The organism is Neoroseomonas marina (genome assembly GCF_012927745.1).
GTDB classification, from domain to species: Bacteria; Pseudomonadota; Alphaproteobacteria; order Acetobacterales; family Acetobacteraceae; genus Neoroseomonas; species Neoroseomonas marina.
Genome location: NZ_JABBKX010000014.1, coordinates 1 through 56245 on the forward strand (window position 1 = coordinate 1; position 56245 = coordinate 56245).

Annotated in this window: 53 protein-coding genes and 2 tRNA genes (1 of these 55 cut by a window edge); 30 read left to right on the plus strand and 25 right to left on the minus strand. The window is 70.1% G+C overall.

Annotated elements, in window-relative coordinates:
- The coding region (locus tag GWK16_RS23800) for a LysR family transcriptional regulator (RefSeq protein ID WP_170056474.1) at positions 1–575 on the minus strand (575 nt) is incomplete at its 3' end.
- Between the two features lie 125 nt (positions 576–700).
- On the opposite strand from GWK16_RS23800, the gene GWK16_RS23805 reads away from it, so the two are divergent.
- Genes GWK16_RS23805 through GWK16_RS23815 form a run of 3 tightly spaced genes read left to right on the plus strand, consistent with a single transcriptional unit; the run spans position 701 to position 4402 of the window.
- Positions 701–1684, plus strand: a complete 984-nt coding sequence (locus GWK16_RS23805) for a Bug family tripartite tricarboxylate transporter substrate binding protein (RefSeq protein ID WP_170056475.1) — start codon at positions 701–703, stop codon at positions 1682–1684.
- On the plus strand, positions 1677–3437 hold the full coding sequence (locus tag GWK16_RS23810) for an acyclic terpene utilization AtuA family protein (protein WP_211187686.1): 1761 nt from the start codon (positions 1677–1679) through the stop codon (positions 3435–3437). The genes GWK16_RS23805 and GWK16_RS23810 overlap by 8 nt, the downstream gene beginning before the upstream one ends.
- On the plus strand, positions 3437–4402 hold the full coding sequence (locus GWK16_RS23815; protein WP_170056476.1) for a Bug family tripartite tricarboxylate transporter substrate binding protein: 966 nt from the start codon (positions 3437–3439) through the stop codon (positions 4400–4402). Before GWK16_RS23810 ends, GWK16_RS23815 begins: the two co-directional genes overlap by 1 nt.
- A gap of 324 nt (positions 4403–4726) precedes the next feature.
- On the opposite strand, the gene GWK16_RS23820 is transcribed toward GWK16_RS23815, so the two are convergent.
- From GWK16_RS23820 to GWK16_RS23830, 3 genes are all read right to left on the minus strand, one after another.
- Entirely contained in the window at positions 4727–6610 is a 1884-nt protein-coding gene (locus tag GWK16_RS23820) for a UvrD-helicase domain-containing protein (protein WP_170056477.1), read from the minus strand.
- A complete protein-coding gene (locus tag GWK16_RS23825; protein ID WP_170056478.1) occupies positions 6607–8928 on the minus strand; it encodes an AAA family ATPase in 2322 nt (773 codons plus the stop codon). Before GWK16_RS23825 ends, GWK16_RS23820 begins: the two co-directional genes overlap by 4 nt.
- Positions 8929–9341: 413 nt before the next feature.
- Positions 9342–11063 (minus strand): M14 family metallopeptidase, encoded by a 1722-nt coding sequence (locus GWK16_RS23830; protein ID WP_170056479.1) that lies wholly within the window; start codon positions 11061–11063, stop codon positions 9342–9344.
- A gap of 417 nt (positions 11064–11480) precedes the next feature.
- Here GWK16_RS23830 and GWK16_RS23835 point away from each other — a divergent pair, with 417 nt between their 5' ends.
- From GWK16_RS23835 to GWK16_RS23845, 3 genes are read left to right on the plus strand one after another with little or no spacing between them, the layout of a single operon-like run.
- Entirely contained in the window at positions 11481–12083 is a 603-nt protein-coding gene (locus GWK16_RS23835; RefSeq protein ID WP_170056480.1) for a DUF3489 domain-containing protein, read from the plus strand.
- Positions 12084–12093: 10 nt separating this feature from the next.
- Positions 12094–12585: a DUF2924 domain-containing protein gene (locus GWK16_RS23840; protein ID WP_170056481.1), complete on the plus strand. Its 492-nt coding sequence runs from the start codon at positions 12094–12096 to the stop codon at positions 12583–12585.
- A complete protein-coding gene (locus tag GWK16_RS23845; RefSeq protein ID WP_248291594.1) occupies positions 12533–14332 on the plus strand; it encodes a recombinase family protein in 1800 nt (599 codons plus the stop codon). The genes GWK16_RS23840 and GWK16_RS23845 overlap by 53 nt, the downstream gene beginning before the upstream one ends.
- Before the next feature lie 318 nt (positions 14333–14650).
- Here GWK16_RS23845 and GWK16_RS23850 read toward each other — a convergent pair.
- The 3 genes from GWK16_RS23850 to GWK16_RS25435 all read right to left on the minus strand — a co-directional run bounded on the left by GWK16_RS23850 (position 14651) and on the right by GWK16_RS25435 (position 15379).
- A tRNA-Gln gene (locus GWK16_RS23850) sits at positions 14651–14725 on the minus strand.
- Between the two features lie 179 nt (positions 14726–14904).
- The gene (locus GWK16_RS25820) at positions 14905–15153 is read right to left on the minus strand and encodes a tyrosine-type recombinase/integrase (RefSeq protein WP_338144554.1); all 249 of its coding nucleotides are present in this window, start codon (positions 15151–15153) and stop codon (positions 14905–14907) included.
- A complete protein-coding gene (locus GWK16_RS25435) occupies positions 15041–15379 on the minus strand; it encodes a site-specific integrase (protein WP_248291600.1) in 339 nt (112 codons plus the stop codon). Before GWK16_RS25435 ends, GWK16_RS25820 begins: the two co-directional genes overlap by 113 nt.
- 7 nt (positions 15380–15386) lie before the next feature.
- On the opposite strand from GWK16_RS25435, the gene GWK16_RS23860 reads away from it, so the two are divergent.
- Complete coding sequence (locus tag GWK16_RS23860; RefSeq protein WP_211187688.1) at positions 15387–15560, plus strand: hypothetical protein; 174 nt, start codon at positions 15387–15389, stop codon at positions 15558–15560.
- A gap of 145 nt (positions 15561–15705) precedes the next feature.
- Here the strand turns inward: GWK16_RS23860 and GWK16_RS23865 are convergent, their stop codons facing one another.
- A complete protein-coding gene (locus tag GWK16_RS23865; protein WP_170056484.1) occupies positions 15706–16257 on the minus strand; it encodes a hypothetical protein in 552 nt (183 codons plus the stop codon).
- Positions 16258–16871: 614 nt separating this feature from the next.
- On the opposite strand from GWK16_RS23865, the gene GWK16_RS23870 reads away from it, so the two are divergent.
- Genes GWK16_RS23870 through GWK16_RS23880 form a run of 3 tightly spaced genes read left to right on the plus strand, consistent with a single transcriptional unit; the run spans position 16872 to position 18691 of the window.
- Complete coding sequence (locus tag GWK16_RS23870) at positions 16872–17168, plus strand: hypothetical protein (RefSeq protein ID WP_170056485.1); 297 nt, start codon at positions 16872–16874, stop codon at positions 17166–17168.
- The gene (locus GWK16_RS23875; RefSeq protein ID WP_170056486.1) at positions 17168–17371 is read left to right on the plus strand and encodes a hypothetical protein; all 204 of its coding nucleotides are present in this window, start codon (positions 17168–17170) and stop codon (positions 17369–17371) included. The genes GWK16_RS23870 and GWK16_RS23875 overlap by 1 nt, the downstream gene beginning before the upstream one ends.
- Positions 17372–18691, plus strand: a complete 1320-nt coding sequence (locus GWK16_RS23880) for a hypothetical protein (protein ID WP_170056487.1) — start codon at positions 17372–17374, stop codon at positions 18689–18691.
- Positions 18692–18879: 188 nt separating this feature from the next.
- Here GWK16_RS23880 and GWK16_RS23885 read toward each other — a convergent pair whose 3' ends face one another.
- The 3 genes from GWK16_RS23885 to GWK16_RS23895 are packed head-to-tail and all read right to left on the minus strand — an operon-like array spanning position 18880 to position 22462.
- Positions 18880–19731, minus strand: a complete 852-nt coding sequence (locus GWK16_RS23885) for a 4-(cytidine 5'-diphospho)-2-C-methyl-D-erythritol kinase (RefSeq protein WP_211187695.1) — start codon at positions 19729–19731, stop codon at positions 18880–18882.
- Positions 19728–21428 carry a tetratricopeptide repeat protein gene (locus GWK16_RS23890; RefSeq protein ID WP_170056489.1) on the minus strand — a complete coding sequence of 567 codons (1701 nt, stop codon included), beginning with the start codon at positions 21426–21428 and terminating at the stop codon, positions 19728–19730. Before GWK16_RS23890 ends, GWK16_RS23885 begins: the two co-directional genes overlap by 4 nt.
- A gap of 56 nt (positions 21429–21484) precedes the next feature.
- Positions 21485–22462 (minus strand): Bug family tripartite tricarboxylate transporter substrate binding protein, encoded by a 978-nt coding sequence (locus GWK16_RS23895; RefSeq protein ID WP_170056490.1) that lies wholly within the window; start codon positions 22460–22462, stop codon positions 21485–21487.
- Positions 22463–22609: 147 nt separating this feature from the next.
- Between GWK16_RS23895 and GWK16_RS23900 the strand changes: the two genes are divergently transcribed.
- The 3 genes from GWK16_RS23900 (at position 22610) to GWK16_RS23910 (ending at position 27555) form a co-directional block, all read left to right on the plus strand.
- A complete protein-coding gene (locus GWK16_RS23900) occupies positions 22610–24046 on the plus strand; it encodes an NAD-dependent succinate-semialdehyde dehydrogenase (protein ID WP_170056491.1) in 1437 nt (478 codons plus the stop codon).
- A 143-nt stretch (positions 24047–24189) separates the two neighbouring features.
- Positions 24190–25389, plus strand: a complete 1200-nt coding sequence (locus GWK16_RS23905; RefSeq protein ID WP_170056492.1) for an MFS transporter — start codon at positions 24190–24192, stop codon at positions 25387–25389.
- Between the two features lie 75 nt (positions 25390–25464).
- Positions 25465–27555 (plus strand): ATP-binding protein, encoded by a 2091-nt coding sequence (locus GWK16_RS23910; RefSeq protein WP_170056493.1) that lies wholly within the window; start codon positions 25465–25467, stop codon positions 27553–27555.
- On the opposite strand, the gene GWK16_RS23915 is transcribed toward GWK16_RS23910, so the two are convergent.
- A complete protein-coding gene (locus GWK16_RS23915; protein ID WP_170056494.1) occupies positions 27520–29220 on the minus strand; it encodes a putative bifunctional diguanylate cyclase/phosphodiesterase in 1701 nt (566 codons plus the stop codon). The two genes, GWK16_RS23910 and GWK16_RS23915, sit on opposite strands and share 36 nt — an antisense overlap.
- Before the next feature lie 159 nt (positions 29221–29379).
- Between GWK16_RS23915 and GWK16_RS23920 the strand changes: the two genes are divergently transcribed.
- The 7 genes from GWK16_RS23920 (at position 29380) to GWK16_RS23950 (ending at position 37758) form a co-directional block, all read left to right on the plus strand.
- A complete protein-coding gene (locus tag GWK16_RS23920) occupies positions 29380–29862 on the plus strand; it encodes a CinA family protein (protein WP_170056495.1) in 483 nt (160 codons plus the stop codon).
- Between the two features lie 62 nt (positions 29863–29924).
- Positions 29925–30773, plus strand: a complete 849-nt coding sequence (locus GWK16_RS23925; protein WP_170056496.1) for an AAA family ATPase — start codon at positions 29925–29927, stop codon at positions 30771–30773.
- A gap of 4 nt (positions 30774–30777) precedes the next feature.
- Entirely contained in the window at positions 30778–31956 is a 1179-nt protein-coding gene (locus tag GWK16_RS23930; protein WP_170056497.1) for a vWA domain-containing protein, read from the plus strand.
- Positions 31957–31972: 16 nt separating this feature from the next.
- Positions 31973–33172, plus strand: coding sequence for a pyridoxal-phosphate-dependent aminotransferase family protein (locus GWK16_RS23935; RefSeq protein WP_170056498.1), 1200 nt, complete (start codon positions 31973–31975; stop codon positions 33170–33172).
- Positions 33173–33302: 130 nt separating this feature from the next.
- Positions 33303–35084, plus strand: coding sequence for a PHA/PHB synthase family protein (locus GWK16_RS23940; protein WP_338144555.1), 1782 nt, complete (start codon positions 33303–33305; stop codon positions 35082–35084).
- Positions 35085–35091: 7 nt separating this feature from the next.
- Positions 35092–35559 (plus strand): CYTH domain-containing protein, encoded by a 468-nt coding sequence (locus tag GWK16_RS23945; protein ID WP_170056500.1) that lies wholly within the window; start codon positions 35092–35094, stop codon positions 35557–35559.
- A 63-nt stretch (positions 35560–35622) separates the two neighbouring features.
- A complete protein-coding gene (locus GWK16_RS23950; protein ID WP_170056501.1) occupies positions 35623–37758 on the plus strand; it encodes an acetate--CoA ligase family protein in 2136 nt (711 codons plus the stop codon).
- Positions 37759–38328: 570 nt separating this feature from the next.
- Here the strand turns inward: GWK16_RS23950 and GWK16_RS23955 are convergent.
- The gene (locus tag GWK16_RS23955) at positions 38329–38853 is read right to left on the minus strand and encodes a DUF6973 domain-containing protein (protein ID WP_170056502.1); all 525 of its coding nucleotides are present in this window, start codon (positions 38851–38853) and stop codon (positions 38329–38331) included.
- Between the two features lie 273 nt (positions 38854–39126).
- Positions 39127–39201 (minus strand) — tRNA-Gly (locus tag GWK16_RS23960).
- A gap of 259 nt (positions 39202–39460) precedes the next feature.
- Here GWK16_RS23960 and metZ point away from each other — a divergent pair.
- The 6 genes from metZ (at position 39461) to GWK16_RS23990 (ending at position 44031) form a co-directional block, all read left to right on the plus strand.
- Positions 39461–40681, plus strand: a complete 1221-nt coding sequence (gene metZ, locus GWK16_RS23965; RefSeq protein WP_170056503.1) for an O-succinylhomoserine sulfhydrylase — start codon at positions 39461–39463, stop codon at positions 40679–40681.
- Positions 40682–40684: 3 nt separating this feature from the next.
- Positions 40685–41296, plus strand: coding sequence for a LysE family translocator (locus GWK16_RS23970; RefSeq protein ID WP_170056504.1), 612 nt, complete (start codon positions 40685–40687; stop codon positions 41294–41296).
- A gap of 83 nt (positions 41297–41379) precedes the next feature.
- The gene (apaG, locus tag GWK16_RS23975; protein ID WP_170056505.1) at positions 41380–41793 is read left to right on the plus strand and encodes a Co2+/Mg2+ efflux protein ApaG; all 414 of its coding nucleotides are present in this window, start codon (positions 41380–41382) and stop codon (positions 41791–41793) included.
- 123 nt (positions 41794–41916) lie between these two features.
- Positions 41917–42552: a GTP cyclohydrolase I FolE gene (folE, locus tag GWK16_RS23980; protein ID WP_408903933.1), complete on the plus strand. Its 636-nt coding sequence runs from the start codon at positions 41917–41919 to the stop codon at positions 42550–42552.
- 80 nt (positions 42553–42632) lie between these two features.
- Positions 42633–42992, plus strand: a complete 360-nt coding sequence (locus GWK16_RS23985; RefSeq protein WP_170056507.1) for a helix-turn-helix domain-containing protein — start codon at positions 42633–42635, stop codon at positions 42990–42992.
- A gap of 19 nt (positions 42993–43011) precedes the next feature.
- Positions 43012–44031 (plus strand): hypothetical protein, encoded by a 1020-nt coding sequence (locus GWK16_RS23990; RefSeq protein WP_170056508.1) that lies wholly within the window; start codon positions 43012–43014, stop codon positions 44029–44031.
- A gap of 7 nt (positions 44032–44038) precedes the next feature.
- On the opposite strand, the gene GWK16_RS23995 is transcribed toward GWK16_RS23990, so the two are convergent.
- The 10 genes from GWK16_RS23995 to GWK16_RS24040 all read right to left on the minus strand — a co-directional run bounded on the left by GWK16_RS23995 (position 44039) and on the right by GWK16_RS24040 (position 51746).
- The gene (locus tag GWK16_RS23995; RefSeq protein ID WP_170056509.1) at positions 44039–45160 is read right to left on the minus strand and encodes a hypothetical protein; all 1122 of its coding nucleotides are present in this window, start codon (positions 45158–45160) and stop codon (positions 44039–44041) included.
- Entirely contained in the window at positions 45157–46122 is a 966-nt protein-coding gene (locus tag GWK16_RS24000; RefSeq protein WP_170056510.1) for a tripartite tricarboxylate transporter substrate binding protein, read from the minus strand. Before GWK16_RS24000 ends, GWK16_RS23995 begins: the two co-directional genes overlap by 4 nt.
- A gap of 69 nt (positions 46123–46191) precedes the next feature.
- Positions 46192–46581, minus strand: coding sequence for a RidA family protein (locus GWK16_RS24005; RefSeq protein WP_170056511.1), 390 nt, complete (start codon positions 46579–46581; stop codon positions 46192–46194).
- A 14-nt stretch (positions 46582–46595) separates the two neighbouring features.
- Entirely contained in the window at positions 46596–47258 is a 663-nt protein-coding gene (locus GWK16_RS24010; RefSeq protein WP_170056512.1) for a hypothetical protein, read from the minus strand.
- A 4-nt stretch (positions 47259–47262) separates the two neighbouring features.
- Entirely contained in the window at positions 47263–48234 is a 972-nt protein-coding gene (gene hslO, locus GWK16_RS24015; RefSeq protein ID WP_170056513.1) for an Hsp33 family molecular chaperone HslO, read from the minus strand.
- A gap of 77 nt (positions 48235–48311) precedes the next feature.
- Positions 48312–49262, minus strand: a complete 951-nt coding sequence (gene argF, locus GWK16_RS24020) for an ornithine carbamoyltransferase (protein WP_338144556.1) — start codon at positions 49260–49262, stop codon at positions 48312–48314.
- Positions 49259–50461, minus strand: coding sequence for an aspartate aminotransferase family protein (locus tag GWK16_RS24025; protein WP_338144557.1), 1203 nt, complete (start codon positions 50459–50461; stop codon positions 49259–49261). The genes argF and GWK16_RS24025 overlap by 4 nt, the downstream gene beginning before the upstream one ends.
- Before the next feature lie 187 nt (positions 50462–50648).
- Complete coding sequence (locus GWK16_RS24030; protein WP_170056514.1) at positions 50649–50915, minus strand: hypothetical protein; 267 nt, start codon at positions 50913–50915, stop codon at positions 50649–50651.
- Between the two features lie 69 nt (positions 50916–50984).
- The gene (locus GWK16_RS24035; RefSeq protein WP_170056515.1) at positions 50985–51452 is read right to left on the minus strand and encodes a GlcG/HbpS family heme-binding protein; all 468 of its coding nucleotides are present in this window, start codon (positions 51450–51452) and stop codon (positions 50985–50987) included.
- A gap of 39 nt (positions 51453–51491) precedes the next feature.
- Positions 51492–51746, minus strand: a complete 255-nt coding sequence (locus GWK16_RS24040) for an excalibur calcium-binding domain-containing protein (protein WP_211187693.1) — start codon at positions 51744–51746, stop codon at positions 51492–51494.
- A 104-nt stretch (positions 51747–51850) separates the two neighbouring features.
- Here GWK16_RS24040 and GWK16_RS24045 point away from each other — a divergent pair, with 104 nt between their 5' ends.
- Genes GWK16_RS24045 through GWK16_RS24060 form a run of 4 tightly spaced genes read left to right on the plus strand, consistent with a single transcriptional unit; the run spans position 51851 to position 55974 of the window.
- Positions 51851–52471 (plus strand): RecX family transcriptional regulator, encoded by a 621-nt coding sequence (locus GWK16_RS24045; protein WP_170056517.1) that lies wholly within the window; start codon positions 51851–51853, stop codon positions 52469–52471.
- Positions 52468–53175: an AzlC family ABC transporter permease gene (locus GWK16_RS24050; RefSeq protein ID WP_170056518.1), complete on the plus strand. Its 708-nt coding sequence runs from the start codon at positions 52468–52470 to the stop codon at positions 53173–53175. The genes GWK16_RS24045 and GWK16_RS24050 overlap by 4 nt, the downstream gene beginning before the upstream one ends.
- Positions 53172–53474, plus strand: coding sequence for an AzlD family protein (locus tag GWK16_RS24055; protein ID WP_248291595.1), 303 nt, complete (start codon positions 53172–53174; stop codon positions 53472–53474). Before GWK16_RS24050 ends, GWK16_RS24055 begins: the two co-directional genes overlap by 4 nt.
- Positions 53475–53487: 13 nt before the next feature.
- A complete protein-coding gene (locus GWK16_RS24060) occupies positions 53488–55974 on the plus strand; it encodes a tetratricopeptide repeat protein (RefSeq protein ID WP_170056519.1) in 2487 nt (828 codons plus the stop codon).
- Here GWK16_RS24060 and pbpC read toward each other — a convergent pair.
- On the minus strand, positions 55971–56245 hold the 3' portion of the coding sequence (gene pbpC / locus GWK16_RS24065; protein WP_170056520.1) for a penicillin-binding protein 1C. 1735 nt of this gene lie beyond the right edge of the window; only the last 275 of its 2010 coding nucleotides appear in the window; the start codon falls outside the window, past its right edge; its stop codon occupies positions 55971–55973. The genes GWK16_RS24060 and pbpC overlap by 4 nt on opposite strands.

The following is a 56245-nucleotide window of genomic DNA, read 5'->3' on the forward strand; positions in this document are numbered from 1 at the left end:
CGGCGGGCGCTGAGCGGGTGCCCCTCGCGCGGTACGACGACGAGGAATTCGTCCTCGAACAGCGGCGTGAAGAGATACCCGTCCAGAGCCGCGTTGCGCGACAGGATGCCCATGTCCACGTCGCCGCCGCGGAGCATCGCGACGATGGCCTTGGAATCCGCATCCCGCAGCCGCACCTCGATGCCCGGATGCGCCGCCCCGAAACCGGTCACCACTTGCGGCAGCAGCGTCGCGGCGAGGGAAGGCAGCACGGCGACGCTGAGGAAGCCCTTATGCAGCGCCGCCTCCTCACGGAAGTCCTTCACCATGCGGTCGAGGTCGCCGCAGATGCGCCGCAGCGCTGCCTGCGCAACCTGGCCCTGCGCCGTCAGCACCACGCTTCGTGTTGTGCGGTGCAGCAGCGGCACGCCGAGCGCCCGCTCCATCTGACGCACCTGCACGCTCAACGCCGACTGGGAGATGTGCAGCCGCTCAGCCGCTCCGCGGAAACTGCCGATCTCCGCGACGGCCAGAAAAGTGAGGCACTGCGTGAGGTTCACGTCGCGAAGTTGCCGGGTGAACTCGATATCGCGCATTGATCGTCTTTCAAGATCAATACGCGAAAACCTAGCGTTTGACGCTCTCCGGCGCCACGCTCAACGTCGTTGAGCTGCCGGCCTGAGGGCATGGCGGCTCACAAGAAAACGTCCGAGGAAGTGCCATGAACACAGTGCGGCGGCGCGATGTCGGCCGGCTCTCCTTGGCCCTGGTCGCCGGCGGTGGCGCCCGGGCCGCGGCGCAGGACGCGCCCTGGCCGAACCGCCCGATCACCCTGATCGTGCCTTACGGCGCCGGGTCCAGCACCGACATCCTCGCCCGGGTCGTCGCGCGGCGCATGACGGCCGAGCTCGGGCAGCCGGTGGTTGTCGAGAACCGGGCAGGCGGCGGCGGGACCATCGGCAGCGCCGCGGTCGCTCGCGCGGCGCCGGATGGCTACACGCTGGTGATGGGCACGATCTCCTCGCATTCCATCAACGCCGCGATGATGGCGAACATCCCCTACCGCGTGCTCGAGGACTTCACTCCGGTCTCACTCGTCGCGCATTTCCCGAACCTGCTCGCGGTGAACAAGGACCTGCCCGCGAACACCATTCCCGAACTCGTCGCCTATGCCCGTCAGCGCGGTGGGCTGAACTTCGCGACCGGTGGCGTCGGCTCCTCCGGGCAACTCGCCGGAGAACTGCTGAAGCTGCGTACCGGTGCGCCGCTCAACCACGTCCCCTATCGCGAGATCGGCCAGGCCATCACCGACACCATGGCCGGCCACGTGCCGATCGTGATCTACCAGGTGCCGGCCCTCGTCGGGAACATCCGGAGCGGTCAGATCAAGGCCATCGCCGTCCTGGCGCCGGAGCGCACGCCGCTGCTGCCCGAGGTGCCGACGCCGCGCGAGCAGGGCGTGCAGGACTTCGACGCGACGGCCTGGATGGGGCTGTTCGGCCCGGCGCGCCTGCCACCCCGCATCACCGCCTCGCTCCAGGGCATTCTCGCCCGCGCGGCCGCCGACAGCGAGCTGAAGGCGCAGGCCAGCCAGCAGGGCTTCACCCTGGTCGGCAGCACGCCGGCCGAGTTCCAGACCTTCGTCGCGGCCGACATCGCCAAATGGACCGAGGTTGTTCGCATGACAGGAGCGACCATTGACTGACACCCACCTCGTCCCCCTTCGGGAGATCGCCCACGCCCGTTCCGGCGAGAAGGGCAACAGCTCGATGATCTCCGTGATCGCCTATGATCCGGCGGAGTACGGCCTTATCGCCGAGCAGGTCACTGTAGATGCCGTCAAGCGCATCTTCGCCCCGATCACCAAGGGCGGCATCACGCGCTTCGAGGTCCCCGCCATCGGTGCGCTCAACTTCGTGCTCGACGAAGTGCTGGAAGGCGGCCGCTCCCGCACCCTAGCTTTCGAGGAATCCGGCAAGGCGCTGTCCTCTCTCATGCTGACCCTGCCGGTCCGCGTGCCGGTCGGCCGTACCCGGCCGCAGTCCGGCCCCGCGCCAGCGACGCGGCCGCCGATTCAAGGGCGCACGATCCGCCTGGGCTCCGCCACCGCCTGGTCCCGCGACCGCTTCGAACCCGCGAGCGACCTCATCGATCGCGGCAGGATCGACTACCTCTGCTTCGAGACGATGTCGGAAGTGACCATGGCTGCGGCGCAGACCGCGCGGATGGAGAACCCCGCGACGCCGCTCTACGACCCCTATCTGGTCCCGCGGATGGAGCCGATCCTCCGGCGCTGCAAGGACCAGGGTATTCGCATTATCACGAACCAGGGTTGGCTCGACCCGGTCGGCGCCGCGCAGCGGCTTGCAGCGCTGGCCGAGGAGCTCGGCATCGAGAGGCTGCGCATCGCTGCTGTGGATGGCGGCATTCTGACCGACCGGATCACCGGCCTCGGTGCGGCCTTCCTCGAGACCGGGGCGGCGGTCGGCGCGCAGCGCGATGCCATCGTCTCCGCCGAGGCCTACATGGGCGCGGCCGGCATCGCCGAGGCCCTCGCGAAGGGCGCCGATGTCGTCGTGACTACGCGCGTCGCCGACGCCTGCCTTTATCTCGGCCCGATGATGCATGAGTTCGGCTGGTCGATCGACGACTACCGGCGCATGGCGCGCGGCATGATCATCGGCCATCTCATGGAATGTGGCGCGCAGGTCTGCGGCGGCTATTTCGCCGACCCTGGCTACAAGGACGTCCCCGGCCTCTCTGACCTCGGCAATCCCATCGCCGAGGTCAGCGAGGACCGCGTCATCCTGTCGAAGCTGCCCGGCAGCGGCGGCCTTCTGACCCCTGCCACCTGCAAGGAGCAATTACTCTACGAGGTCGGCGACCCCGCATCATACCTTTGCCCTGACTGCGTGGCCGACCTCACCAAGGTCCGCTTCGAACAGGCTGGCCCCGACGAGGTCGAGGTCCTCATCGAAGCCGAGGCCGGGCGGCCACGCCCGCCCACCCTCAAGGTCTTGGTCGGGCTGCGTGAGGGCTTCATGACCGAGGAGATGGTCATCTTCGCCGGCCCCGGCGCGCTGGCGCGCGCACAGGCGACGCAGGCGCTGCTGGAGGATCGCTTCCGCAAGGTCGCGCTGCAGGCCGATGAATTGCGCTTCGACTATCTCGGCATCAACGCGGTGCATCGCGAGGCATCGCCCCCGCCCGCCGCGGATCCCTATGAGGTGATCCTCCGCGTCGCCCTCAAGACCTCGAGCCGTGCCGAGGCCGACAAGCTGCGGCGTGAGATCGATCCCCTCGCGGTGAACGGCCTCGCCGCCACAGGGAAGTGGGCGACCAGCGCACCGGGATCGCGGGTACGGCCGGTCGTCGGCCTGAGCTCATGCCTCGTGCCGCGGGACCAGGTGCCGACGCAGGTGACGATGATCCAAGCCCGTTCGAAGGTGAGCGCGTGATGAAGTTCCTCGCTCTGGTCGCGGCGGCCGCCGTCGCCGCTGCGGCGCCGGCACAGGCGCAAGCCTGGCCGGAGCGCCAGACCATCTCGATGATCCTGCCAGCCGGTGCGGGCGGTTCGTCGGACCCTCTTGCGCGTCTGCTGGCTGAGGAGATCGGCAAGCGTATTGGCCAGAGCATCGTCGTGCTCAACCGTCCCGGCGCCGGCGGCAACATCGGGATGGCGCAGGCGGCACGGGCGCGCCCGGACGGCTACACAATCGCCATCTCCTGGACCGGGCCGATGGCGACCAACCTCGCGCTGTACCGGGACACCGGCTACGATCCACGGCGCGACTTCATGCCCATCGGCATGGTCGGCTGCACGCCGAATGTCCTGGCCGTCAGCCCGACGACGTCGGTGCGGTCGCTCGAGGACTTCATGGCGTATGCCCGCGCGCACCCCGGCGCGACCTCCTACGGCACGACCGGCGTCGGCAGCTCCTGGCACATCGCCGGCGAGATGGTCAGCCAGCGCGTCGGCAACAGCCTTACGCACGTCCCCTATCCGACGCCGGCCGGCGCGTTGACGGACCTGCTGGCGGGCCGCATCCAGGCGATCTTCCCGGTCGTCCCGATGACGGTGCCGCATGTCCGCGGCGGCACGCTGCGCGTCGTCGCCGTCTTCTCGGCCGAGCGTTCCCCCGTGCTGCCGGACGTGCCCACGACGACCGAACTCGGCCTGCCCGCCCTCATCAGCGAAACCTGCTTCGCGCTGCTCGCGCCCACCGGCGTGCCTGCGGAGGCGATCGCCCGGCTGAATGGTGCGCTGAACGCGGTCGCCGCAGACCCGGCCATGCGCGAGCGGCTGCGTGAGATGGGACTCACAGTCAGGACTGGAGCGCCCGACCTCGTCACCGCCTACCTCGCCGAGGAGATCCCCCGCCAGGCCGCCATAGTGGCCGCGTCGGGAGCCAGAGCCGAGTAGCTTTGCAAACTTGGTGGTTCTTTCCCTCCCCCGGAAGTTGCGAGGACACCCGACGCCGAGGGACGCGGCAACGCCAGTGAAGCGCCTGGCTTCCATCGCAAGGTACGCCAGGTTGAATTCGCGAACCCGCCTCACTGCGTGCCCGCTGTCACGGGAACATCGTCCGCAGGGTTGCCTTTCTGATCCGTACGGAAGGCGGCCAACTGCTGTCTGCTTCGCGCCCAACGTAGTCATTCACTGCCGCTAGGCCAGACCCTGAAAGCTGCTGTCTGTTAGGTGCATTGAGATCGTGCGGTTACGTTTAGCGCGGTCCGCAATCGACCTTCAGGCGGCAATAACCTCAATCTCGTCGTCAGCGAACCAGCCACGCTCGAGGAGGGCGGTGCTCGCCAGGACGGGATTGTCGGAATAATAAACGATGGCGAGGCTCTCCTCGGCACGACTGCAAGTCACGTAGAAAAGGCGACGGGTGCGGTCGATGCTGGTGTCGTTGCCCGCTGCCTCATTTTCGAGGTCGGTCTTGGTCTTGTCCTTGGTCCCCATGAGCTTACCGTAGCTGAACAGGAAGCCGCGCGCTTCGTCGTCGCTGATCACCACCATCACGCGCGGAAACTCGCGGCCCTTCACGCCCTGATGCGTATCGAACTGCGACACGCCGCGGACGTAGCGATCATATTTCTCGATATCGGGGAATGGCGCGTCGAGCGCCCTACGCCAAGCACCCGCTTCGGTGCTCGCGTCTTCCTCCGGCTCGGCAGCCGCCGCATCCGTAGGCCCCTCGGGGACGAACGGTTGCAGCACATCAGGAATGACGAACAGCTCGGTCGCCGCCACGTAGCGCAGTACGGCGCGCAGGGTCGGCGGGTTCTCGGCCAGCAGCAGCGACTTGAGCCCGTCGCACGCGGCCTTCGCGCGTGCCAGCTCCTCCTGCTGCTTCTCCCCGGCTTCCGCCAGCCGCTGCCGATCGAGCAGCGGCGAGGTCTGGCGGATCGCCGCCGCGATCGCGAAACGGTCGCCCGCCGCTAGCGCGATTGCGAGCGGGAGCAGCTCGCGGGTGAAGAAACCGAGACCGCGGCCCGTGCCGTCGAGCAGCCCCGTGCGCATCGGCTCATAGGCATAGAGCGGCCCGAAAAAATGTTCGAACCCGAACCGGCGCGCAGACATCAGATGCTCGAGCGCGAGCGTCTTCACCCCATTACGGCCGGGGAGCCAATCCTCATCGCCGGTCAGCTCGGCCATTCTCGTCGCTGCGGCCGCTTCGACACCCCTCTTGTTGGCGACGGTCTCGGGCGCGAGGAATAGCCGGACAGTCCCTTCGGGCGAGTCGCTCCGCGGCTGCTGATCCTGTTTGTCATCATCGGCGCGGATCTTATTGATGAGCGCGATCACGCGCTTGGGACAGCGATGATTCATTGCCTTGCGCGGCCTCGCCCAGGCTTCGGGGATCGCCTCGGCGAGGCCGACCTTACCATCGGCGTAGATGCGCTGCATGGTGTCGCCGAATAGCCCCAGGCAGAACTGCGCCGGGAAAGCCGCCTGGACGTCGAGCAGCGCGTCCATGAGGCGCCTTGCGGTATCCTGGCTCTCGTCGATCAACAGGATCGGATAGCGGGCGAACAGGAGCCGGCGCAGGCCCGGCTTCGTGTTGAGGAACACCGCGGTCATAGCGATAACCTCGGCGTGATTGAGCGAATCGCGCGTGCGATTGTCTCCGGTCGGGCTGTAGATGAACCGCGTAATCTCGCGGAGACCTTCGCGGCGCCGGGTCTTGCTCTCGATCGACTGCGCGCGCTCGATCGCCGCCTTGCCCGCCCGGCCTTTCGCCTGCTTCTGCTCAAGCTCGGCAATTTCGGCTACCAGGTTCGCGTCGAGCCACTTGCGGATGTCGCCGTCATAGCCGCGGATCAGCGACCAAGCGAAGGCGTGGATGGTGGATACGTCAACCCGCGGATCGAATTCGAGCCGCTGCACGATCTCGTCGCGGGCGGCATTGGTATAGGTGATGATCGCGATCTTCTGGCCGGTCAGCGCCAGCTGGCGGCCTTGGCGCTCGCACAGGTCGCGCACTGCCTGGACCAGAGATCGGGTCTTGCCCGAGCCGGCGCCGGCGTACAGGAAGAAGCTGCGCGGCGCGGCGAGATCGAGGCATTCGCGAATGGTCTCGTCCGCCGCCGCATCAATCAGATCGTCGGCGTCCTCGCCGGTCATGCCGCTGCTCCCTCAATCGCCGGCAATATCTCGTTCTGCTTCTTCTTCAGCCGCTCCTGCAGCCAAGTCAGCCCTTCGGCGATGTAGCGCGGCACCGTCAGGGTTTCGAACATGTCGGCATCAAGCACGTCGAGCGCGAACTCGGCCTTTTTGCCTGTCTTGAGGGCCTCGAACATCGCCGCGCCGACCGCGGCCGCGCCGCCACCCGCGGCAATCGCGTTTCGGAACTTGGAGACCAGCCCCGGGCCGGGAAGCGCGGCGAAGAAGGCGAGGTTCTCGAATGCAAGCGCATCCTCGAACGTGTAGGGATAGGCCGTCTCGCTCGCGGCGGTGCCCGGAAGCGTCACTTCGACCGGCAGCTGATAGGCGGCACGCACCGCGAACAGCGGGTCGCCCGCGGGTTCGAACGTTCGCTCCGCTGGCGTCGCTCCCCATAGCGCGTCGACGTTGGCTTGCTTAGGAACCCATTGCTGCAGTGTCGTGTTGTTGGTGGTCTGCCCGGCACCCGGCGTGGGTGGCGCCGATGTGGTCGTACCGGCCGCTTGGCTGTCGAGGTCGGTGATGATCAGCGTCAGCAGGCCGAGATGGTCGATCAGCGGGCGAAGGCGATGGGCATGGCTGCCACCAATCTCGAGCAGAGTAATGTAGCTCTTGCTGAGCACCTCGAATTTGTGGCGGATGAAGTTCGGCACGATCATGCGTTCCGCAGGCCCTTCGACCAGGATGGCAGCATCCGCGAAGAACAGGTCGGCGTGTTGCGCGCGCAGGTAGCGCGTCACGAAACGGGCAGTCTCGTTGCCCGCGCCGAATACCTCCGAGAGGTTGATCACCGTGGAGACCGGTATCCGCGACACCATGCCGGCGGGCAGGCGCCGGAAGTAGCGCAGGCATTCGAACGATACTTCATGCGCGACATGGCTCGAATGGGTGCTGACCACAAGTTGGGTGCGCCGCAGCTTGGTGCCTCTGAGGTCGGGATGCGCGCGAAGCACCTCATAGGCCTTGTTGATGAACACCTGCTGGACCTGCGCATGGAGGTGCGCCTCGGGCTCCTCGACAAGGACGAGGTGCAGCGGCTCGATCACGGCAGCGGGATTAGTGCTCGCAGCCTTGCCGACACGCATCCACGAATCCCGGAAGCTCATCAGCCGGAAGATCATCGAGATGAGGTTCTGATAGCCGAGCCCATTGTTGTTCTCGGGTAGGCGCAGCACCGGCGCCACCACGTCGCCCTCCGCCGGTGTCACGTCGACCACGAAGGTCACCGCCGCGGAGTGGTTGAGGCCGTCGATTGCCTTGAGCCGCGTCGACACCTTCGGCTTGGGGTCGGTGACGCCGGGATAGCCCATGCCCTCGACTTCGCTGAACGCCGCTTCAAAGCTCTCAGTGAGCTTCTGATCGAACGCGTCCTGCGCCGCTTCGATCGCCTGCAATGCCCCCAAATCCTTGACGTCCGGTCCCTTGGTCGGATCGAGGTGCTTGGAATAATAGCTACGCAGCTGATCGGAGAGCCGACTGCCGGGCGATCCGGCCGGCGCATCCTCGTCATCGCCGCGCGGCGCTTCCTCGCCGAACCCGCGTTGCGCCGGAATATCGTGGATGCGCACCAGGCCCTTTAGCGGTTCCCCCTCGAGGCTGAGCGAGGCGGCGGGCAGCGATTGCGGGCGCGCCTGGCCATTGAGCGGAGCCTGAAGCTGCGCGGGATCGAGGGTGAACGCGCGGATGGTGAAGCTCTTGGCCAGCCGCTGGCTCAAGTAATCGACGAGCGTCGACGGCCATAGCGTGAGCTTGAGCTCGGGCATCTCCTGACCCTCGGCCGCCATCTTCTCGGCGTGTGCCTGCGTCGCGGCAGCGCGCAACGCCTCGGCATCGGCGACCGCGGCCAGGAAATCCTTGTAGAGATCGCCGAGATTGGTCGGTTCGTAGCGGAGCCGCACCCCGAGCAGTCCGCCTTCCCAATCGAGCGTCGGAATGAGGTCGCGAACGTGGTGCATCTCCCCGGCGTCCACGTCGAGCCAAAGATCGAGCGCCGGCAGCAGCGGCAGCCACGTCTCAAGCGTGAGCTCGACTACTTCATCGGCCCGCTTTGCATCGATCCAACTCTGGCCGATCCGATCGATCGCCGGCCAATGACACAGCGTAACGTCATGAACCTCAAACGGGCAGCGCCGCGGTACGAGGAAACGCCGCAATGCGAGCATTGCCGAACTTTTGCCGCTGTTGTTGGCGCCGACGAACAGAGTCTGCTTCTCTGCGAGGTCGATGCGTACCGATAGCAGCTTACGAAAGTTCGCAATCTCGACAAACTTGATAAGCACGTTGTTCTCCCGGAGCAGGTACCTTGATTACTTCAGCCCTTCCGCATGGTTGCCGCGCAATGACGATCAAAATTGATTGTAGGGCCACTTATAGACTGAGGATTTAGACGGTTATTCCAAATGGGTCAATTGATTGGAGCCCGGCTGGCCTTCTGCCCAACTTCCGCTAAGCCGAGTATCTTTCCTGAAATCGGAATGGCAGGAGACGGCCAATCTCCGTCGCGCCGCGACGCCGCGATCCGGCGGTCCTTCGGCAAGAGGCAATTCGCCGCACGCGTACTGTCGCCTCCTTCGTGGTGGGTGTCGGAAGACGCAGGCACGCAGCGGAGAGATAGCGCCGAGGCCGGTTCGGCCATCGGTACGGGTCTCTCCAAGCGCGCGGTGCCGTTTGGGCGCCGCTCTTGAACGCACGTCTATGGCCGGATGCAGTTTGCCAGTGCCCCTGCCTCGAGCAGCGTGGCGGCTTCGATGACGGCATTCATCTGAACGGTGTGCGCGAACTCGAAAGCGTCACCGTAGATCGTTTCGTCCGGGTATTCCGTCGTGAGGGCGAAGGGCAGAATCAGATCGGGGTTTTCTTTCAGCGTGCACACGATCCCATTCAGCACAGGGGCAGGCACTGCGCCGAGATGTGCTTCGAACGTGCGGATTTGGGATTCATTTAACGCCCTCAGCCCAGGGAGCTCGGCCATCCTGGCCGAAAGCCGATGGAGAAACGTCGTCGCCGGATCGCGCAGTCCCGGCTTGAAGTGCATGATGAGAAAGAATCCCCGCGGGATAGCCCATTGCAGTGAATCGCGCGGGACGTAGCCGGTGTGGGGCCGCGTGAACTCATGCGCAGGATACCCGTGCATGTTGACGTGCAGCACGGCACTCGTCCGCGCGTAGGCCTCTCTGCGTGCCTGGAGTTCCCCGAAGGGCGGATCGGTCCTGCTCGACAAGTCGTCGCCCGCTGCGCTGAAGCGGGCGGCATGATTGATGTGACGTGGATTGGCGACGCGGAGCTCGCGATGAAGTGCGTAGCCATCCGGGTTCTCCAAAGGGATCAGCGCGAAGCCGAGGCCACGGTCCTTCAGCTCAGCGGCAGCGCGAAGGGCGCCGACCACGCCGGAGGTCTCATTCGCATGCTGCCCTGCCGTGACGACCAAGCCGATGTTCCGCCCGGAGAACTCGGCGGCCATAACCCGTCGACCGCGATGGGAAACTGCGTCGAAGCGCTCTCCGCCCAAAGCGCCCAACTCGGTCGCGATCTGGTCTGGGTCCAGAGGCCGGGTGGCCTGGCGAAGAACCTGCTCTCCATCGGGGCATGGCTCCTTGGTGGCAGGGGGGTCAACCGTCACCCGAAGCCGGGTGGCACCATCAGTCGACCGGATATCCGGCACGACCTGACCAAGCCGGAGCGTACGGTCGCTGGTCGGCAAGCGCGCGCGCCGCTGGAAATACTCCCGAATGGAGAAGTAGAGATCCTCGTGCAGCGCCTCGCGCGTGCTGACGCACTCATCGCCGTAGCTCAGGCGATGTTCGATGCCACCCGTCTCGACAGTGATAGAGAGGGTGTCGAAGAATGGTGCGACCGCCGGCCAAGGCGCCGCGGCAAGCGCCTCAAACACCGCTGCGAAGACTGTCTCGTACTCTGTCTGAAAGGGCTCACCAGGGCCGTTCGGATCGGGCCTCACCCAACCGCATGGAGCCAGCACTGCGCCGCCGAGGGGATCGCGTCGCTCCAAATTCGGCGCGAACACGCGATGCTCGGTGCGACGCGTCTCGTGCTCGAGGAGGACACGGTAGTGCAGCAGCTCGTCGCCGACCTCGAAGCGCAGCGCCACCCCCGGAAGCAATCCCGCAAGCGGGTAGGCCTCAAGCTCGAAGCGGCGTTCAGACGCCGCCCGGTGAATGGGCGTTCGGATCGTTACCGCTGTCAGGCCCGTCAGCTGCACTTCCTCGAGGAAGAAATGCAGCAGCGGCTTGTAGGCACTTCGCAGCCGAGCCCTGACGCCTGCGGCGCGCAGCGCCGTTTCGAGTGATCGACGGGTCAGTTCGTCTTCGAACACCCATGCCTCGAAAGACTGCCCCGGCGGTTCGGCCAGCAGCTGATCAACAGCTCGGGGGATCTGGACATCGATCAGTGTCTTCAACGCCATCTCCGCGAACTCAGAATGGGAAGCCGGAGCGCGATCCTGCCACCGCCCGGGTAACTCTGGCACAGCACCGCAGACTGGAGGACCGTCACATGCGTGGCTACGAGGCGCCCGCGCACGAGCCGCGTCGGGAATGTTCGGATCAGGACCCCCGACATCGAATTCCTTTGATATCCCCAGAGCTGACAGGAAATGGGGCGACAGCAACAGCCCGGTCTGCAGCCCGGCGGCGCCCCGTGGATGCCCAAAACCATTCAGCTCGTGCGCACATTCCGCTCGACTTCCTTTCGACAGGAAGCATTGGTGCTGACGCGCCGCGGCCAAGAGAGCCCGCGAGAGCAAACCCGGCAAGTCCCGGGCTTCGGGTGGTGGGGGCGCTGCATGGGGCGGTGCTCCGCACAAGGAACCATCCCGATGTCCACCACCAAGACGCTCACCGTCGCCCAGCTGCTGATCCTCACCACCGCCGCGCAGCGACCCGACCACATGGTCCTCCCTCTGCCGCCGACGATCCGCGCCCGCGGTGGCGCCCAGCGCAACCTGCTCAGCGCCCTGCTCAAGATGGAACTCGTCGAGGAGGTGCCGGTCGATGACGCGACCCTCGCCTGGCGGACCGACGAGACCGGCAAGCACCACGGCCTCCGCATCACCGCAGCTGGTCTTGCCGCCGCAGGGGTCCATACTAATGGGTCGGCGGAGTCGACGGATGCTGACGCCGACACCAGCGCCGAAGAGGTTGAGGCTTTCACTGGCAGCGACGCGGCTGCGGTCGACGAGGACACCGCTGAGCATGGTTCGCAGGAGGCGCCACCCGGCCGCCCGACCGGCAAGCTGGGCGAAGTGCTGCAGGCCATCTCGGCCGAGACGGGTGCGACGCTCGACGAGATCACCACGTTGACCGGCTGGCTGCCGCACACCGCCCGTGCTGCGGTGACTGGTCTGCGCAAGCGGGGTTTTGAGGTGGCGCTCATCCAGCAGAACGGCCGCAAGGCCTACCGCCTGACGGCGGCTGACTAAGGAGGCCGCGATGCCCCGACCGCGCAAGGCAGGCTCCGACCTGCCCGGGGGTGAATCTCCTGCCGCCGCGCGGCGGCAGGAATGGGAACGCCTGCACGGCATGGCTGCGCCCACCGCTCTGAGTCCAGACTTCCTTGAGCGGGACATCGCCTATCGCCTGCAAGCAGATCAGTACGGCGGGCTCAGCGCCGATGCCCGTCGCCGCCTGGCCGCCCTGGCCGGCGACGATCCCGGGAGGGCAGGGGAGCCCCGAGTTCCGACGCCGCGGATCAAGGCGGGCTCAACCCTGCTGCGGGAATGGCACGGCAGGACCTACACGGTGCTGGCCCTGGAGGACGGGTTCGAGATGGCGGGGCAGCGCTTTGCCTCCCTCTCGGAGGTCGCCCGCCACATCACTGGCGCCCACTGGTCCGGCCCAAGGTTCTTCGGCATCCGGCGGGGAGGGGAGCATGCTGTGGCCAGCCCTTCCGGCCGACGGGTTGGGGTTGCCCCCAATGCGTAGCCGTCGAACCTCAGGCCAGCCTGCCCCCAGGACCGGCCTGCGCTGCGCCATCTACACACGGAAGTCCTCGGAGGAGGGGCTGGAGCAGGAGTTTAACTCCCTCGACGCCCAGCGGGAGGCCTGCGAGGCCTACATCCGCAGCCAGCGGCACGAAGGCTGGAACCTGCTGTCCGCCCGCTATGACGATGGCGGCCTTTCCGGCGGCAGCATGAATCGCCCGGCACTGCAGCGCCTGCTTGCCGATGTCGCGTCGGGCCGGGTCGATCTGGTCGTTGTCTACAAGGTCGACCGGCTGACCCGCTCGCTGTCGGATTTCGCCAAGATCGTCGAGGTGCTCGATGGCCATAGCGCCTCCTTCGTCTCGGTCACCCAGCAGTTCAACACCACCACCAGCATGGGCCGGCTGACGCTGAACATGCTGCTGTCCTTCGCGCAGTTCGAGCGCGAAGTCACCGGCGAACGCATCCGCGACAAGATCGCCGCCTCCAAGCGCAAGGGGATGTGGATGGGTGGATCGGTCCCCCTTGGCTACGAAGTCGGGGATCGTAAGCTGGTCGTTCACCAGGTCGAGGCCGAGCGCGTCCGGTCCATCTACCGGGCCTATCTCGACCTCGGCACGGTCCGGCTGGTCCAGCAGCACCTCGCGGAGAAAGGCATCGCGGGCAAGGGCGGCCGTTATCTCGCCCGTGGAGCCCTGTTCCACCTGCTGCAAAACCGGGTCTACCGGGGCGAGGTGACTCACCGCGGCAATGTCTATCCCGGTGAGCACGAGGCGATCGTCGATGCGGAACTGTGGGAGGCGGTGCAGCAGGGTCTTGCCGAAAGCCGCGCCGACCGCCGCCTGGGAGGCAATGCCAGCTATCCGAGCCTGTTGGCCGGGATGGCCGCCGACGCCACTGGTGAGCCGATGGTTCCGACGCATGCGAACAAGTGGGGGCGTCGGTATCGCTACTACGTCTCGAACCGCCTGATCACCGAGACACGGGAGGATCATGCCGATGCGCTGCGGGTGCCGGCGGCGGCGTTGGAACGGGTCGTCATTGGCCGCATCACCCGCCTTCTGTCCGATGGGTCGGAACTGCTGAGCGCGATGCGATCCGCCGGGGCGCTGCCGACGGAGGCCGCGCAGCAGCGGCGGATGCTCGAGGCCGCAGGGAAGCTGGCGCGCCGCTGGCATCAGCAGGGCCATGCTGTGCAGCGGGAGATCCTGCTCGCCCTCCGGGCCGAGATGACGGTGCAGCGGCATGAGATCACCATCCATCTCGCGTCGTGTGGATTGCTTGCAGTCCTCGCAGGCAAGGGCGGCAGCGCTGCCATTGCGATCGACAAGCGCAACGACGATGGCAACGGGCGCGGCAACGGGGAAGATCGACACCTCCTGCGAATCACGCTCATTGAGCCCGTGTCCCTTCGGCGAGCCGGTCGTGAGATGGCGCTGCTGGTGGGATCGACCTTTGCCGCGGATCGGTCGGACCCCTCGCTGGCTCGCCTCATCGCCATGGCCTGGGCGCTGCGCGAGGCGCTGGTGTCGAGCACCGCGCCGAGCCTGACCGCCGTCGCGGCGGAGCAGGGCATCTCGCAATCCTATGCGACCCGGCTGGTGCGCCTCGCCTGGCTGGCGCCGGATATCGTCGAGGCCATCCTCGGGGGCTGCCAGCCGACGAACCTGACGGCATCGCGGCTGATGCAGGACACCCGCATTCCTACTGACTGGCAGGACCAGCGCAGGGCCCTTGGGTTCGTTTGACGCGGGAGTGGTGCGGCCGGCTGCTACGGCTGGAGCAGCATCTCGCCTGGTTTCAAGCCGGCCGAAGCACATGTGGCACGCCAGAACCGGGTAGAGCGCGTCAGCCCTATGCTACTCCGTGGACCCTGGTATCTGACCCCATCCGTACATACCGAAATGGCCCGGAGAGACAGAACCGGCATTCGGCCTACTGAATCCGTCGGGCCAGCGTCTCTCAGGTACGCCTCGAGAGAGGCGCCCGCGTGCCTGGCCGGAAAGGCGGGGCATTCGTGCGTTGGGTCTGCCGACCCGGAAATCGTCTGCGACACCGTGACTGCGTGGTTGGGGCGCCAGGATTCGAACCTGGGAATGGCGGTACCAAAAACCGCTGCCTTACCGCTTGGCTACGCCCCACCAAGGCCAGGAATATCCTGGGCTTCGGTCCCCTTCCCGATCCCGCTCCCCGAAGGCCTGTGCCGGGTTTTGTGCCGGCTCACCATATTGGGAACGAGATCGGAACGAGGCTGCCCGGCGAAGTGCGGGCCGGGCGAGGGCCTTATCCTAGACCAGCGCCGGACGTGCAAGCCGACCTCTCACCCCCTCGGGTGCTCCCGCAGCCACTGGACATAGTACTCGGTCGTCTTGATGTTCGTGTGGCCCAGGTGGAAGGACAGCGGCCAGAGCTTGCCGCCCTTCTGCAGCCAGCGGATCGCGAAGGTGTGCCGAAGGTCATGGGCCCGGAAGCGGCGGAACCCCCCTCTCCTGCTCCAGGGCCTCCCGCTCGGCCGCCAGCACCGCTTCCCGGATATTGGGCGAGAGGTTGTGGTAGCGGGACGGCTCACCCCGTTTGTGCCCGGCCACATGCCAGAAGACGAAGGCGCATTTCGGGTGCCGCTTCAGGTGGGCGAGCTCGCGCGCGCATTGGGGGCTGATCTCGATCGCGCGCGGCCGCCGGGTCTTCGTGTCCACGAAGGTGACGGTGCGGGTGGCGAGGTCCACCTCGGGCCATTCGAGCGAGGCCGCCTCCTCCAGCCGGCAGCCGGCGCGCGCGAGGACGCGCCGGGCCATAGGTCCGATGATGCCGGTGGCGCTGGCGACGATGGTGCGGCTGCTGAACCACAAGAGCGGCTTCGTGCAGCATCAGGCCGCTGCCGACCTGCTGGATCGTGGTGGCTTCCGTCCTCCCGAGCGTCACCAGCACGCGGTGGTCGGCAAGGTCGAGGTGGACATCAGGCTCACCGACGACTGAGGGGACAGGAGACGCCTCTCCACAATTCGCTGTGGGCTTCGTGCTTTTCCTTCGAGGCCCCGAAAAAGCCGAGGGCAGTGAGATGGGAGCACCCTCGCGCAGGGTTGGCCTGCACATAGCCAAGCATTTCGAGGCAGGCGGTAGATCAGGGCGCCGCACGTCGCCGCCGCTTGACCTCGCGGATGGAAATCCCGTTGATCGAAGCGAGTTCTCGATTGGTGTGGTGAGCGTCGAAAATCGGCCGCTCACGAATGTGCTGCTTCACCGCCGCGAACGCGAAGGCTTGAAGCCGCTCGGCCAGGAGGCGATCGATTGCTGCGCTCAACTCAGTCAACAGCTTATCTTGCTTGGCTACAACCCGCGCCTCAGCCGCCGCGCCGGCGGCGTTCAGGCGGCGCTCCATGGAGGCCAAGAGCACTTGGTTCTCTTGCTCCTGCACTGCGATGCTCTGGTTGACCTGTCGCGTCGTTAAAGACTTCTGCGCGATGACCGAACGGCGCAATTCCTCCTTCATGCCCTCGATCATCTCAGCCTTCTGCTCAGCAATCTTCGCGCGCTCGTCCTTGATGGCTTTTGCCACCACTGATTCCAGGCGCTTCAGGATTGTCTGAACCTCACTCGTGATGCGCTCAGCCATGGGCTTTGCCTCGTCTTGAGCCAGGAACTCTACGAGGACCGCGAACAGCGCGCCCTTCACGGCAGGATCCAGGAGCAGCCCAGGAAGGTGTGCAGCAAGCGCTGTACGCCCGACGTCCGACCTGAGGACGTTCGCGGCCTCAGAGGCCGCAGCTTCTCGAACAGAACGCTCTCGAATGAGCATGGCAAGACCCGCTCAGTGGTTGGGGCGGCTCACAACGATCAGAGGGTCCCGAGCCGGCCTGTCCGCCTTCATCTCGTCACAAGAGGCCGCGACGCGCGCCAACGCTCCGCCACCCCACCCGGTTCCACGCCCCACCGCCCGATCGGAGGGCTCCGGGCAGGTCAATTCCTGCTGTTGCGGCCCACGTCCGCTGTCCGCTTCCAATCGGCCACGCATGGTGCATCCGGTGTGGAGTCATTCGGCCGTCCGCCGCCGCTCCCGCGAATGATCGAGTGACTGGCATTCTGCCTAGCCGTTTCACCTCCACAATCTCCGGGGAACCACCCCCGGCAGTGCAGTCCCGCTGGTTAGGCAGGTCTGGGCCGTTGTGAGCCAACACAGAGCGTAGCGAGGCTGAGGCGCACGAAACAATGGGCTTCCTCTGTGTGTGGTCCGCCTTCCGGTCCAAGGGCAGGGATCAGGCCGCCTTTTCGGGATGAGGAGCGGGCCTGATGGACGACCGGCTGCGGCGGATCGAGCGATACGAGGCGCTGCGCGCGCGTCTCGCGGAGGCGATTCGCCTCATGCACTTCAACAAGGCCGAGGCCGTGGATCTCGACAGCCTGGAAGGTGCGGTCGGGCTGATCGAACGGGTCGAGGCCGGGCAGCGCGTCGAGGTCGTCTCGGCGCAGAAGGCCGCGGCCGAGTTGCGCGCGGTGGTCAAGCAGGTCCCGCCGGTCTCGAAGCCGGGTCGCCAGCGCGGCTGGCGCCCGACAGGCGACCGCGAGGCTGCCGGGGACGAGGGCTGATGGCGCTGGCGAGCGATGGCTGGTGGAGCCGGCACCCGGCCGATCATGTCGCCGCCGCTCGGCGCTGGGTGCGCTGGCGGCTGCTGAGCGACCCGCACATGACCGACGCCGCCTGTGATCGCTTCATCGCGTCGCTCGACGAGGACAAGCGCGGCGACCTGGTGCGGCGCGCCGTCGAGGGCCATAGCCCGGCGGGGTTCTGAGTGACGGCTTACAAGCTGAAGTGGCGCCCGCCCGGCGCTGTCGCGGCGCGCTTCGTGGCGCATCGCCCGCCGGTCGATCCCGCCGCCATCCCGCTCGACATCCTCCGCGGCCCCATCGCCGGCGGGAAGTCGGTCGCCTCCATGGTGCGGGTCTTCACGCACATGATGGAGCAGACACCCGGGCCGAACGGCTGGCGGCACACGCGCTGGGCGGTGATCCGCAACACCAATCCGCAGCTCGAGATGACCACCATCAAGACCTGGCTCGAATGGTTCCCCGAGGAGCATTTCGGGAAGCTCCGCTGGGCGAAGCCGTTCAAGCACGACTTCGTCTTTCCCCCGGCGCGGGTGAAGTCCGAGGTCTGGTTCGTCCCGCTCGATGACCTGGCGCAGGTGCGCAACCTGCTGTCGCTGGAACTGAACACCCAGCGCGCCGACGCGCTGAGCATGGCCGAGCCGCATCTCGAGCCCTTCGTGCCGCATGTCTGGGTGAAGGACCGGGTGCGCGAGGGCCGCGAGAAGCTGATCGGCATCGTTGGCGATTTCTGGCACGCGCAGGCGGGGCACACCTGGGCCGACGCCGCGATCCGCGCCGAGGTCGCCGTCTCGCACCTGATGGGCGAGGCGGTGCATGAGACGCTGGAGCGGGTGCTGTTCCGGCACCTCCGCCTCGGCGGCCTGGCGCCCGACCTGTCGGCCGACCGGGCGAAGGCGCTGGCGCAGCCGGTCGTGGAGGCAATGCGCCGCCGTTCCCCCGGGCGCGTGGCGAAGGAGATAGCCTCGGCCTTCGGCGCGCGGCTCGATCCCGTGGACAAGGCCGGCATCCCGCAGCTCGTGCGCGACGCGCTGGCGCAGGCCGGCGTGCGCGGTCAGGTGCCGCAATCCCCGTCGCAGAGCACCGCCCTCGGCCTGGCCCCCGGCGCCCTGCCGCCGCCGAAGCCCGGCGCGCCCGATGCGCTGGACCGGTTGATCGGCGAGATCGTGGACGTTTCGAAATCCGCGCAGGGCGACCGCTGGGCGGACTTCAACCGTCCCGGCCACGCGCGCCAGCGCACCATCGACGTGCCGACGGAGCGGATCGCCGAGTTCCTGGATCTCAGCCAGCGCACCGGCGGGCTGCAATACGCCCGGCGTATCGGCGCCTCCATCGAGATGAGCCGCCAGTTCGGCGACCCCTCCATGCTCGGCGAGCTCTCGCGCAGGCGTGCGGACGCCTGCGCCACGGCGGCGAAGTGCATGGTGATCTCCTGTTTGGGTGTGCGGTGCGCCGGGCATGCGGACGCGCGGAAACCGGCGCGCGACGGGGCGTGCGCCGGGTAATTCCCTGTGCCGGCTTTTGTGCCGGGTGCCTGTGCTGAAAGGGCGTTTCAGGCGGTTTGGGCGCCTCGGCGACCGCCCTGAACGCCTAGAGTTTCTTGGTGTCTGCGATTTCGCAGGATCGCGGCCGAGAAACCAAAAACCGCTGCCTTACCGCTTGGCTACGCCCCAGCCGTGCTGCCTCATACCCTTCACGCGCCCGGTCCGTGAAGCCCCCCGCCCCAGCGCCACCACGCCTCGGGCAACAATTGCGCGGCTGCCACCGCGTCGTCCGCCCCGCCGAACAGCGCGAAGCACGTCGCGCCCGACCCGCTCATGCGCGCCAGCAGGCAGCCGGGCAGGGACCGCAAGGCCGCCAACGCCTCGGCGACCGGGGGACACAACCCGATCGCCGGCGCTTCCAGGTCGTTGCCCAGCGCGGCCAGATCCGCCGCCATCCCGGCCGCGTCATCCCAGCCCGACGGCAGCGCCGCGGGGGCCGAGAACCCGCCCTGCCGCGCGCGGAACACGGCCGGCGTCGGCAACGCAACGCGCGGATTCGTCAGCACCATCCCGACCGGCGGCAGGCGCGGCGCCGGCCCCAGCACCTCGCCGATGCCGCCCATGCGGCAGGGCCGGGACGCGACGCAGGCCGGCACATCCGCGCCCAGCGCCAATGCCACTTCCGCCAGCCGCGCCTCAGGCCAGCCCAGCCCCCACAGCGCATTCAGCGCCCGCAGCGCCGCGGCTGCATCCGCGCTGCCGCCGCCGATGCCGGACGCCACCGGCAGATGCTTGTGCAGCCGCAGCGCAGCACCCGCCGGCACCCCGGCCGCCGTCGCGAGCGCCCGCGCCGCCCTCAACACCAGGTTGTCCGTCTCCCCGGCCAGGGCCGCTGCCGCGGGGCCGTCCACCGCCAGCGTCAGCCCCGCGGCGGGCGCGGCGAGCAACTCGTCACCCACCCCCGCGAAGGCCACGAGGCTGTCGAGCAGATGGTACCCATCCGCCCGTCGCCCCGTGACATGCAGGTAGAGGTTGACCTTGGCCGGCGCGAACCAGCTCAGCGCCGGTTCTCCGCCACGGGGTTCGCGGGCAGACCGTTGCGGATCTTGGCCTCGATCTTCGGGCCATCGTCGCCCTCGGGGCCGAGCGCCAGCGCGCGACGCCACTGGAACTGTGCCTCCCGCTGCCGCCCCGCGACCCAATAGGCGTCGCCCAGGTGGTCGTTCACCACGCTGTTGCGCGGCTCGAGCTCCACGGCGCGTTCCAGCCAGCGGATCGCGCCGGCGATGTCGCCCAGCTTGAACAGCGCCCAGCCGAGGCTGTCCGCGATGTTGCCGTCCTGCGGGCGCAGCGCCACCGCGCGTTCGAGCATGCGGCGCGCCTCGACGATGTGCTCGCCGCGCTCGACCCAGGTGTAGCCGAGGTAGTTGAGGACATAGGGCTGCTCGGGGCTGAGCTCGAGCGCGCGGCGGAAATCGGTCTCCGCCGCCGGCCAGTTGCCGCTGCGCTCGAGCGCGATGCCCCGCGCATAGAACAACGGCCAGGAGGACGCGTTGGGCGAGGGCACGCGGCGGATCGCGTCGTCATAGGCGGCGACCGCATCCGCCCATCGACCCCGCGCGCGCATCATGTCGCCGAGCCGCACATAGGGCTGCGCCGCGCCGGGATACGCGGCCGCGACGCCCCGGAAGGCCACGATCGCCTCCTCCGGCCGGTCGAGCCGGTCGAGCAGCTGCGCGCGCCGAAGCCCGGCCAGCCCCGCCAGCGGATCATCCGCACGGATCTGGTCGAGCTCGGCCAGCGCCGCGACGTACTGGCGCTCATCCGTCAGCGCGTCGGACGCCATCAGCAGCGCAGGCGAGAAGCCTGGCCGCAGCCGGAGCGCGAGCCGGGTGAGCGCGAGCGAGAATTCCGCCGCGCCCTGGCCCCGCAGCGCGCCGGCAAGGGCGAGATGCGCCTCCGCCATGCCCTCGACGGGGGAGGCGACGGCGCGGTTCGTCAGCATGTCCCGCCGCGCGACATCGCCGGTGGCGAGCGCGATCTCGTCCTGTCCGCGGGCGATGCTGTCGATCAGGCGGTTGGCCTCGTCCTCCCGACCGCCGCGCGCGAGGATGCCGGCCGAGATCTGCACCATCCGCAGGTTCGGCGGCTGGCTGTCGCCGATCGCGATCCGCACGAAGCGCTCGGCCTCGCGCGGGCGGTTCGCCAGGTCGCAGATCAGCGCGGCGTGCAGGGCATAGAGCGACCGAAGCCGCCCGCTTTCCGACAGCGGCCGGAGCAGCGCGACCGCTGCATCGGTCTGCCCCTTCCCGTGCAGGGTCCAGGCCAGCAGCATCGGCTGCAGCAGCTGCGCGGCACCCTGGCGCGGCAGGGTGCGGATCCGCTGTTCGGCGCGGTCCCAGCGCCCCGCCTGCGCATCGGTTCCGGCGATCAGCATCGACGCCAACGGATTGTCGGGCAGACGGCGCGCGAGCCGTACCGCGTCCGGCCGGCCATCCAGCAGCGTGGCGATGAAGGCCCGCTGCACCACCTCGGCCTGGTCCGGATCGGCCCGCAGCGCCGCGAGCAGCGATTCCGCCGCGGTTCGCGTATCGGATTCCGACGTCGCGAAGCGGCCTGCCAGATAGGCCCCGAAGGCATTGCTCGGGGATGGGGCGAAGCCAGCCTCGCCCCCGGCCCCGCCATCGGCGGCGGCGCAGGCGGACAGCAGGGCGACGGCGAGGAAGGCGAGGCGGAACGGCGGGAAGGGACGCGTCATGGGGTCATCCTAACCCCCGCCGTCGGGCCTCGCCACGCCGGATCGGCGCCCGGTCGTTACTCCAGCGTGATGCCGGCCGACCGGATGACGGCGCCGAGTTCGGCCACTTCCTTCCGGGACAGGGCGTCCAACTGCGCGAGGGTCATGGCGTCCGTCACGGCCCCCGCCTGCTCGGCCCGCTGCCGCACCACGGGTTGCAGCGCGACGTCCCGGAGCGCGGCGTTCAACCGGTCCTGCACGGGCCGGGGTGTCGCCGCCGGCACCGCGAAGGCGAACCAGGCATCGAGGGTGAAGCCGGGGAGCCCGGCCTCGGCGGTCGTCGGCACCTCGGGCAGGCCGGCTGCGCGCCGGGCGCTCGCTATGGCCAAGGCCTTGACCCGGCCGGCCTGGACCAGCGCGACGGCCGAGGACGGGGTGGTGATGAACATCTCGACGCGACCGCCGGCGACGTCCTGCAAGGCCGGCGCGGCGCCGCGATAGGGCACGTGCACCATCTCGGCCCCGATCGCGCGGGCGAACAGCACGCCCCCGATGTGCTGGATCGAACCGTTGCCGGAGGAGGCGTAGTTCAACTTCCCGGGATTGGCCCGCGCATGGGCGATGAATTCCGCGAGCGTGTTCGCGGGCACGTTCGGCGCGACGAGGATGACGTGCGGCGCCATCGTCGCCATCCCGACCAGGCTGAGGTCGCGGATCGGATCCCAGGTCAGGTCGCGCATCATCGCCGGATTGCCGGCGTGATAACCGTTGTACTGCAGCAGCAGGGTGTGCCCGTCCGGCTGCGCGCGGACCACGGCGTTGATCGCGATGTTGCCGTTCGCGCCGGGGCGGTTCTCGATCACCACCGGCTGGCCGAGCGCGGCCTGCAGCCCTTCCTGGAACAGCCGGGCCGCGAAATCCGTCCCGCCGCCGGGCGGGTTGGGCACGATCACCGTGACAGGGCGGTTCGGGAAGGCAGCTTGCGCGCGCGATATCATCGGCACCGCGAGCACGGGGACGGCGCCGAGCAGAGCGCGGCGGGTGGCGCGGATCATGGCGGGTTCCTCCGGTCCTCGGCCCTTGCGGCCGATTTGCGCGGCAGGATCGTTCAGCCATGCGCCCGGGGCAAGCCGCCCCGGCTGGCCCGGCGCCCGTTGCGGGACTAGTGTGCGCGCCGACCGCAATCCCGGAGGAAGGCGCCGATGTCGTATCCGAACGTCCAGCTGCATGTGAACGGGGAGTGGCGCCCGGCCCGCTCCGGCAAGACCATCAACGTGATCAACCCGGCCACCGAGGAAGTGATCGGCAACGTCGCGCATGCCGAGAAGGCCGACCTCGACGAGGCGCTCGCCGCCGCCGACAAGGGCTTCGCCGTGTGGAAGAAGGTCCCGGCCTTCGAGCGCTACAAGCTCATGCGCAAGGCCGCCGACATCTTCCGCTCCCGCGCCGACGCGACGGCGCGGCTGATGACGCTCGAGCAGGGCAAGCCGCTGCCCGAGGCGAAGATGGAAGTGATGGCGGCCGCCGACATCATCGACTGGTTCGCCGAGGAAGGCCGCCGCGCCTATGGCCGCGTGATCCCGGCGCGCGCCGATGGCGTGTACCAGCTCGTGATCAAGGAGCCGGTCGGTCCCGTCGCCGCCTTCACGCCGTGGAACTTCCCGATCAATCAGGTGGTGCGCAAGCTCTGCGGCGCCGTCACCACGGGCTGCTCCATCATCGTCAAGGCGCCTGAGGAAACCCCGGCCTCCCCGGCTGAGCTCATCCGCGCCTTCGTCGACGCCGGCCTGCCGCCGGGCGTGGTGAACCTGGTCTACGGCGTGCCGGCCGAGATCAGCGAATACCTCATCGCGCATCCGGTCATCCGCAAGGTGACGTTCACCGGCTCGACACCGGTCGGCAAGCTGCTCGCGGGCCTCGCGGGCCAGCACATGAAGCGCGTGACGATGGAACTCGGCGGCCATGCGCCGGCGATCGTCTTCGACGATGCGGATCTCGACCTCGCGGCCAAGACGCTGGCGGGGGCCAAGTTCCGCAACGCCGGCCAGGTCTGCGTGTCGCCCACGCGCTTCCTCGTGCAGGAGAAGCTGTACGACGGCTTCGTCGAGAAGTTCGTCGCGGCCGCCAAGGCGGTGAAGGTCGGCGACGGCCTGGTCGAGGGCACCACCATGGGCCCGCTCGCCCATGACCGCCGCGTGCCCTGGATCGAGACCCTGGTGCAGGACGCGCAGTCCAAGGGTGCGAAGGTGCAGACCGGCGGGTCCCGCATCGGCAACAAGGGCTACTTCTACGAACCGACGGTCATGACCGACGTCCCCAAGGACGCCCGCGCTATGAACGAGGAGCCCTTCGGCCCGATGGCGATGATCTCCCGCTTCAAGGACCTCGACGAAGTGGTGACGGAGGCGAACCGGCTGCCCTACGGGCTCGCCGCCTACGCCTTCACCAGGTCGGCCAAGACGGCGAACGCGATCGCCTCGCGTGTCGAGAGCGGCATGATGACCATCAACCACCTCGGCCTTGCCCTGCCGGAAGTGCCCTTCGGCGGCGTGAAGGATTCCGGCTACGGCTCGGAAGGCGGGTCGGAAGCCATCGAGGCCTACCTGAACACCAAGTTCGTGTCGCAGGCGGGGCTCTGATCGAAGGCGGGGGGAGAAGGGAACTTCTCCCCCCGCACCCCCCTCAACCTTTTCTGGCCCTTGGGGACTGACATCCGGGGCCGGCACCAAGAAACCAAAGAAGGGAGGGGGTCTGGGGGAGGTTCACCTCCCCCGGCCTGCCGATGTCGGACCCAGCCTGGCGCACCCTGTTCCGCGACCGCGACTTCCTGCGTCTCTGGATCGCGGGTCTTTGCACCTTCGTGGTCCGCTGGCTGGAAACGCTGGCGGTCGGCGTCTTCGCCTACAACGCGACCGGCTCTGCCTTCGTCGTCGCGATGCTCACCATGCTGCGCCTGCTGCCGATGGGCCTGTTCGGCGCCTTCCTCGGGGCGGCGGCCGAGCGCATGGATCGTCGCCTCGCGCTGCTGCTCATCGTGCTGTCGCAGGCGGCGACCTCGGCGACGATCGCGCTGCTCGCGGTGTTCGATGCCGTGCAGGTCTGGCATCTCGCCTGCGCCGCCTTCATGAACGGGATCGCCTGGGCCGCCGACAATCCCGTGCGCCGCGCCATGATCGGCCAGGTTGCCGGCGCGGCGCGCATGGGCACGGCGATGTCGATCGACGTCGCGACCAGCAACGGGAGCCGCGTCTTCGGCCCCACGCTCGGGGGCGTGCTGCTTGCGGCGGTCGGCCTGGACGGTGCCTTCGCGCTGGGTGCCCTGCTCTATGTCCCGGCCGTCGTCGCCGTGCTGCGCCTGCCGGTTGCCCCGGTCACGCGGTCGGCCGCCGGCCTGTCCGTGCTCGCCAGCATCGCCGAGGGCCTGGCCCTGGTGCGACGAGAGCCGCGGCTGGTCGGCACGCTGCTCGTGACGCTGCTGTTCAACCTGTTCGGCTGGCCCTTCACCTCGATGGTGCCGGTGATCGGCCAGGACCAGCTCGCGCTCGGTCCGCGTGGCATCGGCGTGCTCGCGAGCATGGACGGCGTCGGCGCCTTCCTCGGCGCGGTGATCGTCGCGGTCTTCGCGCGGCCGGCGCAGTACCGGGCCATCTATGTCGGTGGGATCACGCTCTACTTCGCGATGCTCGCCGCCTTCGCGCTGGCGACGGATCCCTTCGTCGCGGGCATCGCGCTGGTCCTCACGGGCGTCGGCGGCGCGGGCTTCGCCATCATGCAGCCGACGCTCGTCTTCCTGGCGACACCGCCCGAGATGCGCAGCCGCGTGCTCGGGCTGCTATCCGTTTGCATCGGCCTCGGCCCGGTCGGCTTCCTGGCACTGGGCGCGCTCGCCGAGGTCCTCGGGGCACCGGTGGCGACGGCGACCATGGGCCTCGCCGGCCTCATCGCCATGGCGGCAACCCACAGCTTCTGGCGGCGCATCTGATCCCTCGCATGAGCGGCGCGCATGGCGTAAATCCTGTTTGACACCATGCCGACCGCCGACGCCTCATCCCGGCCAATGACCGCGACACCCGCCAGGCTGGCGGCGGGCCACGCGCGGCGAGCGGTCCTGACCGCCACGCTGATGGGCTTTTCGCTGATCGCGATCTGGACGGTCGCGGTGTTGCTCGTGAACCAGGCGACCCGCAGTGCCTCGGAAAAGGCCATTGCCCAGGCGGAAGTGGCGGCACGCGTCCTGGAACAGTTCGTCCTGCGGACGGTCGAGGGCGTGGAATCCAGCCTGGCGTTGCTCCGCGCGCGCCGCCTGCTCGAAGCCTCCGGCGATGCGGGCGCTGCTGAACAGGTGGCGCAGCGCCTGACGGAGGCGACGGTCTTCGGCCGCTTTGGCCTCCGCCGCATTTCCGATGTCACCCCCGATGGCGCCACGCGCTGGTCCTTGCCGCCGGGACGGGAAGGCACGCCGCAAGCTTCGGGCGTCGTCTCGTATCTGGCCGAGCCCGCGCCGGGACCGGGCCTCTTCGTCGGCGCCCCGCGCCGCGACCCCGCGTCGGGCCACTGGACGTTGCAGATCAGCCGCCCCATCGAGGATCCCGGAGGCAATATCGTCGGTACGGCGGAAGTCGTGATCGATCCGGTCTCGTTTTCCGCCGATCTCGCGCAGATGTCCCCCGGGCCGCTCGACCTGATGTTCGTGATGCGGCGCGACGGCACCTACCTCGCGCGTTCCGACGCGGCGGAACGCGCCCTGGGCGAGGAGATGGGCGCCGGGCGGCTGCTCCTGTTGGCGGCGGAACGGGCAGGCGGGGGCGCCTTCCGCGACGTGAGCCCGATCGACGGGCGCGACCGCTTCTTCGCGCTGCGCCAGGTGCCGGGCACGCCTTTGGTGGTCGCCGCCGGCGTGGACGCGAACAGTGCGTTGGCGCCGGTGCGCGACGTGTTGGTCCTGTCGCCGATCACGGCCCTGCTGACCAGCGCCCTCGTCGTGCTGATGGCGCTGTTCGGGCGCCGCCGGCACGAACGCCTCCATACGCTCGCGCAGTTGCAGCAGGCGCGCCTTGCCGAGGCCGCGGCAGGCGCCGCGCGGGCCGAGATCGAGGCGTTGCTCGCCGGCCTGCCGATAGCCGTCTATCGCGCCCGCGTCACGCATGCCCGAGGCCTCGAAGTGACCTATGCGAGCGCCGCCATGGGGGACCTGGTCGAGGCGAACGCGGCCATTGCCGCCACCGGCTTCCTGACGAGCCTGCTCGAAGGGCGGGACGCCACCGTCGAGTACGAGGTCGCGCGACCGGGCCGCCCATCGGCCTGGCTCCGCGAAGGCGCCCGCGTCGTTGCCACCCGTCCCGACGGCGTGGAGGTCGTCGGATACCGCGCCGACATCACGACCGAGCGCCAGTTCGCCAGCCAGGCGGCGGAGGCCTCCAAGCTCGCGACGCTCGGCGAGATGGCGACGGGCCTCGCCCATGAACTCAATCAGCCGGTGACGGCGATGGCGCTCGGTGCCGACAATGCCGCGGATGCGCTGGAGGCGGACGGCGCCTCGGGCATCGCCGAGGCGGTCGAGACCCTGCGTCGCGTCGCCGGCCAGGCCTCGCGCGCCCAGGCGATCATCGACCACCTCCGCGTTTTCGGCCGCCGCGATCCGGGGCCGCTCGGCCCGGTCGAGGTCGGCCGTGCCGTCGAGGGGGCGTTGGTCCTGGCGGCCAATGCCCTGCGGTCCGCCGGCATCGTGGTGGAACGGCACATCCCGCAGGACCTGCCGGTGGTGCAGGCCCAGATCGTCCTGCTGGAGCAGGTCCTGCTGAACCTCTTCCTCAATGCGCGCGACGCGCTGGTCCTGCGTCCGGAAGGGACGCGCCGGCTGATCATATCCGCGCGGGTCGATCCGTCGGGTCGGGTCCTTCTGCTGGTGCGCGACACCGGCGGCGGCGTGCCGGCCGAAGTCATCGACCGCGTGTTCGAGCCCTTCTACACGACGAAGCCCGTCGGCCAGGGCACCGGGCTGGGCCTGGCGCTGTGCCATGGCATGATGGCCGCGCTCGGGGGCTCGATCCGCGTGGCGAACGTCGAAGGCGGTGCGGAGTTCGTCCTCGATCTCGCGCCCGTGCCGGCCGCGTCACCGCCGACGGAGAAAGCCCGGGACTTCGTCTGAGGGCATCGGCTTGCCCAGCAGGTAGCCCTGGCAGGCACCCACGCCCACTTCCCGCAGGGCGGCGAGTTGCGCCGGTGTCTCCACGCCTTCCGCCACTGTCGCGAGGCCCAGCGCGCCCGCCAGGCGCACCATGCCGAGCAGCAACGCGCGATCGGGCTCGGTGCCCGGAAGTCGCTCGGTGAAGCGCCGGTCGAACTTGACGATGGTGGCCGGCAGGTCGCGCAGACGGGCGAGGGAGGAGTGCCCCACGCCGAAATCGTCGATCGCGATGCCGAAGCCGGCCTGGTGCAGGGCGGCAAGGGTCGGCAAGGCCTCGGGCGGCAGGGCTTCGCCCTCGGTCACCTCCAGGCACAACCCGCCCGGCTCGAGCCCGTTCGCGGCGACCATCGCGGCGAGCGTCGTCGTGAAGGCCGGGTCGCGCAGCTCGCTCGCGGCCACGTTGACGGCCATGCGCCCGAACTGCAGCCCGGCGGCTCTCCAGTGCGCGGCGGCTTCGAGTGCCATGGCCATCACGCGCCGGCCCAGGGCGCCCATCAGTCCGAACTCCTCGGCGACCGGCAGGAACTCGTCGGGGTCGCAGCGACCGAGCGCGGGATCGTTGAAGCGGACCAGCGCCTCGAAGCCCAGCATGGCGAGATCGGACGCCCGCAACACCGGCTGGAAGGCCAGTGCGATGCCGTAACCCGACCCCGACAAGGCGGTGCCAAGGCTCGTTGCGATCCGCGACCGGCGCAGCGCGCCCTCGGCTTCGGCCTCGGAAAGGCTCGCGGTGCGGTTTCCGCCGCGACCGCGCGCCGTCCTCACGGCCGCCTCCGCACCGTGCAGGCAGGCCGCCCCGTCGCCGTCCCAGGCGGCCGCGTAGCCGACGCTGGCCGTCAGCGTCCGGCGCGTGCCTGCGCCCTCGATCTCCTGCGTGACGGCCAGCCGCAGGGCTTCGGCCAGCGCCGGCAGGGCCGCGACGCCGGCGTGGCCCTCGACCAGGACGGCAAATTCGTCGTCGCCGAACCGCGCGACCAGCGCGTCCTGCGCGGCCGCTGCGCTCGCGCGCTGGGCCGTGGCGGTCAGGATCGCGTCGCCGGCGGGCATGCCCAGCGCCTCGTTCACCAGCCGGAAGCGGTCGAGGTCGATCAGGATCAGCCCGACCGGGCCCGCATGCGGCGCGAGGAGCCGGCCCACCAGATCCGCGCGGCCGGCGAGGCCGGTGAGGCTGTCCTGCAGGGTCGTCGGCGCGACAGTGGCGCGGCGGCGCGACACCGCCCGGTCCATCGCGGCCGAGACGGCCGTGGCGAGTTCCGCGGCGCGCAGCGGCTTGCGCAGGAAATCGGCGGCGCCGATGCGTACGGCGCTCGCCGCGTCCTCGATCGTGGCATGGCCGGTGACGAAGACCACCTCCGGCCGGCTCGCATCGTCCTGGCCGGTGAGGCCGCGGGCGAGGGTGAGCCCATCCTGGCCGGGCATGCGGATGTCGGTGACGACGACGCCGATATCCGCCCGGCGGGCGACCACCTCGGATGCCTCCGACGCCGATCCGGCCAGCGTCACATCGTAGCCTCGACGGCGGAGCGCGGCGGCGATCTGCTCGAGGATCACCGGTTCGTCGTCCACCACGAGGACGCCGAGCGGTGTCGGTGCGCCGGTCTCCGGGGTCGCGAGGATGGACATCATGACGCGGCTCCCTGGGGCCATCGTGCGCAGATTCGGACCCCCGACGACCAGTCACGTTTGCGTTAATTTATAGACAAGTCTCCACGTTCGGCAAGCGTCGGTCCCGCAGTAGCGCTGTGCGCTGCTTCCTGCTTCGCTGTACGGGGTCGGAGGGGAAGCATGGAAGGTTTGCTGCCGGCGGCGCGCGACGTCGCCGAGAAGCTGACGGCACGGGGCCAGACGGTCGCCGTGGCCGAGAGTTCGGCGGGAGGTCTGGTCGCGGCGGCTCTGCTCGCGCTGCCCGGGGCCTCCGCCTATTTCCTGGGGGGCGCGGTCATCTACACCCGCGCCGCCCGGGCGGGGCTGTTGGGGGTGACCGACGCGGACATGGAGGGGCTGCGCCCGTCGACGGAACCCTACGCGTTGCTGCTGGCGGGACGGGTTCGGGAACGGCTCGGCGCCGACTGGGGCCTCGCGGAGACGGGGGCCGCAGGACCGGACGGGAACCGCTACGGGGATGCGGCCGGCCATGCCTGCATCGCGGTGGTGGGTCCGGGCATCGAGCGGGTGACGACGCTCGATACCGGCGTGTCCGGCCGGGCGCAGAACATGCGGGCCTTCGCGACCGGCCTGCTGCGCCTGACCTCCGAAGCCCTCGAATGATCCCTTGCGCGTTCGGGGTCGCGGCCTGACCTTTGCCGCCGAACCGTCCAGGGGGATCAGGCGTGGCGCAGTTCAGGGGCACCGAGAGTTATGTCGCTTCCCGCGAGCTGGAGGTGGCGGTCAACGCCGCCGTCGCGCTGCAGCGCCCCCTGCTGGTCAAGGGCGAGCCCGGCACCGGCAAGACCGTCCTGGCGCAGGAGATCGCCAAGGCCCTCGGCTACCCGCTGATCGAATGGCACATCAAGTCGACCACCAAGGCGCAGCAGGGGCTCTATGAATACGACGCGGTGTCGCGCCTGCGCGACGGCCAGCTCGGCGACCCGCGGGTGCACGACATCGCCAACTACATCGTGCGCGGCAAGCTGTGGGACGCCTTCGAGCACGAGACGCCGGTCGTCCTGCTGATCGACGAGATCGACAAGGCCGATATCGAGTTCCCGAACGACCTGCTGCTCGAACTCGATCGCATGCAGTTCTTCGTCTACGAGACGCGCAAGACGGTGCAGGCGCGGCACCGCCCGGTCGTCATCATCACCTCGAACAACGAGAAGGAACTGCCGGACGCCTTCCTGCGCCGCTGCTTCTTCCACTACATCCGCTTCCCCGACCGCGAGACGATGGAGATGATCGTCCGCGCCCATTATCCCGACATCCGCCGCGACCTGCTGCGCGAGGCGCTGAATGTCTTCTTCGAGATCCGCGAGGTGGACGGGCTCAAGAAGAAGCCGGCGACGTCCGAGCTGCTCGACTGGCTCAAGCTGCTGACCATCGAGGACATGCCGCCCGAGGCGCTGCGCTCCTCCGACGCCAAGACGGCCATCCCGCCGCTGTACGGCGCGCTGCTGAAGAACGAGCAGGACGTGCACCTGTTCGAACGCCTGGCCTTCCTGGCGCGGCGGCGCGGCGGCTGAATCGATGTTCGCGCCCTTCATCCTCGCGCTGCGCGCCGCCGGCGTGCCGGCCTCCATCATGGAGTACCTGGCGCTGCTGCGGGCGATGAAGGAGGGCGTGGCCGGCTTCAGCGTCGACGATTTCTACCACCTGTCGCGCGCCGCGCTGGTGAAGGACGAACGTCACCTCGACCGCTTCGACCGCGTCTTCGGGGAGGTCTTCAAGGGCCTCGAATCCCCCCAGGGCGAGGCGCCGCGCGAACTCCCCGAGGAATGGCTGCGCAAGCTCGCCGAGAAGGTGCTGACGCCCGAGGAGATGGCCCAGATCAAGGCCATGGGCGATTTCGACTCCCTGATGGAGACGCTGAAGAAGCGGCTCGAGGAACAGAAGGGCCGGCACCAGGGCGGGTCGAAATGGATCGGCACCGCCGGCACCTCCCCCTTCGGTGCCTATGGCTACAACCCCGAGGGCGTGCGGATCGGGCAGGACAAGTCGCGCCACCGCCGCGCGGTGAAGGTCTGGGATCAGCGGCAGTTCCGCGACCTCGACGAGGACGAGGCGCTGTCGTCGCGCAACATGAAGGTGGCGCTGCGCCGCCTGCGCCGCTTCGCGCGCACCGGGGCGGCGACGGAACTCGACCTGCCGGGCACGATCGGGGCGACGGCGCGCAACGGCGGCTCGCTCGATCTGCACATGGTCCCGGAGCGACACAACGCCGTGAAGGTGCTGCTGCTGATGGACATCGGCGGGTCGATGGACGACCACATCCGCATCTGCCAGGAGCTGTTCACCGCCGCGCGGTCCGAATTCAAGCACCTCGAGTTCTGGTATTTCCACAACTGCCTCTACGAACGCGTCTGGCGCACCAACCGCCGCCGGCGCGAGACCGAGCGCCCCACCTTCGAGATGCTGCGCACCTACGGCCCCGACTGGCGGGTGGTGATCGTCGGCGACGCGACCATGAGCCCCTACGAGATCATCCAGCCCGGCGGATCCGTCGAGCATTGGAACGAGGAAGCGGGCCAGGTCTGGATGTCCCGCCTGACGCGGCATTTCCGCAAGGCGGCCTGGCTGAACCCGGTGCCGCAGGACCATTGGCGCTACACGCAATCCATCGGGATCCTGCAGCGCCTGATGGAGAACAGGATGTACCCGCTGACGCTGGCGGGGCTCGAGACCATGGCGCGCGAACTCGCGCGTTGAGGAGAGGAAACGACCGATGGACGTGAAGCCCCGCCTGCCGCGCGGACGCCAGTTCTTTGCCAATCCCGGCCCGACCAATATCCCGGACTCGATCCTCAAGGCCGTCGCGCATGTCAGCATCGACTTCAACGACCCCGCCTTCCTGAAGGTCTATGACGCGGCCGTCGCGGGCGTGAAGCGCATCCTGAAGACGCAGCACGAGGTCTTCCTCTACACCGGCTCCGGCCACGCGGCCTGGGAAGCGGCGCTGGTCAATCTCTTCTCCGCCGGCGACGTGCTGCTGGTGCCCGAGACCGGTCACTTCTCCGACTCCTGGGGCAAGATGGCGAAGGATTTCGGGCTCGGGGTCCGCACGCTGGCGGCCGATTGGCGCCGCGGCATCGACTTCGCCGAACTGCGCGGGGTGCTCGCGGCCGACAGCGGCCACGCCATCAAGGCGATCTGCGCCGTGCACAACGAGACGGCGACGGGCATGGTCCTGCCGCTCGCCGAGATCCGCGCCGCCCTCGATGCCACAGACCATCCGGCGCTGCTGCTGGCGGACACCATCTCCTCGCTGGGGTCGATGGAGTTCGCGATGGACGCCTGGGGCGTCGACGTCGCGGTGGGCGGCAGCCAGAAGGGGCTGATGCTGCCGACGGGGATGTCCTTCACCGGCGTCTCGCCCAAGGGCATGGCGGCGCATGCCGGCTCGACGCTGCCGAAATCCTACCTCAACTGGACCAACATGCTGACGCGGCGGCACAAATCCTTCATCGGGACGGTGCCGACCTCGCTCTTCTACGGCCTCGAGGAATCCATCCGCCTGCTCGAGGAGGAAGGTCTCGACGAGGTCTTCGACCGCCACGCCCGGCTGGGGGAGGCCGTGCGCCGCTGCGTGCGCCACTGGTCCGGCAACAACGGCCCGTCGCTGTTCTGCCTCTCGCCCGACCGCTATTCCAACTCGGTGACCGCCGTGCTGATGCCGGAGGGCCATGACGCGGAGGCGGTGCGGCGCATCGCGCTGCAGACCTTCAACGTCTCGCTCGGCGGCGGGCTGTCGCGGCTCGGCGGCAAGGTGTTCCGCATCGGACATCTGGGCGACCTCAACGAACCGATGATCCTCGGCACGCTCTCGACGGTGGAGATGGCGCTGCGCCTCGCCGGCGTCCCGCACACGCCGGGCGGGGTGAACGCCGCGATCGCGTACCTGGCCGAGGTGGCCCAGGGCTCGTGACGATGGCGTGACCGTCGCGCCGTCTTGCGGCGGCGCAAGACACGCGACGGCCGGGCTGCGCTAGAAGGGCGGCATGAGCGCATCTCCCGCCCGCCGCGCGCCGCGCAAACCTGCCGCGAGGCCTTCCCCGGTGCCCAGCCCGGCGTCCCCGCCCCCCGCCGCCGCGGCGGCGCCAGAGGCGGCGCAGCTGGGTCCGACCTTCCGCACCTTCGATCGCGTCCTGCGCGCGGCCGAGGCACGGGTCACGCAGGGCCTGTCGCCCACGGCGATCGGCGGCGCCTGGCTGGACTGGGCGGTGCATCTTTCGCGCGCGCCGGGCAAGCGCATGGAACTGGCCGCCCGGGCCTGGATCCAGGGGCTGCGCTGGCTGCTCTGGCTGCGGCACGCCGCGACGCGGAGCGACCCGCCGCCGCTGGTGCGCCCCAGCAACGGCGACACCCGCTTCGCCGACCCCGCCTGGCAGGCCTTTCCCTTCAATGCGCTGGCCCAGGCCCATCTCCTGACCGAGGCCTGGTGGACCGAGGCGACGCGTGCCGTGCCCGGGCTGTCGCGCCGCCACGCCGACCAGGTCGCCTTCATGCTGCGCCAGATGGTCGATGTCTGGGCGCCGTCCAACCTGCCCTGGATGAACCCGGCGATCGGCCAGCGAACGCTCGCCGAGTTCGGCACCAACCTCGTGCGTGGCGCTGGGAACTTCCTGGACGACCTGGAACGCAGCGTCACCGGCGCGCCGCCGCCGGGGACCGAGCGGTTCCGGCCTGGCCATGAGGTCGCCATCACCCCCGGCCGGGTGGTCTTCCGCAACGACCTGATGGAGCTGATCCAATACGAGCCGACGACGCCGAAGGTGCATGCCGAGCCGGTGCTGATCGTGCCGGCCTGGATCATGAAGTACTACATCCTGGACCTGATGCCGGAGGACTCGCTGGTCCGCTGGCTGGTCGGGCAGGGCTTCACCGTCTTCATGGTGTCGTGGAAGAACCCGGACGAACGCGACCGGGACACGAGCCTCGACGACTACCGCAGGGAAGGGGTGATGGCGGCGCTGAACGCCGTGTCGACCATCCTGCCGGACCGTCGCGTGCATGCCTGCGGCTACTGCCTGGGCGGGACCATCCTGTCGATCGCGGCGGCGACCATGGCCCGCGACGGGGATGACCGGCTCGCTTCCATGACGCTGTTCGCCGCGCAGACCGACTTCGCCGAGGCCGGCGAGCTGATGCTGTTCGTCGACGAAAGCCAGCTCGCCTTCCTCGAGGACATGATGTGGGACCGCGGCTTTCTGGATACCAACCAGATGTCCGGCGCCTTCCAGGCGCTGCGGTCGAACGACTTGGTCTGGTCGCGGCTGATGCGGGACTACGTCCTCGGGCAGCGCACGCCGATGACCGACCTCTTTGCGTGGAATGCCGACCAGACCCGCATGCCGGCGCGGATGCACGGGGAATACCTGCGCGGCCTCTTCCTCGAGAACCGCCTGACCGCCGGGCGTTTCGCGGTCGAAGGCCGCGTCATCGCGCTGTCGGACATCGGCGCGCCGATCTTCGCGGTGGGCACCGTGAAGGACCACATCGCCCCGTGGCGGTCGGTCTACAAGATATCGCTGTTCAGCGACACGGACGTGACCTTCGTGCTGACCTCGGGCGGGCACAATGCCGGCATCGTCAGCCCGCCCGACAAGGACGGGCGGCACTTCCAGATCATGACCCGCGTGCATGACGACCGGTATCTCGACCCCGATTCCTGGGCGGCGATCGCCCCGCGGCGGGAGGGGTCCTGGTGGCCGTCCTGGGCCGAATGGCTGGCGCAGGCCGGCAGCGCGGAGATGGTCGCCCCGCCGGCCCTGGGCGCGCCGGATCAGGGGCTGCCGCCGCTCGGCCCGGCGCCCGGCACCTACGTCCTGATGACGTGACGCGGCCATGGGCATCGAGATCGAACGTCGCTTCCTCGTGACCGGGGAGGCCTGGCGGGGCGGGGTGACGGAGGCGTGCCGCCTGGACCAGGGCTACCTCGCGCGGGAGGACCGCGTGACGGTGCGGGTGCGCGTCGCCGGCGCCGCCGCGAAACTGACCATCAAGGGCCCCGGCGGCCTGGTGCGTCCGGAATTCGAGTACCCCGTGCCGCTCCAGGACGCGGAGGCGATGCTCGCGACGCTGTGCGGCGGGCGCCGCGTCGCCAAGACGCGCCACCTCGTCCCGCATGGTGGCCTGACCTGGGAGGTCGACGTCTTCGAGGGCCCGCTCGCCGGTCTCGTCATCGCCGAGGTCGAGTTGCCGGCGGCGGACCATCCGCTCGCGCTCCCGGCCTGGGCCGGGCGCGAAGTCACCGACGATGCGCGCTACTCCAACGCCGTGCTGGCCTCGCTGGATGCGCCGCCCCGGGGGTGACGAGGCGCGTCACCGCCCTTAGGCTCGCGGCACCGAAAGCAAAGAGCCAGGGGAAGCGTCCGCATGACCGTCACGAGCCGCGCCGTCTATCGCCACGGCGACATGGCCCGCCTGTTCGATCCCGCCTCCATCGCCGTGATCGGCGCGAGCCCCCGCGCCGGCTCCTTCGCGGACCGCACCATCCAGGCGCTGAAGGAGTATACCGGCCGGCTCTACCTGGTGAATTCGCGCTACGAGAAGATCGGCGATCGGGCCTGCTTCCCCTCCATCGCCGCGCTGCCCGAGGTGCCCGATTGCTGCATCCTCGTCGTCGCGAAGGACGCGGTGGAGGAGATCGCGGCCGACTGCGCCAAGGCCGGCGTCGGCGGCATCATGATCTACGCATCGGGCTTCAGCGAGACCGGGCGCGACGACGATGTCGCGGCCCAGAAGCGGCTCGCGCAGATCGGGCGCGACGCGGGCATGCGCATCGTCGGGCCGAACTGCATCGGCATGCTGAATTTCCGCACCAAGGCCGGCGTGACCTTCATGATCCCGCCGCCGATGGAGGCACCGCTGCCCCATGCCGTGGGCCTGGTCAGCCAGTCGGGCGCGCTCGGCTTCTCGCTGGCGCAGTCGGTGATGCGCGGCGTCTCGGTCAGCCACCTGCTGACCACGGGCAACTCCTCGGATGTCGACGTGGCGGACTGCGTCTCCTTCCTCGCCGACGATCCGACCTGCAGCGCCATCGGCTGCGTCTTCGAGGGCATGCCCGACCCGATGCGCTTCATCCAGGCGGCCGAGGTCGCGGACCGCGCCAACAAGCCACTGGTCGTCTTCAAGCTCGGCACGGGCGAAGCCGGCGCCGCGGCGGCGATGTCGCACACCGGCTCGCTGGCCGGCGAGACCGCCGCCTACCTCGCGGCCTTCGAGCGCGCCGGCGCGATCGTGGTGAAGGATTTCGAGGCGCTGGTCGAAACTGCCTCCTTCCTCGCCAAGGCGCCGCCGCCCAAGGCGCGCGGCGTGGCGGTGGTCGCCGTCTCGGGCGGGGCGGCCATCATGTCGGCCGACAAGGCGGAGGCGCATGGCGTGCCGCTGCCCCAGCCCACGCCGCCGGTGCGCGCGATCCTCGAATCCCGCATCCCCGATTTCGGCTCGGCGCGGAACCCGTGCGACGTGACCGCGCAGGTGGCGAACGATCCCGAGAGCCTGACCGCCTGCGCCGGCGCGATGCTGGGCGAGGACCACTACGGCGCGCTGATCTACGCGCAGATCTACTCGACGGAACTGTCCGCCAAGCGCCCCGGCGAGCTCGCCGCCATCGCCGAGAAGGCGGACAAGCCGATCTGCGTGGTCTGGACGACCGAATGGCTTGAGGGCTTCGGGTCCAAGGAGGCCGAGCAGAACCCGCGCATCGGCCTGTTCCGGTCGATGGACCGCTGCTTCGCCGCGCTGTCGCACTGGCATGCGCGGGAGGAACGCCGTGCCGCCGGCCCGCGCGCCTATGCACGCCTGTCGCGTCCCGAGGCGGCGGCCGAGGCGGCCGCGCTGATCAGGGCCGCCGGCAACCGCACCCTGACCGAGCGCGAGGCCAAGGCCGTGCTCGCCGCCTATGGCGTGCCCGTGGTGCCGGAGAAACTCACCCAGACCGAGGAGGAGGCGGTCGCCGCCGCGACTGCGCTCGGCTTCCCCGTCGCGATGAAGGTCGAGAGCCCCGACCTGCCGCACAAGACCGAGGCCGGCGTCATCCGCCTGAAGCTCAAGGACGCGGCCGAGGTGCGCGACGCCTATCGCGCGGTCATGGCCAATGCGAAGCGCCACGCGCCGAATGCGCGCATCAACGGCGTGCTGGTGCAGCCCATGGCCAAGCCCGGCGTCGAGGTGATGGTGGGCGGCCGGGTCGACCCGTTGATGGGCCCCCTGATCGTTGCCGGGCTCGGTGGCGTGCTGGTGGAACTGATGCGCGATTCCGCCCTCGCGCTGGCACCGGTCACGACGGGCGAAGCCCGGTCGATGTTCGAGCGGCTGCGCGGTCGGGCGGCATTCGAGGGCTTCCGCGGCGCGCCTGCGGCCGATCTCGACCGGCTGGCGGACATCATCGTGCGGCTGTCGGAATTCATCGCCGACCAGCGCGGGTTGGTATCCGAGCTCGACGTCAACCCGATCATCGTCGCGGGCAGCGACGCGGTCGCGGTCGATGCGCTGATCGTGAAGGCCTGACGGCGCGAAGCATGGGGCCGCCTGGGCCGGCCCCGTTCGCAGATGGAGGCGCCGGGGGCTCCGGCGCCTGAACCTGCCCGGTCGAGGAGCCCCCACCACCACCGCACGCGCGGTGGCCCCAGGCTCGACCGTGTTCTGTCGTCCTGTGGAACGACAGCAAGCGCATTCCTATTCGATCCGCGGTCGATCCGGGATGCAAAGTCTTCAAGAGGCTTAGTGGCGCAGGCGATGACCCGGTGGGGCAGGCCGGCCGCGCGCGAGACCGCGGCCAGCCGCTCGAAACGGGGCCCGAGAGGGACGCCACGCTTCCCGGGGATATCGGCGCTGCGGCCGTCAGCCCCAATCGGCCGATGATCGACGTCCTGACGGGTTTGCGCTGAATGGCATCGCCGGCTCGTGGGCATCAGGAAACCGCCGGAGGGGACGATGCCGTGTCGCCACGACCGGGCTTACGTGGCGGCCCGGCCTGCAGGGCGGCCGGACCAACCTTCGCCTGATCCGGCGTACCCGGCCCCCGCTTCGGGCGGCAGGCCGGAGGACGCTCGAGGGCATGGACCCTCGCCGCGGCGCCTACCGCAGCGGCGTCAGCGACTTCGAGGGGATCAGGGTCGACGTCTTCGGATCGATGACGAGGAGCTTGCCGCCGAACAACGCTTCCAGGCACTGGTCCTGTAGCTGCGCGTCGGCGCCGCCCTTCATGCGGGTCCCGATCTCCAACCCCACGCGGTCGTTGTGCAGGTCCATGCGCGCTTCGAGCTTGTCCTGAGCCTTGCCGGAATCGAGCGCACCGAATTCGTGCGTCACCACGACGCGCATCGCATCGTTGTAGGGAATCTTGCTGGCGAGCAGGGCGGACCAGTAGCAGTGCCGCGCGGCATCCGCGGGACCGTTGTGGATCGAGATGCCCGCGCCGGCGGCGTTGGTGCCGAAATTCGCGAGGCTCTTGGCCCATGCCTCGGCCTTGTCCGCCGATTCCTTCAGGACCAGCCCGTTCATCGGGTTCGCGGCGATGACGTCGCGATACGCATCCTGCTCGGCGGGATGCATCTTGTCGAAACGCTTCCAGACACGTTCGAGATCGTCAAAGAAACCCATGACAGTGCGTCGCTCCAGAACACAGAGCAGCGATGGTATTTCGGCAAAAGGACCTTGGCGGTGAAGCGATTCACCTGGAATGCGTGTGGGGCCTTCGAACCAGTCTGGCAGTCGCGGCGGGCCAGCCGCGTGGCGAGCGATGGTCCCGGACTGCTGCGGCCATTCCTGTGACGCGCAGCGGCGCTCGCATAGGGGGGACTTGCCGGTCTGTCCCAGGCCGGGGCGACCGGGCCATCCTGGTGGGGCCGATGCCATTCAGGTGCTTTGGAAGCCTGGAGCGGGCGATGGGAATCGAACCCACGACATTCAGCTTGGGAAGCTGACGTTCTACCTCTGAACTACGCCCGCGCCGGAGGTTGCGCCCTTATACGGGGGCGTGCGGCCCGCCGGCAAGACGGGCCGCTTGACCCGTGGCCCCACCCGGGCGTAACGACATGCTCGGCGGTGACGCCCCTCGCGATTTGTCCGGCCAGCTTGCGGCGAGGTCCCTTCGGGGTCGCATCGGCAACGATGCGGAAAACAAGCGCGCTAAACGGCCGCGCGGATGCCCCGCATCCGCCGCCCGCGAAGGGGCCGGACGCCGTCATTGACGCGAAGGTGCCGCCCCATGGCCACGAAAAGCCCGAACCGCCCGCTCCGCCCCGCCACCCTGCTCGTGCGCGGCGGACAGATGCGCTCGGGCTTCGACGAGACGGGGGAGGCGCTCTTCCTCACCTCCGGCTTCGTCTACGACAGCGCCGCCCAGGCCGAGGCGACCTTCGCCGGCACCGTCGAACACTACCAGTATTCGCGCTTCGGCAACCCGACCGTCTCGATGCTCGAAGGCCGGATCGCCGCGCTGGAAGGGGCCGAGGCCTGCCGCGTCACCGCGACCGGCATGGCCGCCGTCCACGCCGCGCTGCTCTCGCACCTCAAGACCGGTGACCGCGTTGTGGCCTCGCGCGCGCTGTTCGGGTCCTGCCACTGGATCGTCTCGACCCTGCTGCCGCGCTACGGCATCGCGACCGAATTCGTCGACGGCGCAGACCTGGCGCAGTGGGCATCCGCCCTGTCGAAGCCCGCCGCCCTCGTGCTGCTCGAAACGCCATCCAACCCGATGCTCGAGATCGTGGACATGAAGGCGGTCTGCGACCTGGCCCACAAGGCGGGTGCGATCGTCGTGGTGGACAACGTCTTCGCCACCCCGCTGCTGCAGAAGCCGCTGCATTTCGGCGCCGATGTCGTCGTCTATTCCATGACCAAGCATTTCGACGGCCAGGGCCGCGTCCTCGGCGGCGCGGTGCTCGGGTCGAAGAAGTGGGTGGACGAGGTGCTGCAGCCCTTCATCCGCAACACCGGCCCCTCGCTCAGCCCGTTCAACGCCTGGGTGGTGCTGAAGGGGCTCGAGACGCTCCACCTGCGCATCCCCGCCATGTGCCGTTCGGCGGCCGCCGTCGCCGACATGCTCGCCGAGCGGGCCGAGGTGGCGCGCGTGCTCTACCCCTTCCGCGCCGACCATCCGCAGCAGAAGCTCGCCCAGGCACAGATGTCGGCCGGCGGCACTCTCGTCACCTTCGACCTGAAGGGCGGCAAGGAAGCCTGCTTCCGCTTCATGGATGCGCTGCAGCTCATCGACATCTCGAACAACCTCGGGGATTCGAAGTCGCTCGCGACCCATCCGGCGACGACCACGCATATGCGCGTCGGCGCGGAGGAGCGTGCCCGGCTCGGCATCACCGACGGCACGGTGCGGCTGTCCGTCGGGCTCGAGGACGTGGCCGACATCATCGATGACCTCTCGCAGGCCCTGGATGCGGCGAATGCCGCGCCGGCCCGCGCCGCGGAGTAACCCATGTCGACCGAAACCTGGCTTGCCTTCGTCGCGGCGACGGCGGTGATGCTCGCGATCCCCGGCCCGACCATCCTGCTGGTGATCGGGCAGTCGCTGGGGGCGGGGCGGCGCGCCGCCCTGCCGCTCATCGCCGGCGTGGCGCTCGGGGACCTGACGGCGATGACCTTGTCGCTCGCCGGACTCGGCGCGCTGCTCGCGGCGTCCGCGACGTTGTTCACCGTGCTGAAGCTGGCGGGCGCGGCCTATCTGGTCTGGCTTGGCGTGAGGCTGTGGCGTGCGCCGGTGGCGGCGGAAGCGCAGCCGGCGGTGTCGGCGCGGCGTGCGATGCGCGACGCCTATGTCGTCACGGCGCTGAATCCGAAATCCATCGCATTCTTTGTCGCCTTCGTGCCGCTCTTCGTCGATGCCGGACGTCCCTTTGTTCCGCAGGCCCTCGTTCTCGTTGCGACCTTCGTGACCCTTGCGGCCGCAAATGCCGGAATCTATGCGCTTCTCGCTGCCCGGCTGTCCGGTGCGGTCGCGCGCCCGGCGATCCGGCGAGCCTTCAATCGGACCGGTGGGACGCTTCTTGTTGGTGCCGGCCTGGCCACTGCGGCGATGCGAAGGGCCTGACTCAGGCCCATCACGAGATCGTCAGCCCTGTGGACAAGCTACCCCGTCCGGGTCTTCAAATATCCGCGGGGAGCGGCTTCGGCATGGCCAAGAAGGACGAATTCACCGCCACGACCCGCGACATCCGGGTCTCGGTCCGCGCCTTCTACCTGGCGGATCAGTCGGAGCCGGATCGCGGACAATTCGTCTGGGCCTACCGCGTCGAGATCGCGAATGTGGGTCGCGAGACCGTGCAGCTCATGCGCCGCACCTGGCACATCACCGATGGCCTCGGCCGGACCCAGACGGTCCACGGCGCCGGCGTGATCGGAGAACAGCCGGTGCTCGAGCCCGGCGGGCGCTTCGAATACACCTCGGGCACGCCGCTCGCGACCGCTTCGGGATTCATGCAGGGCGCCTACCACATGGTGGTCACCGACAGCGGCGAATCCTTCGACGTGGCGATCCCGGCCTTCAGCCTCGACAGTCCCCATCAGCCCTCGGGGCGCGTGCACTGACATCGTGCCGCTTGCGGACTCGCGGTACCCCCCCATGTGCATCTCCGTCGATGCGCCCGTGACGCGCCTGCCGGTCCCCGCCGGCGATCGCGTCCCGTTCTTGGAAAGACCAGGCCCGTGAACATCCAGATCCCTTCCGCCCCAGGCACGGACGACAAGGCGACGAGCCTTGCCCGTCCGACGCAGGACGAAGCCGAGGCGGCGGTTCGCACCCTTCTGCTGTGGGCCGGCGACGATCCCAATCGCGAAGGGCTGCTCGACACGCCGAAGCGCGTCGCCAAGGCCTATCGCGAATGGTTCTGCGGCTATGAGGACGACCCGGTAGAGCTCCTCGCCCGCTCCTTCGAGGAGGTCGAGGGCTACGACGAGATGGTCGTGCTGCGCGACATCCGGCTCGAGAGCATGTGCGAGCACCACATGTGCCCGATCATCGGCAAGGCGCATGTCGCGTACCTGCCGAACGGGCGCGTCGTCGGCATCAGCAAGCTCGCCCGCGTGGTCGAGGCCTACGGCAAGCGGCTGCAGATCCAGGAGAAGATGACGGCGCAGATCGCCAACACCCTGAACGACGTCCTCAAGCCCAAGGGCGTCGCGGTGGTGATCGAGGCCGTGCATCAGTGCATGACCACGCGCGGCGTGCACAAGACGGGTGTGTCGATGGTCACCTCCCGCATGCTGGGCGCCTTCCGCGACGACGCCTCCACGCGGCGGGAGTTCATGGCGATGATCCAGGGCAGCCGCGGCGCTGGCGAGGGCTGAACGGCGCGACGGGGCAGGGGCCCGGCCACGCGCCGGGCCTTTTTCTTGACCTTCAGATGTAAAGTGTACACTTTACACTTGTGAGCAACGATCCAGACCTTGGCCCCCGCCTGCGCCGTGCCCGCCTCGCCCGCACGGCCGGGGATGCGCGCGGCTACTCGGTCCGCGCCGTGGCCGGCCGGCTTGGCGTCTCGGCGACCTATCTCTCGCTGGTCGAACGCGGCGCGCAGCGGCCGACCGAGGCCTTCCTGCGCGCCATCGCCGCCGATCTCGGGCTGGAGGCCGAGGCGTTGCTCCCCCTCGCAGGCCGTGTGGCCGAGGACGTCACCGCCGCCCTGCTCGCCCGCCCCGCCCTGGCCGAGGCCGTCCGCGCCCTGCGCGACCTGCCGGAGCCCGAGCTTCGCCGCACCATCCGCCGCATCCGCGACGGGGACTGGTAAGACCCGGAAGGACACCGCCATGGCCCTCGGCCTCGACCGCGACGCGCTCCTCTTCGAGTTTCCCGACATCCACCGCGACGCCGTGCTGCGCGTCGAGTTCCAGCGGACGCTGCGGGTGCCCGACGACGGGAAGCGGCACCGCCTGCCGCCCGGCTTCGGCCGCTTCCCGCTCCGCGCGGTGGATGACCTCGACCCGGCGCGCGTGCCGGGGGATTGGATCAAGCGTGGCGGCGTCGCCATGCCGATGTGGCAGGCCGAGGCCTGCTGGCTCAGCTTCTCCTCCCCCAACGGCTACCCCTTCCTGCTGAAGGTCGCGGCGGGGAAGGTGAACGCGGTGAACGGCAAGCCTTGGGACAACGCGCCCGACTTCGCCGACCAGGATCATGTCGAGGTGCCCGGCCAGCCCTGGCTCGACGGTTTCTGCGTCTCCAAGGGCGTGGTCCGCCAGTTCGTCGCCATGCCCCTCGGCGCCGGCTATACGGCCGAGGAACAGGTGGCGGGCAAGGCCGAGCATGGCGGCGTGCAGCTGCTCGCCCACCCGATCAAGGCGGCAATCTGGGAGGAACGCCGCGCGGCGCGGGAGGCCGCGATCTGCCCGGTCCCGTTCGACGCGCTCGCGATCCCGCTCCCCCCGCCCGCGGCCGCCCCGGCCATGGCGATGGGCCTCGCCCCCGGCGGTTCCATCGTGCAGGAGATCGCCAGGCCCCGCGAGAAACCGGACGCCTGGGATCTCTTGGCCCGCTCGCGCTGCTTCGTGCACCTGGCGAACAGCCTTGCCTGGCGCGCCATCACGGGGGAGGCACCGCCGACGGTCCCGCCCACCGCCGCGGACTATGCCCGCGCCGGCCTGCCCTGGTTCGAATGGTATGCGGACCAGCCGGCGAAGGAGGGATCCTCCATCCTCGCGGCGCTGAAATCCGTCTTTGCCCTCGGTGCCGAAAAGGGCGAGACGCCGCTGCCGGAGAACGAAAGTTTCGATCCGCCCGAGCCGATCCGCCTCGGCCCCGCGGCGAAAGAACGGCTCGACGGGCGCTGGTGACGCGGCCTCAGCGCGCCAGGGCCACTGCCATCGCGGCGACCGCCTCGGCGATCGCCCCGGCCCGCGCGCCATCGACGCTGTGCGGCCAGCGATCCTCCGGCGCATGGAACCAGGGGTTCTTCCCGATCAGGGAGAGGTAGCGGCCGCCGCGGCCCTCGACCTCATGCGCTTCCCCGTTCGCCTTGCCGCCGGTCACCACCTCGAGCGGGGCGCGCGGATGCCCCGCGGCGACCAGCGCCTCGGCCATGCGCGCCGCGAGGCCCTCGACATTGCTCCGCACCGTCAGCCGCTCGTCGCCCGCCGCGCCGAGATTGGCGCCGAGATGGATCACCACCGGCGCGGCGGTTGCCAGCGACGGCTCCGCGGCGAAGGCATGGTGCGCGCCGATATGCCCCAGTTCGTGCCCGCAGGTCGCGAGCGCGACCACGCCCCGGGCGCGCGGCGTGCGCGCCAGCGCGCCGAGCGCGGTGAGCCAGGCCAGCACACCCCCGCCACGCTCCGCCGTGCTGGTCCACCACGATGTGCGCGGCGTCAGCAGCACGAGCGGCGGCCCGGCCCCCGGCAATTCGGCGCGGATGCTGTGGGAGAGGCCCGGGCCGCGCGTGCCGGTGACGCTGAGACGCGCTCCCACACCTGCGGCCGCGAGCGCGCCGATCCGCGCGGCGTCGCGGCCCGCCACCTGCAGTACCGGCGGGCCGAAGGGCGCCCCGGCGTCATGGGCGTTGAGCGGCGCGAGCCCGTCGGGCAGCGTGCGCAGCGCGATGACGATGCCGGCATGGCTGCTCTCGGCCCGCGCGCGGGCGAAGGCGTTGCCCGGCAGGCTCGCCGCCGCGGGGTCCATCTCGGCGAAGCCGATCGGTGCGGCTGAACCGAGCGGTCCCAACGTCCCCTCGATCCCGTCCGCGAGCCCGCCGTCGAACAACGGCAGTCCCTCGAAGGCCTCGTCGCCGACCTCGAGCCGCGCCTGATCCGGCGTGAACCGCGTGAAGGGCACGGCGAGCAGCCGCGCCTCGGCCCCCGCAGCCGCCGCGCGGTCGCGGAGCCATGTGGCTGCCGCGTCATCGCCCTCGCCGCCGGTGCGGCGCTCCCCGAAGGCGTCGTAGTCGGTGAAGAAGGCGGCGGGGTTCATTCGGCGCGCGCCCCTGACAGGCCCACCAGCTCCTGCAGCCGGCGCAGTTCCTCGGGCCAGGCGGCGGCATAGGCGGCGGGACTGTCGGACAGGGTGACGTCGCCACCCTCCCCCGCGATCGAGGCGACGAGCGCAGGGTCTCGCATCGCCGCGGCGAAAGCCGCGTGCAGCTTCGCCACCGCCTGGGCCGGCAGCCCGGCCGGTCCGACCACGGAGGATCCGCTCGTCACCACCGGCCCGCCCGGCACCGCCTCGGCCAGTGTCGGCACCTCGGGCAGCGCCGACATCCGGCGCGACCCGGCAGTGAGGAGGATGCGCACCGCGCCCTGCTGGTGGCGCGGAAAGGCGATGTTGCTGATGGCGAAGGCGAAGTCGACCTCCCCTTGCTCGACGGCGAGGGTCGCCTGGTTGGCGCCGCGATAGGGCACATGCGTCCCTTCTGCGCCGATCAGCTTCAGCATCGCGGCCGCCGCCATGTGCGCCGGCGTGCCGACGCCGCCCGAGCCGTAGCGCAGCCCTCCGCGCGTCGTCTTCGCCGCGGCCAGCAGTTCCGCCGCGGTCCGCCACGGCTGGTCGGGCTTCACCGCGAGCACGGCCGGATGTTCGGCGAGGGTCACGACGGGCGTGAAGTCGCGCAGCACGTCGTAGCCCGGATTGGCCTGCATCACCGCGTTGGTGATGGCGGTGCCGCCGCCCCAGAGCAGCGTGTAGCCATCGGGTGCGGCGCGGGCGACCGCCTGGCTGGCGATCAGCCCGCCGGCCCCCGCGCGATTGTCGACGACGAAGGTGCCGCCGAGCGGATCGCCGGCCTTCGCCGCGATCAGCCGCGCGAGCGTGTCGGAGGACGCGCCGGGCGCGAAGGGCACGATGAGTCGCACGGGCCGCGCCGGCCAGGCGTCCTCCGCCCGTGCCGGCATCGCGGCCAGCGCGCCGAAGCCAAGCAGGGCCGTCCGTCGCCGCATGGCACCGTTCCTTCCATCCCGTGGCGCGAGGCTAATGCCTTTCGCCGCGGGGCGGAACGCGCCGCGCAATCAGGCGACGGCCTCGGCCTCCACCTCGACCTTGAAGGCGGGGCTGGCGAGGGCCGCGACGACCAGCAGCGTGCTGGTCGCGGCATGCCCGCCCATGAAGGCGTCGCGCTTGCCCCGCCAGGCGCCGATCAGCGCCGTGTCGGTCAGGAAGACCGTCATCTTCACGATGTTCGCCGGCGTCATGCCGTGGGCCGCCAGGATCGCGCCGAGATTGGCCAGCGCCTGGTCGATCTGCGCCGCCGGATCCGCGACCGGCGTCCCGTCCGGCGCCACGCCCACCTGGCCCGAGATGACGAGCCGCTTTCCCTCGCCCTCGATCAGTGCGGCCTGGGAATAGCGGGAGGCCGGCTTCGGCGCCCCGTCGGGGTTGGAGAAGGTCACGCGGGCCATGGCAGCGGTCTCCGTCAGGTGGCGGGGGCAGGCACGATGGTGGGCGCGGGCTCGCCGGGCGGGCCTTCGGCAGGCTGGCCTTCGGCGGGCGGCGCAGCGCCCGGCGCCTCGGGTGCGCGCAGCAGGGACCGCAGGTTGCGCCGCAGCTGGAACTCGAATTCCACGTTCAGCGCGTCGCCGGCGGCACGGACGATCGATTCCGCCGACCGCGCCTGCTCGGCCTGGTTGGAGGCGGCGGCGACGAGGCCGCGGCGGACCTCGGCATCCACGAAGCCGACCTGGGATCCATCCTCGCCGAGGATCTCGAGCCGGCAGCGCATGACGCAGGACAGGCGCTCGGATGCCGCGGCGAACATCCCGCCCGAGGAGACCTCCCGCGTCAGGGTCGCGATCTGGATGCGGAAGCGCGCCGTGCCGGGGCCGCCGGCGGCCTGCAGCCGGTCCTGGGCCATGGTGCGGACCACGTCGGCCGGGACCAGCGGCGCGGGCGGCATGGTCCGCGTCGCGTTCGGATCGGTCGCGCCCACCACATCGATCCGCCCCACCGCGAGTCGCAGCGGCAGCAGGTGACCATAGGATGGCGGGCCGGCCGGCGGGGGCGGCGGTTCCTCGGTCGATCCGCCACAGGCGGCGAGGCCGAGGGAGGTGGCGATGGCAGCGCGGCGGGACAGCGCCACGGGCCTAGCGCTCCGCACCGGGCAACTCGGCCCGGTCGAAGCGGAAGCCCAGGTTGCAGAACTCGCAGGTCATGGTGATGGTCCCGTCCTCCGCCATGTGATCGAGGTCCTCCGCGCTGAAGCCGCCCAGCACGCCCGCGAGCTTCGCGCGCGAGCAACGGCATCCGTAGGAGAGCGCGCGGGCGCGGTCGAGCGCCAGCCCCTCCAGCCCGAACAGCCGGTGCAGCAGTTTCTCGCCGGGCAACGCGTCGTCCAGCAACTCGGCATCCGTCAGCGTCGCGGCGAGGGCGAGGGCGGTGCGCCAGGCATCGTCCTGCGCCTCGGCATCGAGCTCGGCGCCGATCCCGCCCGCGCCCGCCACGCGTTCGAGGATCAGGGCCGCGGCGCGCCAGCCGGATTCGGTCTTCGCGCAGGCGAGGTGCACATGGGTCGCGAGCTGCTCCGAGGTGCGGAAATAGGTCCCGGTCATCTCGGTCAGGCTCGCGCCTTCGATGGCGACGATGCCCTGGTAGCGGTCCATGTCCGGACCCTGGTCGCAGGTGAAGGCGAGGTATCCCTGGCCGAGCAGCGCCGCCGCCGAGGGTTCCGCGCCGTCGCCCAGCAGCGGCGCGAGCTTGTCCGGGTTCGGCCGCGCATAGCCGCGCAGCGCCCCGCCATCGGTGCAATCGGCGAGCAGCATGGGCACCGCCCCGTCGCCCTTGGCCTGCAGGCTGAAGGAGCCGCGGAACTTCAGCGCCGCGGCGAGCCCTGCCGTCAGCGCCAGCGCCTGGCCGGCGAGGGCGGTGACGACCGGCGGGTAGTCGTGCCGGGCCAGCAGCGCCTCGGCCAGCGCGCCGAGCCGCACGAGGCGCCCGCGCACCGGCTTGTCGCGCAGATGGAACGGCTGCACGCCGCGCGCGACGACGATGTCGGGCACGGGCGGGCGGTCATGGTTGAGGAAGTCGGGCGTGGCGGATGGATCGGTAGGGCTGGACACGGGTGGGCCTGAATGTTCAGGCCCCTAGATAGTGTCCCCCGGCCGCCGCGTCCAAGACGCCCGGGGGTGTGCGCGCCTCAGCCGCCCGCGAGCGACCAGAGCAGCACGCCCTTCTGCGCGTGCAGGCGGTTCTCCGCCTCGTCGAACACCACCGATTGTGGGCCGTCCATCACCTCGTCGGTGATCTCCTCCCCGCGATGGGCGGGCAGGCAGTGCATGACGATCGCATCCGGCGCCGCGTGCTTCAGCAGCGCTGCGTTGAGCTGGTAGGGCGCGAGCAGGTTGTGCCGCGCCGGGCCCTTGCCGTCGCGCTCGTCCGCCATCGACACCCAGGTGTCGGTGACGACGCAGCGCGCGCCCTTCACCGCTTCCTGGGGGTCGGTCGTCAGCTCGATCTTGGCACCCTGGGCGCGCGCCCAGTCGATCAGCGCGGCCGGCGGGGCCAGTTCCGGCGGGGTCGCGATGCGCAGGATGAAGCCGAAGCGCGCCGCGGCCTGGATGAAGGATTGCGCGACGTTGTTGCCGTCCCCGGTCCAGGCGACGACCTGGCCGGCGATCGGGCCGCGATGCTCCTCGAAGGTCATCACGTCGGCCATGATCTGGCAGGGATGCGAGACGTCGGTCAGCCCGTTGATCACCGGGACGGTCGCGTATGCGGCCATCTCGCGGATCTTCGTGACGTCGTCGGTGCGCATCATGATCGCGTCGACGTAGCGGGACAGGACGCGGGCGGTGTCCTTCGGCGTCTCCCCGCGGCCGAGCTGCATGTCCTTGGACGACAGCACCACCACCTCGCCGCCCAACTGGCGGATGCCCACCTCGAAGGAGACGCGGGTGCGGGTGGACGGCTTCTCGAAGATCAGCGCCACGGTCTTGCCGGCGAGGGGGCGGTCGGTGACCTCCCCGCGCTTGGCCTTTTCCGCGAGGTCAAGCATCCGGCGCAGCGTCGGTGCGTCGACGTCCATGATCTCGAGGAAGTGGCGGGGGGCGCTCGGCCCCCCGCTGATCGGCTTCAGCACAGCACTCACTTCGCCGCCACCTTGGCGGCGGACGGCGTCATGCGGCGGCAGGCGCGATCGAGCAGCTCGACCGCCTCGTCCGCCTCGGCCTCGGTGATGACGAGCGGCGGCGCCAGGCGCAGCACGTTCATCCCCGCCGCCACCGTCAGCAGGCCCTCCGCCACGGCGGCACCCTGCATGTCGCCGTTGGACACCTCGGGCTTCAGCTTCAGGCCGCAGAGCAGGCCGCGGCCGCGGACGGCCTCGACCACGCTCGGGTGCTTCGCGACGAGGCCTTCCAGCCCGCGCCACAGATGCGCCGAGACGCGCTGCACGCCGTCGAGGAAGCCCGGCGCCAGGATGACGTCGAGCACCGCGTTGCCTGCCGCGCAGGCGAGCGGGTTGCCGCCATAGGTCGAGCCATGCGTCCCCGGCTTGAGGAACTGCGCGACCTTCTCCTTGGCCAGGACGGCGCCGAGCGGGAAGCCGCCGGCGATGCCCTTGGCGGCCGACATGACGTCCGGCTCGATCCCGGCCCATTGATGGGCCCAGAGCTTGCCAGTGCGCCCCATGCCGGACTGCACCTCGTCGAGCGCCATCAGCAGCCCGTATTCGTCGCAGACCGCGCGGATCTCCTGGAGGAACCGGTCGGAGCAGGGGCGCACGCCGCCCTCGCCCTGCACCGGCTCGATCATGATCCCCGCAGTCTTGCCGCTGATGGCCGATCGCAGCGCGTTCATGTTGTCGAAGGGCACGTGCTGGAAGCCCTCGACCGGCGGACCGAAGCCGGCGAGATACTTCTCGTTCCCGGTGGCCGCGAGCGTCGCCAGCGTGCGCCCGTGGAAGGCGCCCTCGAAGCAGATGATCTCGTAGCGCTCGGGGTGGCCGGTTTCCGCGTGATACTTGCGGACGGCCTTGATCATGCCCTCGTTCGCCTCGGCGCCCGAATTGCCGAAGAAGACGCTGTCGGCGAAGGAATTGGCGACATGGCGCGCCGCCAGCCGCTCGGCCTCCGGGATGCGATAGAGATTGGAGACGTGCATCACCCGGCCCGCCTGCTCGGCGATCGCCTTCGTCAGGTGGGGGTTGCCGTGGCCGATGCTGCTGGTCGCGATGCCAGCGCCGAAATCCAGGAATCGTCGCCCATCCACCGTCCACAGGCGCGCGCCCTCGCCCCGCTCGAAAGCAAGGTCGGCACGGTTGTAGGTCGGCATCAGGGCGGGGATCACTGAATCCACTCTCCGCTTGTTTCCCCCCGCACGGGCGAGCGCGACCATCGCGGTGCTGGCGCGAGGGAAAGGGCGGAGAATGGCGCAAAAGACGACGCGGAAAAAGGGGCACGGACCCCGAAAAGGTCCGTCCCCGACATGGCAGGGCTGCCCTTTGGGGAGGGCTCACACCCTCCCCATGCCACTGTCAGAGGCCCGGCGCGCCCGGATAGCGGCGCGTCGGCGCCGGGGCGTCCACCGCCCGTTCGAGCGCCGTGCCGGACGGATTGGCGGCCGTCCCGTCACGCTGCTGGGGATAGGCGCCGGACATGTTGGTGCCGAGCGCCCGATCCGTGGCCCGCCCCGCGGCGGAACCCGGCGGGTCGCCCTGCTGGCGGTCCGACGGGTCGCAGGCGGCCAGGCCGCCGATCAGAAGCGTCGCGATGGCGACGCGAGGCAGGATGGAAGCAGGCATCGTGTTTCTCCCGAGCGAACCGATGCCTTTGCAACGCCGCGATACAAAGCGGGTTGCATCACGCCGCCGTCAGGCGGGATCGCCATGGTCGGCAACGAGGCCGGCCGCCTCGATGCCCGCGATGCAGCACTCCTCGTCCTTCGGCGACGCATCGCCGCTGATGCCCACCGCGCCGAGCAGCACATTGTTCGCGTCGCGCACCAGCACGCCGCCTTGCACGGGCACGGCCTTTCCGCCGGTCAGGTCCGACAGCGCGTTGGTGAAGCCCGGCACGGCCTGTGCCCGGCGGGCGAGCTCGCGCGTGCCGAAGCCCATGGCGAGTGCGCCGAAGGCCTTGCCGGTGGCGATCTCGGGCCGGAGGATCGAAGCGCCGTCCTCGCGCTTGGCGACCTTCAGCTGCCCGCCGGCGTCGAGCACCACCACGCAGAGCGGCAGCAGGCCGATCGCGCGGCCCTTGGCCAACGCCGCATTCGCGATCGTCTCGGCCTGGGCGAGGGTGAGGCCGTTGATCGCGGCGGGATGGGCGGGCTGGGGCATGGCGGTTCCTCCATCGTGAAGCCGCCGGCGGATAGGCGGTCAGCGCCGTCGTGTCGAGCGGCCGCCGCCGCAGAGCCGCTCGCAGGGCACCCCGTCCCGGTCGCCGTCGAGGCGCACGACGCCACAGGTGCGGAAGTGGAACATCGCCTCCTCGCAGCTCGTCATCTGGGTGCAGTAGGTCTTCTCGCCGCAGCGCCAGGGCGGATTGCCCGGCTGTGGCGGGACGGTGCCGGGCGTCTGCCCGGCGGCGGCGGCGGTCAGCAGGACGAGGATGGCAAGGGTCAGGCGGGTCATGTCCGGATGCCTCCCGCCCGGCAGCCTGTCGTGCGGACCCCGCCCCGCGCAAGGCGCATGCGCCGCCGCTTGGGCCCGCCGCCGCCCCATGCGAGAAGGCGCCCATGTCCATCGACCGGGATGAAGGGAAATCGCGCCGCCGCCAGGCGCGCCCGGCCGGCCAGGCGCCGAATGCGGCCCGGCTGCGGGAGGCGGCGCTTGCCCATCTCGCGCGCTTCGCCGCGACCGAGGCCGGGCTGCGCCGCGTCCTGGAACGCAGGGTCGACCGCTGGGCCCGCGCCGCGGAGGCCGAGGACCAGCCGCGCGAAGCCGTGGCCGCGGCCGCTGCCCGCGCCCGCGCCGCCGCCGCCGAGGTCGCCGCCGCCATGACCGCCGCCGGCGCGGTGGACGACGCCGCCTTCGCCGAAAGCCGCGCCCGGCGCCTGGCCCGCGCCGGCCGGTCGCGCCGCGCCATCGCCGCGCACCTGTCCGCGAAGGGCGTCGATGCCGAGACCGCCGCGGCCGCCCTGCCCGAGGGCGAGGAGGCCGAGCTCGACGCCGCGCTCGCCTTCTGCCGCCGCCGTCGCATCGGCCCTTTCGCCCGCGCCGCCGAGGACATCGAGGCCCGTCGCAAGGCGCTCGCCGCCCTGGCCCGCGGCGGCTTCGCCCAGCCCGTCGCGCGCAGCGCGCTGTCGATGGACCCCGCCACCGCCGAGGACCGGCTGATTGCGGCACGACGCGGATGAGCGGATCCGGCGTCAGCTTCACCCTGAACGGCGCGCTGCGCGGGGCGCGGGCCGCGATCCCGCTGGTCGTCGGGACCTTCCCCTTCGGCATCGTGGTCGGCGTGATCTCGGACGCGAAGGGGCTGTCGCTGCTCGAGACGCTGGCCATGTCGGCGCTGGTCTTCGCCGGGTCCTCGCAGTTGCTGGCGCTGGAACTCTGGAGCGAGCCGGCGCCGGTGCTGGGGGCGAGCCTCGCCGCGCTGGTGGTGAACATGCGCCTCGCGCCGATGGGCGCGGCGCTGGCGCCGTGGCTGGACCGGCTGAGGGGCCTCAAGCTGTGGGGCACGCTCGCGACGCTGGTGGACCATTCCTACGCGATGTCGGCGGCCGAGCAGCGGCGCGGCGGGCGGGACGCCGCCTATCTGCTGGGCGTCGGGCTGATGCTCTGGGCCTTCTGGCTGGTCGCGGTCGGGCTCGGCCATGTGTTCGGCGCCGTGGTGCGGCTGCCGCCGGGGCATCCGTTGTATTTCGCGGCGACGGCGACCTTCTGCGCCATCCTGGTGCCGGTCTGGCAGGGCGTGCGGCGGGACCTGCTGCCTTGGGCGCTCGCGGTGGCGGTGGCGCTGCTGGCCTGGCGGGCCGGGCTCGGCGCGCCCTGGCCGCTGCTGGCGGGCGCGCTGTCCGGGGCGTCGCTCGGCGCCTGGCTGGAACTGCGCCGGGCATGACGCTGCGCACCGACGTGCTGCTCGCCATCCTCGGCATGGCGCTGGCGACGTACCTTTGCCGGGCCGGCGGCTACGCCCTGTTCCGCGCCCTGCGTCCGCCGCGCTTCGTCGAGGTGATGCTGCAGCACCTCCCCGGACCGATCTTCATCGCCTATGTGGCCCCGGCGCTGGCGACGCAGGGGGTCAAGGGATTCGCCGCCGCCGCCGCCGTGGTCGTGACCCAGGCGACGACCCGCAATCTGGCCGCGGCGATCGCGGTCGGCGTCGGCGCGCTGTGGCTGCTCGGCCTGGTGGGCTGAGCGAGGAGAGCAGATGACCGATCCCGAGCTCGCCGGCGCCATGGCGCTGCACCAGGCCGGCCGGCTGGACGAGGCGATCCGCGCCTATCGCGCGCTGCTCCCGCGTCGCAAGACGGACCCGCAGCTCAACCACCTGCTCGGCCTCGCGCTGTTCGCGAAGGGGGAGGCGAAGGCGGCGCTGGAGCCGATCCGCGCCGCGCTCATCCGCGTGCCGGGGCATCCGCAGCTGCTCAACGACATGGGCAACGTGCTGCGTGCGCTCGGCCGGCAGTCCGAGGCGGCGGAGGCCTTCCGCCGCGCGCTCGCGGCGGATGCGAATTTCCACTTCGCGCGGTTCAACCTCGCCGACGCGCTGCTGGAACTGCGGCGCTTCGCCGAAGGCCTCGCGGCCTATGACGAGATCCTCGCACGGCGCCTGCCGGGCATCGATGCCGACCTGCACTGCAACCGCGGCGCCTGCCTCGCCGGGCTGAAGCGGCAGGAGGAGGCGGTCGCCGCCTTCCGCACGGCGCTGTCGCTGCAGCCCGGCCACGCGGGGGCGACGGCGAACCTCGCCACCGCGTTGCAGGCGCTGGGCCGCGATGCGGAGTCCGTCGAGGCGCTGATGGCCTTCACCGCGCGGCACCCGGCGACGACGGAGGTCCTGCTCGTCCTCGGCAAGGGGCTGCTGGGGCTGAAGCGGGGGGAGGAGGCGCTCGCCGCCTTCGCCCGCGCCGCGGCGGCCGATCCGAAGTCGGACAAGCCGCTCACGGGCCGGGCGCTCGCGCTCGATGCGCTCGGGCGCCATGCCGAGGCGCTGGGGATGCACGACCTCGCCATCGCGGCGAACCCGAAAAGTGCGGAGGCCCATTCGAACCGCGGCGTGACGCTGCGGAAGATGTGGCGCCTGCGCGATGCGATCGCCGCCTTCGAGGCCGCGCTGCGCATCGCGCCGGACAGCGCCGACGCGCTGGTGAACCTCGGCAATGCGCTGACGGATGCGAAGGAGCACGACGCGGCGATCCGCGCCTACCGCAAGGCCATCGCGCTCGAGGCCGACCTGACGGACGCGCATGCCAATCTCGGCACCGCGCTCGCGCGCACCTCGGACCTCGCGGGCTCGGTCGCGGCCTATGAGGCGGCGCTGGCGCGCGGGAAGTCAGGCACGACGGCGCATGTGCTGACCTCGCTCGCCTTCACCAAGCTGCGCGGCTGCGACTGGAGCGGGATCGAGGAATTGCAGGCGCTGATCCGTACCGGCGTCGCCGCCGGGACGGTCGATGCCGGGCCCTTCGAAGTGCTGGGCCTCGCCGACGACCCGGCGCTGAACCTGCTGGCGGCGCGGCGGCATGTCGAGGTGAACTTCGGCGCCATCCGGCGTGCCGTCCCGACGCCCCCCCCCGGGCCGCGCATCCGCATCGGCTTCGTCTCGACTGACTTCCGCAGCCATCCGACGCTGCGGCTCTGCGTCCGCATGCTCGAGCTGCTGGACCGCGAGGTGTTCGAGGTCAGCGCCTTCTCGATCGGCCCGCAGATCATCGACGCCATGGCCGAACGCGTGAAGGACGGCGTCGACCATTTCCACGACTGCACGCCGATGCCGGACGAGGCGGTGATGGACCTCGCGCGCCGGTCGGGCCTCGACATCGCGGTCGACCTCAACGGCTACACGCAAGGGGCGCGCACGGCGCTGTTCGCGCGCGGCCTGGCGCCGGTGCAGGTGAATTTCCTCGGCTATCCCGGCACCATCGGCGCGTCCTTCGCCGACTACATCCTGGCCGACCCGACGGTGGTGCCCCCGGGCGACGAGCGCTTCTACGCCGAGCAGGTGGTGCGGATGCCGCATGCCTACCAGCCGAACGACGACCGGCGCGAGATCGGCGGCAGCGTCCCGACCCGCGCCGTGGCCGGCCTGCCCGAGGACGGCTTCGTCTTCTGCTGCTTCAACAATTGCTGGAAGATCCTGCCCGGCACCTTCGCCACCTGGATGCGGCTGCTGGCCGCGGTGCCGGGCTCGGTGTTCTGGCTGCTGGACGAGAACCCGGCGGCGACGCGCAACCTGCAGCAGGCCGCGGCGTCGCACGGCATCGATCCGACGCGCCTGGTCTTCGCGAAGCGCGCGCCGAACGCGGACCACATCGCGCGGCACCGGCTGGCCGACCTGTTCCTCGACACGCTGCCCTACAACGCGCACACGACGACGAGCGACGCACTCTGGGCCGGGCTGCCGGTGCTGACGCTGGAAGGCCGCGCCTTCCAGGCGCGCGTCGCGGCGAGCCTGCTGCGCGCGGCGGAAATCCCGGACCTGATCACGACCAACGAAGCGGAGTACGAGGCGCTGGCCCTGGCGCTCGCGCGCGATCCGGAACGGCTGCGCGGCATCCGCGCGCGGCTCGCCGCCAACCTCCCGACCTGCCCGCTGTTCGACAGCGCGCGCTTCGCGCGGGACGCGGGCACCGCTTTCCGCCGCATGCACGAACGGCACATCGCGGGCCTGCCCCCCGAAGGGTTCGACGTCTAGCGAGACGAGGCCGGGATCAGCCGGATCTCGGGCGCGCCGGCCACCGGCGCATCCGCCGCCCTGACGCGCACCGCGGCCGAGGCCGCCGCGCCATCCGCGTCCAGCACCGTGATGCGGTAGAAGCCCGGCCCCGGCGGCACCCAGGCAGCCTCGCGGCGCGCGGCTTCATGTTCGATCGGCGCGCCGTCGACGAGGAAGGCGAGGGGCCGCCGTCCGCCCGCGGCGCGCAGCGTGACCGGCCCAGCGCCTTCGGCAAGTGCCGCGCCCTGCG

Bases quoted from the DNA above. Each gene is read 5' to 3' on its own strand.
- GWK16_RS23820 (WP_170056477.1), bottom strand. From the start codon at position 6,610: ATGACCGGCGAGGACGCCGACGATCTGATTGATGCGGCGGCGGACGAG.
- GWK16_RS23920 (WP_170056495.1), top strand. From the start codon at position 29,380: ATGGAAGGTTTGCTGCCGGCGGCGCGCGACGTCGCCGAGAAGCTGACG.
- GWK16_RS24030 (WP_170056514.1), bottom strand. From the start codon at position 50,915: ATGCCTGCTTCCATCCTGCCTCGCGTCGCCATCGCGACGCTTCTGATC.
- GWK16_RS24055 (WP_248291595.1), top strand. From the start codon at position 53,172: ATGACGCTGCGCACCGACGTGCTGCTCGCCATCCTCGGCATGGCGCTG.
- GWK16_RS23895 (WP_170056490.1), bottom strand. From the start codon at position 22,462: ATGATCCGCGCCACCCGCCGCGCTCTGCTCGGCGCCGTCCCCGTGCTC.
- GWK16_RS23905 (WP_170056492.1), top strand. From the start codon at position 24,190: ATGTCGGACCCAGCCTGGCGCACCCTGTTCCGCGACCGCGACTTCCTG.
- GWK16_RS23945 (WP_170056500.1), top strand. From the start codon at position 35,092: ATGGGCATCGAGATCGAACGTCGCTTCCTCGTGACCGGGGAGGCCTGG.
- GWK16_RS24035 (WP_170056515.1), bottom strand. From the start codon at position 51,452: ATGCCCCAGCCCGCCCATCCCGCCGCGATCAACGGCCTCACCCTCGCC.
- GWK16_RS24045 (WP_170056517.1), top strand. From the start codon at position 51,851: ATGTCCATCGACCGGGATGAAGGGAAATCGCGCCGCCGCCAGGCGCGC.
- GWK16_RS23870 (WP_170056485.1), top strand. From the start codon at position 16,872: ATGGACGACCGGCTGCGGCGGATCGAGCGATACGAGGCGCTGCGCGCG.
- GWK16_RS24005 (WP_170056511.1), bottom strand. From the start codon at position 46,581: ATGGCCCGCGTGACCTTCTCCAACCCCGACGGGGCGCCGAAGCCGGCC.
- GWK16_RS23955 (WP_170056502.1), bottom strand. From the start codon at position 38,853: ATGGGTTTCTTTGACGATCTCGAACGTGTCTGGAAGCGTTTCGACAAG.
- GWK16_RS23900 (WP_170056491.1), top strand. From the start codon at position 22,610: ATGTCGTATCCGAACGTCCAGCTGCATGTGAACGGGGAGTGGCGCCCG.
- GWK16_RS23890 (WP_170056489.1), bottom strand. From the start codon at position 21,428: ATGACGCGTCCCTTCCCGCCGTTCCGCCTCGCCTTCCTCGCCGTCGCC.
- GWK16_RS23990 (WP_170056508.1), top strand. From the start codon at position 43,012: ATGGCCCTCGGCCTCGACCGCGACGCGCTCCTCTTCGAGTTTCCCGAC.
- GWK16_RS23970 (WP_170056504.1), top strand. From the start codon at position 40,685: ATGTCGACCGAAACCTGGCTTGCCTTCGTCGCGGCGACGGCGGTGATG.
- GWK16_RS23835 (WP_170056480.1), top strand. From the start codon at position 11,481: ATGTCCACCACCAAGACGCTCACCGTCGCCCAGCTGCTGATCCTCACC.
- GWK16_RS23875 (WP_170056486.1), top strand. From the start codon at position 17,168: ATGGCGCTGGCGAGCGATGGCTGGTGGAGCCGGCACCCGGCCGATCAT.
- GWK16_RS24060 (WP_170056519.1), top strand. From the start codon at position 53,488: ATGACCGATCCCGAGCTCGCCGGCGCCATGGCGCTGCACCAGGCCGGC.
- GWK16_RS23995 (WP_170056509.1), bottom strand. From the start codon at position 45,160: ATGAACCCCGCCGCCTTCTTCACCGACTACGACGCCTTCGGGGAGCGC.
- GWK16_RS23845 (WP_248291594.1), top strand. From the start codon at position 12,533: ATGCTGTGGCCAGCCCTTCCGGCCGACGGGTTGGGGTTGCCCCCAATG.
- GWK16_RS23935 (WP_170056498.1), top strand. From the start codon at position 31,973: ATGGACGTGAAGCCCCGCCTGCCGCGCGGACGCCAGTTCTTTGCCAAT.
- GWK16_RS23930 (WP_170056497.1), top strand. From the start codon at position 30,778: ATGTTCGCGCCCTTCATCCTCGCGCTGCGCGCCGCCGGCGTGCCGGCC.
- GWK16_RS23840 (WP_170056481.1), top strand. From the start codon at position 12,094: ATGCCCCGACCGCGCAAGGCAGGCTCCGACCTGCCCGGGGGTGAATCT.
- GWK16_RS23950 (WP_170056501.1), top strand. From the start codon at position 35,623: ATGACCGTCACGAGCCGCGCCGTCTATCGCCACGGCGACATGGCCCGC.
- GWK16_RS25435 (WP_248291600.1), bottom strand. From the start codon at position 15,379: ATGGCCCGGCGCGTCCTCGCGCGCGCCGGCTGCCGGCTGGAGGAGGCG.
- GWK16_RS23805 (WP_170056475.1), top strand. From the start codon at position 701: ATGAACACAGTGCGGCGGCGCGATGTCGGCCGGCTCTCCTTGGCCCTG.
- metZ (WP_170056503.1), top strand. From the start codon at position 39,461: ATGGCCACGAAAAGCCCGAACCGCCCGCTCCGCCCCGCCACCCTGCTC.
- GWK16_RS24050 (WP_170056518.1), top strand. From the start codon at position 52,468: ATGAGCGGATCCGGCGTCAGCTTCACCCTGAACGGCGCGCTGCGCGGG.
- GWK16_RS24000 (WP_170056510.1), bottom strand. From the start codon at position 46,122: ATGCGGCGACGGACGGCCCTGCTTGGCTTCGGCGCGCTGGCCGCGATG.
- GWK16_RS23815 (WP_170056476.1), top strand. From the start codon at position 3,437: ATGAAGTTCCTCGCTCTGGTCGCGGCGGCCGCCGTCGCCGCTGCGGCG.
- GWK16_RS24040 (WP_211187693.1), bottom strand. From the start codon at position 51,746: ATGACCCGCCTGACCCTTGCCATCCTCGTCCTGCTGACCGCCGCCGCC.
- GWK16_RS23910 (WP_170056493.1), top strand. From the start codon at position 25,465: ATGACCGCGACACCCGCCAGGCTGGCGGCGGGCCACGCGCGGCGAGCG.
- apaG (WP_170056505.1), top strand. From the start codon at position 41,380: ATGGCCAAGAAGGACGAATTCACCGCCACGACCCGCGACATCCGGGTC.
- GWK16_RS23915 (WP_170056494.1), bottom strand. From the start codon at position 29,220: ATGATGTCCATCCTCGCGACCCCGGAGACCGGCGCACCGACACCGCTC.
- GWK16_RS23860 (WP_211187688.1), top strand. From the start codon at position 15,387: ATGATGCCGGTGGCGCTGGCGACGATGGTGCGGCTGCTGAACCACAAG.